The organism is Tamlana flava (assembly GCF_041287255.1).
GTDB lineage: Bacteria > Bacteroidota > Bacteroidia > Flavobacteriales > Flavobacteriaceae > Tamlana > Tamlana flava.
In genome coordinates this window covers 461,372-519,042 of the sequence record NZ_JBGGTX010000001.1, presented here as the reverse complement: position 1 = coordinate 519,042, position 57,671 = coordinate 461,372, and the positions used below count along the sequence as shown (strand labels likewise).

The following is a 57,671-nucleotide window of genomic DNA, read 5'->3' as shown; positions in this document are numbered from 1 at the left end:
ACCAAAGCCACAACAGGTTGCGGTGGTTGTAAACCTATGGTAGTTGATTTGGTGAATGAAACCCTAAAATCACTAGGAAAAGAAGTTAAGGAAGTGCTTTGTGAGCATTTCAGCTTTAATCGTCAAGAGCTTTACGATTTAATAAAAGTAAATAAAGTTACCAATTACGAAGAGGCATTGAATTTGTTTGGCGAGGGGCATGGATGCGAGGTTTGTAAGCCAGCTCTAGCTTCTATTTTTGCAACCATAACCATGGAAACCGCAAATAGACAGCCGACTATTCAAGATACCAACGACAGATTTTTAGCAAATATCCAGCGAAACGGCACCTATTCCGTGGTGCCCAGAGTCGCTGGTGGTGAAATTACACCACAGCAATTAATTGTTTTGGGGGAAGTTGCCAAAAAATACGATCTATATACAAAAATTACGGGTGGTCAGCGAATCGATTTGTTTGGAGCGCAAATCCATGAATTGCCATTAATATGGAAAGAATTGATTGATGCAGGTTTTGAAAGTGGCCACGCTTACGGAAAGTCATTACGTACGGTTAAAAGTTGTGTGGGTTCAACATGGTGTCGATATGGTATGCACGAAAGTGTAACTTTCGCTATCGAGATTGAAAACAGGTATAAAGGATTGCGTTCACCACATAAATTAAAAGGTGGTGTTTCGGGCTGTATTAGGGAGTGTGCCGAGGCTAGAGGTAAGGATTTTGGACTCATAGCCGTTGAAGGTGGGTGGAATTTATATGTCTGTGGAAATGGTGGAGCAACACCAAAACATGCCCTTTTGTTTGCGGAACAGTTGGACGATAAAACTGCCATAAAATATTTAGATAGATTTTTAATGTTCTATCTTAGAACCGCAGGACCATTAGTGAGAACCGCTCCGTGGTTGGAAAAGTTGGAAGGTGGCATCGAATATTTAAAACAAGTAGTTATTGAAGATTCTTTGGGTATCGCTGAAGAATTGGAAAAAGAAATGCAAGGCCTTGTAAACAAATATGAGTGTGAATGGAAACAGGCCATTGAAAACCCTGAAATGATGAAGCGATTCAAGCATTTTGTAAACTCAGATGATACCGACGATAACCTTGTATTCGTGCCAATGCGCGACCAAAAAATGCCTAAAGCATGGAGTTAAAAAAGCCTAGCCATGGGTTTGAATTGAAACGATTTTGAAAAAAAATTAAAAGTAATGCAAGATATTTTAGAACAATACAAATCAGTAACTGAAGAACAAGTAAAAACTTGGTTTAAGGTCGGTTTAACTTCAGATTTTCCAGAAAATAGTGGTGCTTGTATTAAGTATAAAACCAAACAAATAGCGGTTTATAATTTTACACGAACCGGCAAATGGTATGCTACGCAGAACCTGTGCCCTCATAAAATGGAAATGGTTTTATCATTGGGCATGATTGGCGATAAAGATGGTATTCCAAAGGTGGCATGCCCCATGCATAAAAAGAATTTTTCGTTAGAAGACGGCAGCAATTTAGGAGGTGATGACTTAAAAATTGCAACTTATCCTGTAAAGATTGATGAGGGAAATGTGTATATTGGCTTTTCAGATTAAAAAATGAAATGATGAAGCCAACCAGATTTGAAACGGCAATTGCATTAATAGACGAAAAAAACAGTGAAGACACGAATACATATGATGTTTTCGGTATAAAATACCCGAAAGAGCTTCTTTATTCACAGCGCATGACAAGGAAGCTTTTGCAATTTGAACCCAATGCCTCGAAAGCATTGCAGATTGCTGCTCGAGCCCAACATATTTGTAGATGGAAAATACCTCGGGACGAGTATCCGATGGATAGGGTTGGTTATTTGAAGTGGCGAGAAACATTAAAAAAAATGCATGCCAAGTTAACTGAAGAAATATTGAAAAGGGTGGGCTATGATGATATTTTTATTGACCGTGTTTCATTTTTAATCAATAAAAAACTCATTAAAAAGAACGAAGAAACCCAAACTTTGGAAGACACCATTTGTTTGGTGTTTTTAGATTATTATTTTGAAGAGTTTGCCGAAAAGCACGATGACGATAAAATCATAGATATTCTGAAGAAAACATGGGTAAAAATGTCCGACAAAGGTCATGAGGAAGCATTAAAGCTTCCGTTCTCAGATAAAAGCTTGGCCCTTGTAAAAAAAGCTATCTCTTAAATTCCAGGCTTATGACAGATAACGGTAATTCATTAGACCAACGTACGTTTAATAAATTAAGCCGTTTATACATCATCGCTTTAAGCGCCATTGCGGTTTCCGTAATTGCAAGCCAAATTCTTATCAGGAAACATCTTAACGACCAGCAAAGTGATTCCACGGTAATCAATGTAGCAGGTCGGCAGCGTATGCTTAGCCAAAAACTGACTAAAGACATTGTTTCGCTTTCGGCAGAATCTTCTATGGAAGATAGGGTGTTTCTTAAGGATAAAATAAAGGAGACGCTTCATATTTGGGAGCTTTCACATCACGCACTGCAAAAAGGTAATGATAGTCTAGGTTTGCCTAAAAAGAACAGTAAGGCAGTAACCGATAAATTCAGGGTTTTAAATCCCATTTTTGATACTATTTCTGTTGCTTCAAAATCTATTATTGAAAGGATTGAAAACATCCCGCCAATGCCAATTAGTGCATTTGCTAAAGAAATAGAGCAAGTTAAAGCGAATGAGGGAGATTTTCTGATGCTTATGGATGATATTGTAAACCAATATGATTTGGAGGCTGATGAAAAAGTAAGTTGGCTACGTAACCTCGAAATCTGGCTCATGTGTTTCACCTTGCTGATTTTGTTGGGTGAGTTCATGTTTATTTTCTGGCCTACTGCTAAAAACGTTAAAAACATACTGGCCGATTTGCTTTTTGCCGAGCAGCGTGCCAAAAAAATGGCTTTTGAAGCTGACGAATTAAGTATTGCCAAGGAAAAATCAATCAAAGAATTGCGTGCGCTTAGCCATGCCATGGATGAGACTTTGTTGTTTGCAAGAATTGCCCCGAACGGGCAGGTGCTTCATATGGGAAATAAGTTTTCTCGGCTATTTCGGTTTTCAAAACTTGACGAAAATGTATTGTTTTGGAAGGTCTTATCCACTGCGGAAAATGAGCAACTTATTATTGAAGATATAATTGTTAAACATAAGAAAACAGGTTGGCAGGGAGAATTAAAGGGAACAACAAAGGACGGTGATGGGGTTTGGTTGGAAATGTCGGTTATCCCTTTTAGTCCAACAGAAGACAGGTCTGAATTACTCATTATTGCTTCAGAAATTACAGAACGGAAAAAGGCGCAACTGGAAATTGAACGCTTAACAAAACAAAGTTTTGAAGAGAAAATGAGTCAACAAAAAATAATCTCAAGTAAGATTATTGAAAATCAGGAAAAAGAACAAAATAGGATTGCCAAAGATGTGCACGACGGCATTGGACAGATGCTGACTGGTTTAAAATACAATTTGGAAAGCATAGATACTAAAGATGTTAAAAAGGCTACGGCAAAAATAGAACATTTAAAAGAACTCACCTCAAACATCATAAAAGGAGTTAGGACGGCAACGTTCAACCTAACGCCGCCAGAGCTGACCGATCATGGTGTTGTTCCTGCAATTACCAAGTTGACCCAAGAATTGTCTCGACTTACAGGTAAACAAATTATGTTTTTTAACAAGACTGATTTTAACCAAAGATTGGATTCGCTTACCGAAATCAATATTTACAGAATAACCCAAGAGGCGATAAACAATGCCATAAAATATGCCGATTCTACTCATATACTGGTGTCGCTGGCACATAGCGAAAATATGTTGAGCATTGTTGTGGATGATAATGGAAAAGGATTTGAGCCATCCAAGGTTGAAAAAGTAAAAAATGGGGATGGTGGTATGGGCATGACCTTTATGCGAGAGCGTATAAATTTTATTGGAGGTCGTTTGTTTCTTAATTCTGAAGTTGGAAAAGGTACTCGGGTAACCCTGAATATTCCATTGTAGGGTAAATTGATTTGTAAATAAATACGTATTATTACGTAATTTTATTAATTTTGTACTTAATAACTTAAGTTTAAGGATATGATTAAAGTGGTTTTAGCAGACGACCATGTTTTGGTTAGAGATGGCATTCGGGCTCTTTTAGAAGATCAATCTGGTATTATTGTGGTTGATGAAGCGTCCAACGGAAAGGAAGCTCTAGAAATTATTGAGAAAAATAAGCCTGATGTGCTTATTGTCGATATTAGAATGCCAGAAATGAATGGTATTGAAGTGGTCGGGGAAATCAATAAACATCATAAAGATGTTAAAACTTTAGTACTTTCTATGCATGATTCAGAGGAGTATGTTGTACAATCCATTCAAGCCGGTGCGGACGGATACTTATTAAAAGGAGCTAGTAAGGAAGAATTCCTAAAAGCCTTAAATAAAGTGGCATCAGGAGGGAAGTATTTCACTGGGGATGTGTCTGCAATTATAATGAATAACTTTGTTAACGGAAACACAAGTGTACCTGCACCCAGAAAAGAGCCAAAAGAAGATCCATTTAATTTAACAAAGCGAGAAAGGCAAATTCTTGAATTGGTGTTGCAACTAAAAAATAACAAAGATATAGCTGAAGAACTACAAATTAGTAAGCGTACCGCAGAAGTACATCGTTTTAACCTTATGAAAAAGCTTGACGTTAAAAACCTAATGGAACTTACCAATAAGGCCAAGGAATATGAATTGGTTTAGGGTTGTTTAAACCAAATGTCATTTTATAAGGTGGTATGTGTTTTATTTTTGCCGAATCCACAAAAAGCATATTCAAAAATTATCAATCTCGTATAAATACGTAAATACGTAAATTTATATTGCATAATTAAGTATTAATACTTAGTTTTGTACGTATAAAATTTATGTATCATGGCACAAATTGCACAATCAAAAGCTACAAAGCTTAGTTTATTGGATTTTAAAAATGTATCTACGCGTACATTTTGGATAACCTCAATATCATTCTTTTTATGTTTTTTCTCATGGTTTGGTATTGTTCCGTTCATGCCCGATGTTGTTAAGGATTTAGGTTTAACACCAGACCAAAAATGGAACTCTATCATCCTTGCGGTTTCGGGGACTGTATTTGCACGTCTACTTATAGGCAAATTGTGTGATAAGTATGGTCCAAGATTATGCTACACTTGGTTGCTCATGTTGGGTGCAATTCCTGTAATTTTGTGCGGATTGGTGCAAACGCCTATGCAATTTTTAATATGCAGATTGTTCATTGGGTTTATTGGAGCTTCTTTCGTTATTACACAAGTTCATACATCTTTAATGTTTGCGCCCAATATTGTTGGAACAGCAAACGCAACCTCAGCTGGATGGGGTAATCTTGGTGGGGGAGCAAATCGTTTGGGAATGCCGTTAATTGCTGCTACCGTAGTTAGTTTTGGTGTTGCTGAAGGAGAGGCTTGGAGATATTCCATGGTAGTTGCTGGTGTGATTTGTTTTTTAATGGGATTGGTTTATTTTTTATTTACTAAAGATACGCTACAAGGAAACTTTAAGGATTTAAGAGCTTCAGGAGAAATGGTAAATACTAAAAAAGACCAAGTAGGCTTTTTAACTGTTATTAAAGACTATAGAACATGGATTCTTTTCTTGGTATACGCAGCTTGTTTTGGAATAGAGTTGACGGTCTATGGTACGATGGATGATTATCTTCAAAACACCTTTCAATTAGAGAGGGTAACTGCCGGAAACATAGTTTTGTCTTTTGCACTTATGAATATTTTTGCTAGAACACTAGGAGGTTTCTTTGGGGATAGATTTGGAAAACTTAAGGGTTTAAGGGGCCGTGTACTGTTCTTGTCAGGAATTTTAGCAATTCAAGGAACAATGTTGATGACCTTTTCAACAACAACAAGTATCATTGTCGGCATTGTATTTTTAATATTGTTCAGCTTATCGGTTCAAATGGCCGAAGGGGCAACTTTTTCAGTGGTGCCATTTATTAATAAAAAGGCTATTGGTTCTGTGTCCGGAGTTGTGGGTGCAGGAGGTAATGTAGGTGCGTTTTTGGCTGCTATGTTATTAAAATCGCAGTCAGCAGTTGCTGAAAAGGCAGCCATAGCCGCCAATGAAGGTTTGGGTGTCGAGGCCATAAAATCTGCCCAATCGGCGGCATCTTCCGCAGCTGTTTCTTCTGGGTATTTTATCATTGGTTTGATAGTGGTTACAACGGCAATTGTGGCTCTGGCCATTAAGTTTTCAAATGAAGATGAAGAAGTATCTGAAGAAAATATTCCTAATGGAGAATTGGCTACGATAAAAATTGGCGCTGATAACTAAAGAAAATATCTAAAATTTAACAGTCAATTTTAAAGGATTAAAATATTGGAACTGTAATTTTTATTGTATTCTGAATAATGCTTCAGTGTTCGTTCCATTCTAAAATTATTGTCTTAACTTAGTCTAAATCTTGGTTTAAATGTTAAAAAACGAAGTAAAAACAACATGTTCCTATTGTGGTGTAGGCTGCGGTATTATTGTTAAAAAAGATAGCAATAACAAGGTATTGGTTGTGGGCGATAAAGACCATCCCGTTAACAAAGGTATGTTGTGCTCTAAGGGAATGAATTTGCACTATGTTGCCAATGACGTTTCCGACAGGATTTTATACCCCGAAATGCGCTGGAGCCGATCCCACCCCCGAGAACAAGTAAGTTGGGACGATGCATTGAATAGAGCGGCTAGTGTTTTTAAGTCGATTATAAAAAAATACGGTCCAGATAGCGTTGGCTTTTATGTGTCCGGACAAAGTTTAACCGAGGAGTACTACATTGCTAACAAGCTCACAAAAGGTTTTTTGGGAACCAATAATATTGATACCAATTCACGGTTATGTATGAGTTCTGCAGTGGTTGGCTATAAGAAAACTTTTGGAGAGGACAGTGTGCCTATTTCCTATGAAGATATTGAATTGGCTGATTGTTTTTTAATTACTGGAGCCAATCCAGCGTGGTGCCATCCTATTTTATTCAGGCGTATTGAAAAGCGTAAAGAGGAAAACCCAGAGGTTAAAATTATAGTGGTTGACCCCAGAAGGACGGATTCGGCCAACTTTGCAGATTTACATTTACAGTTACTACCAGGAACAGATGTTGTGCTTTACAATGCCATTGGGAGGTGTTTGTACAAACGGGGCTTGATTGATGAAGATTTTATAAAAAACTACACAGAAGGGTTTGATGCGTATAAAGATTTAATTTTTAAAACAACCTTAAAGCAGGCTTCTATTTTATGCGGTATTCCCGAAAAAGATATCCAAAAAGCTGCGGATATTATCGGTGTTTCAAAAGGTTTTATTAGCATGTGGGCCATGGGGCTTAACCAAAGCGTTGTGGGTACCGATAAAAATGTGTCTTTGCTTAATTTATCCCTCATTACAGGAAAAATCGGAAAACCCGGGTCCGGTCCATTTTCGTTAACAGGTCAACCAAATGCAATGGGGGGACGTGAAGTAGGGGGAATGGCTAATCTTTTGGCGGTTCACAAAGATTTAATGAATGAAGAGCATCGGCGTGAAGTAGCCCAATTTTGGGGTGTTGACAGGATTAACCCAAAACCGGGATTAACCGCCACCGAAATGTTTGATGCTTTGGAAAGTGGTAAAATGAAAGCGGTTTGGATTGCTTGTACCAACCCATTAGTAAGCTTGCCAAATACCCACCGTATTGAAAAAGCTATGGAAAATGCCAAGTTCGTGGTGGTTCAAGATATTTCGCATAAATCAGATACTGTTGCTTATGCCGATTTGGTTTTACCGGCTGCGGCATGGTTGGAAAAGGAAGGCACTATGACCAATTCTGAACGTCGTATTTCATACCTGCCAAAGGAAATCAATGCACCGGGAGAGGCTCGCCCAGATGTTGAAATTTTCTGTGACTTCGCTCAGCGCATGGGTTTTAGGGGATTTAATTACAGTAATACGGAAGAGATTTATGATGAGTATGCCTCAATGACCAAGGGCACTAATATTGACGTGTCCTTTTTAAATTATGAGCGCTTAAAGCTTGAAGGAACTTTTCAATGGCCAGTTTCAGAGTACAGGCATAAAGGCACACCAAGACTTTTTGAAGATAAAAAATTTTACACACCATCGCAAAAAGCACAATTCAATATTCCAAGCCATATTGTAAATACCTCAGTTCAACCCAACGAAGATTTTCCGCTTATTTTAACAACGGGTCGTATTCGAGACCAATGGCACACCATGACTAAGACGGGCAAGGTGTCACGTTTAAAAACACATTATCCTAAACCTGTTTTGGAAATCAATCCCGTAGATGCCTATTTGTACAAACTCAAAGATGGGGATATCACAGAAATTAAAGGTGAAAATGGGGTAGTTCGGGTGCGGGCAAAAGTTATAGATAGCATTAAAAAAGGGGTTGTGTTTCTGCCCATGCATTGGGGCAAGCAGCTTCAAAGTGATTTGAACAGAGCGAACAATTTGACCAATACCCATGTTGACCCAACCTCTAAGGAACCTGATTTTAAGTTTACAAGGGTTTCAGTTGCAAAGTATAAGAAAGTTGTAGAAAAAATAATTATCGCCGGGGCAGGAGCAGCGGCGTTCAGGTTTATTCAAAATTATAGGGAATATAATCAAGCTGATGAAATCCATGTGTTTTCAAAAGAGCCCAATTTGTTTTACAATAGGGTGCTATTGCCAGAATATGTAACCGAGGAGTTAAGTTGGGAACAACTTCTAAAGATTAAAAAGTTAGAGTTAGCCAAACTTAACATTCAGGTGCACCCCGAAACCCATATTATCAATATTGATAAAAAGCACAAAGTAGTAGTCGACAGCAACAACAAAGAGCATGGTTTTGATAAATTGATATTGGCTACAGGCAGCCGTGCATTCATTCCAAAAGATGTGCAAATAGATTTGCCTGGACGCTTTACCATGCGAAACAAAAAGGATGCTGACGATTTTAAAGCCTATTTAGAGGCTACTGGATTACCTCCTGAAGAACAACACGTTGTCATTGTAGGTGGTGGTTTATTGGGACTTGAGTTGGCAGCTGCCATGAAGCATAAAAATGTAAAAATTACCATTATCCAGCGAGCCTCTCGTTTAATGGAGCGTCAATTGGATAAAGTGTCTAGTAAGTTACTGGCTCTTGATGTGCAAGAGCGGGGTATTCAAATTTATTTTGATAATGAGGTAAGCACCGTTTTCGATGACGATGAAACAGGGGAATTGAACATCACATTAAAAAGTGGAAAGTTTATTACGGCTAATGCTATTGTTTATGCCATTGGAACAATTCCTAATATTGAAATAGCAAGAGAAAATGGTATAGCTTGTAGTAGAGGTGTTAAAGTGAACCAGCATTTGCAATCATCGCACCCTGATATTTTTGCCATTGGAGAGATTGCTGAATTCAATAACCAATTGTTCGGAATTACATCGGCTGCCGAAGAACAAGCCAATATACTGGCTAACTTTATTGCAGGAGATATAAGTGTGGCATACAATGGTTCAGTTTTAATGAATATCTTAAAATTCAACGATTTAAACCTGTGCAGTATTGGTGATATTACCGTTCCTGAAAATGATGATAGTTATGAGGAAATTATTTTCACAGATATTAAAAAGCGTTACTATAAAAAGTGTATCGTTAAGGACGACTTGTTGGTTGGCGCTGTTTTAATGGGTGACAAGAATGAATTCGCCGAGTTTAAAACCATGATAGAAAGTAAAATTGAGATGGCCGAAAAGCGAGATACCTTGTTGCGTGGTGCATCGAATACTGAGCCTGTTATTGGTAAATTGGTTTGCTCATGCAGTCAGGTTGGTGCAGGAAATATTGAGGAGTCCATTGCAAAGGGCTGTGTAGATTTTACTGAATTATGTAACAAAACAGGTGCTGGTTTAGGTTGTGGAAGTTGTAAAACAGAAGTTAGGGAAATACTTCAAAACGCTAAAGTATTGTCATGATGGAAGAACCTTATAGATTACGAATAAATGGAGGGGTATTGTCTCCAGGTGAGCTTAAATACATTTGTGAAGCAGCCGAAGGTTTAGGTTTGGATGCTATTTCATTCGGTTCAAGACAAGATATTATTTTTCCTGAGGATATTGATGAAAGTAAGTTTGCCCAGTTTGATAAAATCAAATTTGTTAAGCCAAAAAGGGATGGCGTTGAGAACATAGCCTCATCTTATGTTTCGGCTGAAATCCTTCCGAGTACATCATGGTTGACAAGCGATAGGTATTTATACATTATTGAGCAGTTTAAGCACAAACCAAAATTGCGTATAAATGTTACAGACCCTAAGCAACGTTTGGTTCCATTGTTTACAGGCAATGTTAATTTTATTGCTTCAGAACATGACGATTATTGGTATTTGTATGTAAGGCTGCCCGGTTGGAAAAAAACGATAATGTATCCAGCGCTTATTTACAGTTGGGACATGGATAAAGTGGAGTTTGCCATTGAAAGTGTCCTGCAAGAAGAACCGGAGACTATTGAAACCCTTTTTGAGCTGGTAAGTGATGCCGTAGACACCAATAATAGAACGGTTGATAAACCTTTGGAAGTTCCGTTTTACCCATTTCCGTATTATGAAGGCATGAACCGTATTGGACCTGACAGGTACTGGTTAGGACTCTATTGGAGGAATAATCGATATGATTTGAAGTTCCTAAAGGCCATGTGTGAATTGTGTTCGGAAAACAAAATAGGTAAAATATCCATTACCCCGTGGAAATCATTTATCGTGAAGGGTATTCCGTTAAGCTCAAAATTGCAATGGGAAAAGTTCTTGGGTAAATTCGGAATCAATGTGCGGCATTCCATGTTGGAAATGAATTGGCACTTGCCTGTTAATGATCCTGGGGCTTTAAATCTAAAAAAATATCTGGTGTCCAATTTTGATCAAAATGACATCAGTACATACGGACTAACCTTTGGTGTAACAAGTTATGACAGTGATACCTATAACTTCACCTCAATAGTTATCGAAAAGAACAAACAACCGGAAGCTATTGGCGATTTTGTAACCAGAGACACTTATAATTTATTGTATGCCAAGAATTTCGATCCCAATACCCGAGAGTACATTATGCATGTTCAAGACGTGGACAAGGTCGAGCTTCCTGTATTACTAATGGAACTGAGCCAAATGTATTTTGACCAGCTGGGAACAGAAAGAGATGATGAAGAATCGATAGTGGAAGTAAAGGACACCTTTGAAGAGGAGGTACTCCAATGCCCCGAATGCCTCACGGTTTACAATGAAGTTTATGGAGATGTCACCCAAAACATTTCGCCCAATACGCCTTTTGAAAATTTGCCTGAAACTTATGTTTGTTCATTATGTGAAGCCCCAAAAAGTAGCTTTGAGAAGAAAGTTTTGGTGAAGTAAAACAATCTAAACCATCATCTTCAGCAACTTTGCAATCGCTATTTTTTACATATTCGGTAAAAAACCACTTCTTTAAATTTGATTTAATTAAAATCGGCACCCCCGTGTTAAGGAATGTTTAAAACTGGGTATAGCCCTTGTCCAGTTTGAAACAATGTTTTAATTTTAATTGACCTCCACTAAATAGGGTTTGTTTTCAATATTTAGGTAATTTTCACTTTTTATAAGTTGTTGTCTTCTATTTATTTATAAATAGAAAGCATTCATTTTAAATTAAAATACACCAAAATCATGCCTCAAACTAAAAAATATGCTAACGGGTTAAAAAGTATTTCAAGATTACTCCAAAGAGGTTCAAAACTGAAGGATATTGCGAAGAAAAAGTTGTTTGAAAAATCAAAGTTGGACAATTTAAAAATTACTGAAACGGAAACGAAGTTTCATTATGAGCTAAAATTGCCCGGTTACATTAAGGACGACTTTTATTTTTATTTGGATAATGGTAATTTAGTTGTAACAACAGATAAAAGTAAATTGTCTGAGTCGGCCCAAGAGGAAAATTTGAGCAAGAAAAGGCATTTTTACTGCTATCCTTCTGCACGTTTTAAAATAAAAATTCCTCTACCAAATAAGCCAATTAAAAAGGAAATAGAAGTGGATTACACCGATGAGGTGTTGAAATTTGATTTATTGAAATTAAAATAATTTTAAATAATCCATATTAGCTGCTTTTACTCAATCAGCCACCAATGGTAATCATGCTCCTGTTTTTGGTGTGCAGCTCGGGTTTTTCCAGTTTTTCCATGCTGTCCATACCTCCTCGCATTTTAAGCTTAGCTTTTACCGCTTTTTCAATGACGGGTTCAATAGGTTTTCCTGCTCGAAGTGAACTTAATAAATCCGATTCGGTGGAAGAAAACAAACAGTTTTTTAATTGTCCGTTGGCGGTTAAACGGAGCCTGTTGCAGGAATCACAAAATGGATTGGTAACTGAGCTTATTATGGCAAAACTACCTTTATGGCCTTTTATTTTATAATTTTTTGAGGTGTCGTTAGGTGCATCTTCAAGACGAATAATGTGTTCTTCAGAAAATGAGTTTTTTACATAATTCATCACTTCCGCATATGATACCATTTTACTCATATCCCATTTATTGCCATCAAAGGGCATAAACTCGATAAACCGAACAGAAATAGGATGTTCTTTAGTGAAATTGATGAAATCTATGATTTCATTGTCGTTAAAACCGTTTATTAATACGGCATTTACTTTTACATTAAACCCTTCTTTTACCAATAGTAGAATGTTGTTGTAAACCTTATCAAACTCAGCCCTTCGGGTAATGTGTTTGAATTTTTCACGGTTTAAAGAATCCAAACTAACATTGATGCTTTTTACGTTGTTGGCTTCTAAAACATCAATAAATCTATCGATAATCAGCGCATTTGATGTTATGGATAATTCTACGGGAAGCGTTGCCAATTTTTCTAAAACGACATTAAAATCCTTTCTTACCAAGGGCTCACCACCAGTTAACCTTATTTTGTTAACACCGTGTTTCACAAATATTTTAGCAATGTCATAAATCTCCTCATAAGTCATAATATGGCTTTTGGGAGAAAGTTGCACTCCTTCTTCGGGCATGCAATATGTACATCGCAAATTGCAGCGCTCTATTAACGAAATGCGCAAATAAGTGTGGTCTCTGCCAAATTTGTCTTGTAATATGTTGTTTTTTTCGCTCATTTCTTCGCTCTGTTTAATTGTGGAACCATTTAATTGTGTAACTGAATAAACCTTTTAACGATTCAACAGATAAACGTTTAATCGTGTCTTGCACCTCTTAAAACGCCAAAAATGTGTAATACAGAAGGGAAAATAGCATCCATTGATTCTTTAGCACCATTTGTTGAACCTGGTATGGCTAAAACCAAAGTGTTTTTCATGGTTCCTGCGACGCTTCTGGATAACATGGAGTAAGGCGTTCTTTCTTGCCCGTAATTACGAATGGCTTCTTCAATTCCAGGAATACGCCTGTCTAAAATGGGAATTAAGGCTTCTGGCGTTACATCTCTACCAGAAAGCCCCGTACCTCCCGTATAAATGATTAAATCAACGCCTTTTTCTTGGTATGTCTTTGCTTTATTCTGAATGGTTTCCAATTCATCAGGAATAATGATGTAATCCTCAATTTTCACGTTTGAAGTTTCCAGTTTTTCTATAATGGCTTTTCCTGCTCTATCTTGCTTTTCTCCTTTTGAGATGGTATCACTACAGACAATTACCGCTGCAGTTAAATCGGTTCTAAATCGGTTTTTAAAATCAGATTTTCCGCCTTTTTTCTTTAAAAGTTTAATACTAAGAATTTCAATGCCCTTATCAATTGGTTTAAGCATATCGTACATATTTAAAGCGACTACACTGGAACCATGCATGGCCTCAACTTCAACGCCCGTTTTGTAAATGGTTTTCACAGTGAACAAAACAGTGATTTCAAGTCCGTTTATTTCGTATTCAACACTCGTAAATTCTATTGGCAAAGGATGGCAATCTGGTAAAATATCTGGTGTGCGTTTTACACCCAATAAACCAGCCGCTTTACTCATGGCAAATACATTGCCCTTGGGAACGGTGTCGTTTTTTATAGCTTCAATGGTTTCAGTTTTACTGACCTTTACAATGGCTTGAGCTATAGCTGTACGTAGCGTGGTGCTTTTATGTGTTATATCTACCATGACGGTTGAATCGTTTTATCGTTGATTTGTTTAATTGTTTGCCTGTTTAATTGGGATTTTCGTAAAGCACTTAACTTATTCGATATTTTTTCTATAACCGTTCTAATTTTTTGGTAATCTTTTTCGGAAAGAAATCCTAATTCATGAGCAATGATAATTTGATTTAAAACTTCCATTAATGAACTAAATGCTACTGTTGAAAAATGGGCTTTGTCTTTATCCGTATTTCGAGAACTTCCTTCAGCCAAATAGGAAGTTATGGATATAGATGCTCTTCGGAGTTGATTTGTTAATCCAAATTTTTCTTCGCTTGAAAAGTCTTTTGTAGTTAAATAGATTGATTTAACTAATTCTTTGGAATCAACCCAAACATTTAATTTTTCAAATGAAAACGTATATGCCATATTTTACTTTTTTACGATTAAACCATTCAACAAATAAACAACTCCACAAAAACACTAAGTGTTTTTCTTCCATTGGTGACTCTCATCTTCGAAGATTTCCTTTCCAAAAACGGGAACAACTGCTTTTATAGCTTCTACAATAAATTCTAGAGCTTCAAAAACCACTTTTCGTCGTGGTGAAGAGACAAAAACAAATAAGCATATGTCGCCTGCTTTTACAGTGCCTAAGCTGTGATAGATATGCATGCAAGTGAGCTTGAATTTTTCAAAAGCGGCTTCCCTAATCTCGTGGAATTTTTGATTAGCCATATCTTCATAAGCGGTATATTCAATGGCTGTGACTGTTTTGCTATCAATAACATCAGCACGCACTTGGCCCAAAAAAATATTGTGGGCACCAATGCTTGTTTTGGTTTGGTGCTTGGTGATGGAATCGCCTATAAATTCTGAGGAAATTGCTCCTTCCTTAAAAACATTCTTTATTTTTTTATCTGACATGTGTTGTTGTTTTATTTTCGTTTAGACACTTAATGATTTCCGAAACGCCTTCATTTAGGCTATAACAATGTTTTATGTTAAGTTTTTGCAACATTGAAACTGCTTTTTGACTTCTTATTCCTGATTGGCAAAACAGAACTTTGTCTTTATTTGCATCTATTTTTTCTAGTTTGTTTTCCAATTGGCTTAATGGAATTGAGGTGGTTTTTAGGTCATTCACTTTTGGAACTTCATCAAATTCCCTAACATCAATAAACTGAACGTTTTCTTTGTTTAGGGCGTCTTTCATTGAAATGGTTTGAACGGGAATTTCGCAAATAACATTCATTTGTCTTTTACTGAAATCGCTTTTATTTTTCAAAACTTTGTTGATTTCACTTCCAGAGCGTTTGATGGTTAAGGTTGAATTTTGAAGCGTTAACGCGTTGTAGCAAAACAATTTACCAGATAGCGTTTTGCCAATGCCCAAAATAATTTTCAAAGCTTCATTAGCTTGCATGCAGCCAATAATTCCGGGTAAAACACCTAACACACCAATCTGCGAACAGTTTGGAACACTGTCCTTTTTTGGCGGATTTGGAAACAAACACCGGTAACTTGGCCCATTTTCATAATTAAACACAGAAACCTGACCTTCAAACTTGTAGATAGCTCCAAAAACCAGAGGTTTGTTTACGATAATGCTAGCATCATTTACCAAATAGCGGGTTTCAAAGTTGTCACTACCGTCCAAAATAATATCGTATTCTTCAAAAAGTTGAAGTGCGTTTTGGTAAGTCAGTTTTTCCGCATAAGCGATGATTTTTATCTTGCAGTTTAAATCCTGTAAACGTTTTTTAGCAGCAATGGCCTTATTTTCTCCAAGAGAACTTGTTCCAAATAAAACTTGGCGCTGTAAGTTGGATTCCTCAACGATATCAAAATCGATGATGCCCAAGGTGCCAACACCCGCAGCAGCGAGATATTGCAAAACAGGACAGCCCAAACCACCTGCACCAACTACCAAAACACGGGCGTTGTTGATTTTGTCTTGACCTTTTTGGCCAATGTCGGATAGGATGATATGTCTATTGTATCTATTCAATTTTGTTTAATAGTTTATTTGTTGAATTGTTTATATGGTTATGTTGTTCAACAGTTTAACCTCCAGCAAATGGCGGTAAAATTGCTATCTCTTGTCCAGTTAATTTTGTATCATTATCAACCAATTTCTGGTTTTGGGCGACTTTAAAATCTTTGGTTTTTAAATCGGGGTATTTCACTGTTAAACGCTCAAGGAGTTCAGAAATTGAGCTTTCTGAGCATTCCAACGATTCTTCAATTTTTTGCGTTGCTTCAGCTATTTGACCTAAATATTTAATATTAACAATCATTTTCAATTGATTTTAGTTCCTCTAAAGTATTCACGTTTTTGGTGAATCTATCATTTTCATTATTTAACTTGATGGTTTTTACTTGGCATTGGTTTGCTGCATATTGCATTCGGCGTTCACCGTTTTTTAACAACCCATAAAACTTGTCTTTGCAAGTTGTTCTGTAAAGTGCAATCAATGGCATGGTTTTGTTCTTGCTTTCAATATGGATAACTTCCGAATTCACATCTACTGCTTCAATTAAAAGCGTTAAGATTTCCGAAGTAATCAGTGGAATATCGCAACTTAAAACCAAATTGTATTCGGTTTTTGACTGTTTCAAACCTGAATATAATCCAGCCAATGGACCGGCATCTTTTATTTCATCCTCAATTCTTCTTAATTTAAAAGCATCGTAAGCCGCATTGTCTGAGATGATTATAATTTCAGAAACTAAAGGGTTTAAGGCATCAATACTATGTTCAATGAATAGTTTTCCCTTAAAGGACAAAAATCCTTTGTCGGTACCCATTCTGCTGCTTTTGCCGCCAGCAAGTATAATGCCTGATATGTTTTTTTTATGAATCATTTAAGTGAACATTAGTTTTGCACAAGCTATGAGCAATACAAAGGTAAGAATGTACCTCAAGCTTTGATTATTGATTTTTCTGCTACCATAATAACCGCCTAAAACACCACCAGTAAGTGCAATGGCAACCAGTAAAAAAGATTCCTTTTCCAAAGTTACACCACTGGTAAATTGTCCAATTAAGCCGGAGGCTGAATTTACCCAAATGAACAATGCCGAAACGGCCGCAGCTTCTTTCATTTTCCCCCAATGCAACAGTAAAATTAAGGGTGTTAAAATAATACCGCCACCAATGCCAATAAGCCCTGAAAAGAATCCAATAAAGCCACCGATAATTAATCCTTGCCAAATTTTTACAGGTTTTAGTATATCCTTTTCCTTTCCGAAAACATTGAGCATTTTTAAAATGGCGAAAACAAGTAAAATGGCTAATATTTTTTTGTAGATGGAAGCGTCAATTTCAATAGTGCCTCCGAGAAAAGCCATGGGAATTGAGGCTAATGCAAAGGATGAAAACAATTTTTTGTTGAAAAAACCAGCTTTAAAATAATAATAAAAAGAAATGCCTGCCACGAACAAATTAAGTAATAGGGCTGTTGGCTTCATAAACTCAGGTGCAAACGAAAATAAAGCCATTAAGGCCAAATAGCCACTGGCGCCACCGTGCCCAACACTGGCATATAAAAACGAGATAATAGGTAATATCATTAGAAATGGAAATATGTTTTCAATTCCTTGCATTATAAGGTGTTGATTTTGTTTAGTTGCTCATCCAAAAAGGCCCAGCAGTTTTTATTTATTTCTTCAAAAGCATAGATTAAAGACTTTCCATAATCCGTTAATTCGGCACCGCCACCACCTTTTCCACCAATGCTATTGATGGTTACCGGTTTTTTTGCTGATTTGTTAACTGAATCTAGTAGTTGCCATGCTTTTTTATAGGATATGTTCAATGATTTAGCAGCCTTGGAAAGCGATCCTGTTTCTTGTATGGCTTTTAGCAAATGAACTCGCCCTTCACCCAAAAGCACATTATCTCCAGATTCAATCCATATTCTACTTTTAATTTTATAACTCATATTATACGGGCAATAAAATGGTTTCAACAGTATCGTTTACATTGATGCTTGTCAAGGTTTCAGGTGCATAAACCAACGCATTTGAAAGCGCAAATGTTTGTTGCATAGCAGAACTTTGTCCTTCTAAAATTTCAACTTTCCCGTTTTCGTAAATTGCCTTTAAAAATTGTGGACGGTCACCTTTCTTTTCGAAAGCTGTTAGCGATTTTGCCCTAACTCGGGGTAATTCATTTTTCTTTCGGGCCATCATGTTTTGTAAAGCGATATAAACATAAAGGTAAAAACAAGATAGGGCAGCGGCTGGATTTCCGGGAAGGGCAAAAATATTGGTGTTTCCTTTTTTTCCATAGAATAACGGTTTACCAGGTTTTTGTTTTACCTTATAAAATACCTCCTCAACCTGTAATTCACTTAAAGCCTTTCCAACAAAATCATAATTACCGACGGAAATGCCACCTGTTATTATCACTAAATCATTTTGACTTATTGCAGCGCTGAGCGCAGAGATTGTTTTGTTATAATCGTCTTCTACTTTTTCAATGGCAACATCATAAAATTTTAAGCTGTACAGTGCGCTCAGTAGCATTTTTGAGTTACTTTCATAAATCTGGCCATATTTTAAATCTTTTCCTGGCTCAATCAATTCATTGCCTGTTGTAATTAATGCAATTGAAGGTTTTTGGTAAACAGGAACGCGTGTTGTGCCAAGCGAGGAGAGATAGCCAATAGCAGCTGGAGTTAACGCTGTACCCTTTTTTAAGGCAATATTTCCTTTTTTTACTTGTTCGGCCATTGGACGAATATTGCATTCCAAAGGAATTTGATGAGCTATCTTAATTTCGTCATCATTCCCTTCTACCTTTTCTTGCATCATAACAGCATTTGCTGAATCAGGGACCGCTGCCCCGGTAAAAATTCTAACGGCTTCTCCTGGTTTTAAATTAGGATGTTGAGAATCTCCTGCTTTTATCTCACCAATTAATTTATAAGAAAGGCTGTCGTGCATGTTTAGTGCATAACCGTCCATGGCCGATTGCCTAAAAGGAGGCATGTTTACTGGAGAAACTATGTCTCTGTATAATAGATAACCACCAGCTTTTTCAACAGGCTTTATTGTTTCTTTCAGTAAAGGTTCACTCTTTAATTTAACCAATTCAATGGCTTTTTCGATGCTAATCATTTCAATAGCGTTATGTCTTAACAAATATAACGAATCTCAATTTCTTTTGAGCGATAAATAGATGGAAAAAGAAATGGAATTAGCAATTGAATAAATTTTACCCCCAAGAAATATTTTTTTGATAATACTTAGAGGAGTATTTATTAAAATGACAAAAATAAGTATTATGTATATAAAAATAAGTATTAATACTTATATTTGAACCGTTATATCATTCTAGATTAATAATTTTTTGCAAACTACCTATTATAATACCGTTTCTACAACAACAAGAAAACGCTTTTCTCAAGACGTTGGATGTATTTCTTGCGAAAATCATAATTGTTTAATAAAACGAAATTTAAGTTCCTTAGAAAATAGCGAGATTAACATCGATAAAAGCAACTTGAGATGTAAAAAAGGTCAGCAATTCATTATTGAGGGCGCACCGGTAAATGGTTTGTTCTTTGTTTTGAAAGGAAAGGTGAAAGTGTTTAGAACCGGTATTAATGGTAGGGAGCAAATTGTACGTTTTGCCACGGCAGGAGAGATTATTGGCCACAGAGGCTTTGGAACGGAAGAGTACTATTCCATTGGAGCGATAGCTCTAGAGGAGACCGTTTTGTGCTATTTCTCAAAAAATGACTTACAGGACATATTGCAAGCTAACCCAAAGTTTGCGTACGATATGATGCTTTTTTATGCCAATGAACTCAACCGAAGTGAGTCTAAAGTGAAATCTATTTCACAAATGACTGTACGCGAGCGGGTAATAGACACGCTTTTGTATATCAATAGAAAGTTTGGTAGCAATAAAGGCTTTTTGGATGTGCCGTTAAGTAGGCGAGAATATGCTGAATATGCAGGCACCACTGAAGAGCAGGTGATACGTGTTTTTTCAGCATTAAAAAAAGAGGAACTTATTATTTCAAAAGGAAAGAAAATAGGGATTAACGATATCCAACTTCTAAAAAATGAAATTAGTGAGCACAATTTCTATTTGGGGTAATTAAAGTGCTTTCCATATACTTTATCAGCTAAGCTATATGAAGTCCATACGTAATAATACTTATGGGCTTTGTCTTTTTATAAGCCCTTCGGTTCATTCTTATACCAGTTATTATGGACTTTTCTGTTAATACCTGTTTTTTGATAGTTTTTATCCTGTTGCAAAAGATTGTTTGCTTCTGTTTTATTCCATGATTAATTAAATAGTCATCTTTTACTTTTGCCATAAGTAAGTATTAATACTTAAATACAAGGATACAAATCAAACATGCAATATTTATGGAAACGAAAACAATCACCCTGGTACAAGAATCATTTGAGAAAGTAAAACCTATCGCACCAGCAGCAGCTGAGATATTTTACTCTAAACTATTTGAACTCGACCCTCAATTAAAACCATTATTCCCAAGCGGAGAGGATGCAATGAAGGTTCAAGGAAATAAACTTATGACCATGTTGGCGGCGGCAGTAGCCGGATTAAGTAATTTGGACGCGTTGATACCGGTGTTGCAAGACCTGGGGAAAAGACATGTGGCATATAAGGTAGAGCCTTCTCATTACGATACCGTTGGAGTAGCATTACTTGGAACTCTTGAAGCGGGTTTGGGCGATGCCTTTACTCCTGAAGTAAAAGGGGCATGGGCAAGTGTTTATGGCGTTATGGCTGGAGTAATGATAGAGGCATCTTATTAATAATTCAAAAAAAATCTACGATGAAATATATTAACAAACTTTCAACTATAATATTTGGTTCAATTATTTTAAGCTCCTGTGGCGGTGTTCCTGAGGAAAAATCAGAAAAAGGTGGGGATGAAAATATCTTTTCCGTTGAGGAGGTTCTTGAAATGGTTGCCAAAGAAAATGACGTAACTAGAACATTGTACACAAAAGCTATAGTGGGCAAAGGCAAAGCACAAGGGATGAAATTTGATGAAGATTGGCGCAAAGACGATGTTGAGGCTGGGCCGCTTCCCGCCTTGTTTTTAAGAGGTGTGGCCACGAGTATTAGAAAAAGCCCTGTGCCATTAGGATTGTATTTGGGGTCTGACTTCCCTGTAAATGCAGCCAACAAATTTGAAGGAAAACAGGCGGATCTGTTCAAGCAAATTAAAACTGACCAAAAACCGCAATTTTTTTATGATGAAGAGCAAAAATTGCACACCGCCATGTTTGCAGATTTGGCAAGTGCTGGGGCGTGTGTTTCTTGTCATAACAATCACCCTCAAACAACCAAATCTGATTGGGAATTAGGTGATGTGATGGGAGCGACAACTTGGCAATATCCAAAGGATTCATTGTCCTATAAGGAAACTGTGGCTGTGTTGAGTTCATATGCAAAAGGTACGGTAGACATTTATTTAGAATACTTAGACGAGGTGGCCAATTTCAAAGAAAGTGAAAAACCAGAAATAGGAACTAAATGGCCTGCAGAAGGCAAATATTTGCCAACGGCAGAAGTATTTCTTGATAGCGTTAAGAAACTTTCTTCTTATGAAACCATGAAACATTTGGTAGCAGTCCGTTAATTCAATAAGTCCAAAAACCTATAGCCTTTCCTGTTGGCCTATGCTGCAGGAAAGGTTTTGAACAACAGCTAAGAAATACTTTGCCAGTATATGGTACTAATAAACAATAAATCTACACTTATTGGGTTAGCGTTGCTTTCAGCGTTCTTTTTACAGTTTTTTTTAACCCTGCAATGGGATTGGTTGTTCGAACTTCAACAAGATGAAATGTATAAGCGTTGGTCAGGATTAGCCTTGGCCATTTTTATCATTTTTCAATGGGTTTTAACACTTACGAGGGTTATTAAAAAGTTTCGAAAGAACGCTATGTCAATGCAGTCCATTCACAAGTGGTTAGGAGCTATAAGTCCATTGCTATTCTACATTCATAGCATGTCTTTGGGGTATGGCTACCTGTTATTGCTTTCATATATTTTCTTTTCAAATACATTACTCGGATATTTTAATCTCGATGTTGTAAAAAGCAAAAGCGATGCTTTGTTTAAAGGTTGGATGGTTTCCCATGTTGCACTCTCCATAATTGTTTCAATAATGTTAGTGTTTCACGTCACCATGGTGTTTTATTATAAATAGGACTAGAATATGAAATTGCAAATAAAAGATATAATAAAAGAGACCGATGATGCAGTGAGCATTTGTTTTAAGAATGGAAATTTCTTTAAGAAAATTAAATATAAACCTGGGCAGTTTTTAACCATCCACGTACCTATTGATAAGGTGGTTCATAAACGGGCCTATTCCTTTAGCAGTAACCCTTATACTGATAAGGATTTAAAAATCACGATTAAACGAGTTGAAAAGGGTTTGGTTTCCAATTATGTTCACGATAGCCTTAAGGTTGGAGATAAATTGGAGGTTGATGATGCAGCTGGTTCTTTTTGCGTTGAGCCCAACAAAAAAAATAAAAAGCAGTATGTGTTGTTTGCGGGTGGTAGTGGAGTAACGCCAATGTTTTCTATTGTGAAATCTATTTTGACTGAGGAAAACGATTCTAAAATACTGCTCATTTATGCTAACCAAAATATGGATTCTATCATTTTTTATGACGAGATAAAATCATTGGAAAGTGAATATCCAAATGGATTTTCTGTTGAGCACATCATTTCATCCATGAAATCAAATAATGGCAATTATCATGCTGGATTGGCCACAAATTCATTGGTAAGGGAAATTTTCTCAAAACACAGTTTGACCTTTGGTGACTATACGTATATGATTTGCGGTCCCTCTGGGTATATGGAAAAGGTTAAAGATATTCTTAAAGAAAATGGCATTTCCCGCGAAAAAATAAAGATTGAGGTATTCAAACCTGCAGCTGTTAAATTAACAGGTAAAAACCTTATAAGCGATGTTATCATAAATTTTGAAGGCAAAGAGCATAAATTGAAGGTGAGTGGGGACAAATCAATATTGAACGAGGCTATGTCCCAGAATGTTGCCCTCCCATATTCTTGTAGGTCTGGTATGTGTTCGACCTGTAAAGCTAAATGCGTTGAGGGCGAAGTAAAAATGATAGAAGGGCATTTTCTCCCTGAAAGCGATGTGGTAAATGGAGCAATACTAACATGTGTTAGTTACCCGCTTAGTGAAAAAGTTGTGTTGCAAATTTAATGTAAGTGTATATGTTTAAGGTAAGCCCGTTGCGTAAAAGACAGTTTTTGGGAGGTATTATCGGTATCATTCTGGGTGTTTCAATATTTTATATTTTGACTTTGGATTCTACCGAAAAATATGTTTCTATTGGGCCAATGAATACTGGGCATCAAGACTTATCTTGTTTCGCCTGTCATGCGGATGCTAAGGGAAACTTAATGCAACAAGTCCAATCTAATATATCTCATGCTGTTGGGGCGAGAGAGGAAGGGGTTGATTTTGGTACCCAAGATGTAACGGTTGATAATTGCTTGCAATGCCATGATAGACCAAATGATAGGCACCCAACATACCGTTTTTCAGAACCTAGATTTAAGGATGCTATTAAGAATATTGATGCTACTACCTGTATTACTTGTCACACAGAACATCAAGAAGAGCGCGTGTCTGTAGCTTCTATTAACTATTGTATGAATTGCCATCAAGATTTAGACGTTGAGAATGACCCTCTAGATATCTCCCATAAAAATTTGATTGCACAAGAAGAATGGTTTACTTGTATACAATGTCATGACTTCCACGGGAATCACAGATACAATGTTCCAGTAAAAATGGCGGACACTATATCTTTACAGGTTATTCAAGAATACTTTGACGGGGGAGAAGACCCTTATGGGACGGATAAAAAATATATCGCCTTGTCCCAAGAAGCTTGGTTAAAGACCTTGGAAAAATAAAAATCTTCAAAATTTAATTAGTCCATAATTCTGCATAGGACTGTTTTTTCACCATAAGAACATGGTCTACGTAATTTATTTTTTGTTTTACGTATTTAATACTTAAATAGTTTAATTCATTAATATTTTGTTTTTCAATTAAATAAATCAATGATTATGTTTTTTAGCAGGTTTAATTATGTTATAAAAAGTGGTATTTATATGGTTATAATCATAGATTAGAAATTAAACTACGTATATATTTGTGAAAAAATAAGTATTACTACTTAATTAAAACTAAAAATCGATAAATATGAAATCTCTAATTAAAAGAACAACTTGGATTTTACCTGTAGCTATCTTACTATTTGCATGCGGTGGTAAAGAAAAAAAGAAGGATGTTGCGGAAAATGTTGTGGCAGAAACTTCAAAAACTAAAACTTTAGATATTGAAAAACCACAATTAACTTTTGGATTCATCAAATTGACTGATATGGCACCTTTGGCTATTGCAAAAGAAAAAGGATTTTTTGAAGATGAAGGTTTGTTTGTTTCCGTTGAAGCACAATCAAACTGGAAAAACGTTTTGGATCGTGTAATTGATGGCCAATTAGATGGTTCACACATGTTGGCTGGACAGCCTATTGCTGCTGGAGCTGGTTTTGGACGTCAAGCAGAATTGGTGACACCTTTTTCAATGGATTTAAATGGTAATGGTATAACCGTTTCCAACGATGTTTGGTCTAAAATGAAACCTAATGTACCAACAGGGGAAGACGGAAAGCCTATTCACCCGATAAAAGCAGAGGCTTTAAAACCTGTTATTAAAGAGTACAAAAATAGTGGTAAGGCCTTCAAAATGGGTATGGTGTTTCCGGTGTCTACACACAACTATGAAATCAGATATTGGTTAGCTGCAGCTGGAATCCATCCTGGAATGTACACAGCTGAAAATGTTCAAGGACAAATTGATGCCGAGGTTTTATTATCGGTAACACCTCCACCACAAATGCCAGCAACTCTTGAAGCAGGTACAATTTATGGCTACTGCGTAGGTGAGCCTTGGAACCAACAAGCGGTTTTTAAAGGAATCGGTGTACCGGTAACTACAAACTACGATATATGGAAAAACAATCCTGAGAAAGTATTTGTAATGACAAAAAAGTTTGTTGAAGAAAACCCAAATACAGCTGTAGCGGTTACTAAAGCGTTGATTAGAGCAGGTAAATGGTTGGATGAACCAGAAAATAGAGCAGAAGCGGTTAAGATACTTTCAATGTCACAATATGTTGGTGCTGATGAAGCTGTATTGGCAAACTCAATGACAGGTACTTTTGAATTTGAAAAAGGTGATAAACGCGATATGCCAGACTTTAATGTGTTCTACAAGTACAACGCGACATATCCATTCTATTCTGATGGTATTTGGTTCTTAACTCAAATGCGCAGATGGGGACAAATTCCTGAAACCAAACCAGCAGACTGGTACGCCGAAACTATCAAAGATATTTACCGACCAGACATCTGGACCAAAGCTGCAAAACTATTGGTTGAGGAAGGAAATATCCCTGCTGGTGATATTCCGGTAACAGATGGTTACAAAGCTCCGACATCGGACTTTATAGATGGTACAACATATGATGCTAAAGACCCTATCGCATATATCAACAGCTTTAAAATAGGCAACAAGGACAAGGCTGTTCAATAAGAATTAAAGAGAATAAATAATAAGTCATGAAGCAAAGTATAACATTAGGAAAAGTAACCAAATTTATAGGGCTAGGTTTTTTAACCTCCATAAAAGATCTGTTTACAGGGAAGCTGGAAAAGGAAGATTTTAAAAATTTCTTGCGAAAAGTAGTCGTACCAATTGCTTCCGTGCTATTATTCTTAGGTCTGTGGCACTTAGGTGCAAGGTCTTTGTACAATGTAGAAGCAGAATTTAAAATTGAAAAAGCACTTACGGACCAAGGTCCAGCAGCTGCCGATGCTATGCGTGCATGCATAGCATCGGGAGATGTAAGTTGCCAACCAAACACACTGCCATCTCCAACAAAAGTTTGGGAATCTTTTCAATCCCTATTAAGGGACCATAGCATTATTGCAGCAGATAAAGAAGCCTTTATTGAAAAAACAGCAGTGTTGAATGAAAAACGATTGGCGGAAGGAAAAGACGCCATTGTTTATACAGGAAGGCCTTCATTTGTGGATCAAATATTTAGAAGCTTAAAAACAGTATTTGCTGGATTTTTGTTGGCATTGATTATTGCTGTTCCTTTGGGCATATTTATAGGGCTTAGCTCAACTTTAAAAAGTGCGTTCAACTGGTTCATTCAAATTTTTAAACCCGTATCGCCCGTAGTTTGGTACCTGTTGGTTTTTATGATTGTAAAAACATTGCTCATAGATTCCAACGAGGATAGCTCATTTACTATTTCGTTTATTAGTGTTGGCTTATGTTCCATGTGGGCGACTTTGGTAAATACGGCCATGGGGGTGTCTTCTGTGGATAAAGATTACATAAATGTGGCGAAAGTTTTGAAATTGGGACCGTTCCAAAAAATATTCAAAGTGGTATTGCCATCATCTTTGCCGTTGATATTTACAGGATTGAAAATTACTTTATCAGTGGCTTGGATGGTATTAATTGCCATTGAACTATTGGCACAAAGTCCAGGTTTAGGGTTGTTTGTTTGGGAAGAGTTCCAAAATGGAGCGAACGATTCCAACGCGAAAATTATCGTGGCCATGTTCGTCATTGGTATTATCGGGTTCTTGTTGGATCGATTGATGTTAACCATACAAAACACCATTTCTTTTGATAAAACGGATGCGATATAATTAACCTATCAACTCAGAAAAATGGCATACTTAGAATTAAAAAATATTTGTAAAACTTACGGAAAGGATGATAATGCCACCGAGGTGTTGTCCAACATTAACTTATCGATTGAAGAAGGTGAGTTTGTGGCCATTGTAGGTTTTACAGGTAGTGGAAAAACCACCTTGGTAAACTTGATAAACGGGTTGTTGCAACCCACAAAAGGAGAGGTTTTGTATAAAGGCCAACCGGTTTTGGGTACTAGCCATGAGCGCGGCGTAATTTTTCAAAACTACTCATTGTTGCCTTGGCTAACAGTAGGACAAAACGTTTACATGGCAGTTAGGGAGGCTTTTCCGAAGAAAAACAAAAAGGAATTGAACGAACTGGTTGCCGAGTACGTGGAAATGGTGAATTTAACACCGGCAATAAATAAACGTCCCAAGGAACTTTCCGGAGGTATGCGCCAGCGTGTTGCCGTTGCAAGGGCATTGGCGATGAAGCCTGAAATGATAATTATGGATGAGCCTTTAGGCGCTTTGGATGCTTTGACTAGAGGAAATCTTCAAGATGAAATTTTAAGAATTTGGGGAAAAGACAAACGTACAGCGCTGTTGATTACCAATGATGTGGATGAAGGCATTTACATGGCGGATAGAATCATTCCATTGCGCCCGGGGCCAAGAGCAACTTTGGGACCTGAGTTCAAAATTGATATTGAGCGTCCACGAGATAAGACAGAATTAAATGACAACGCCAATTTCAAGAAGACAAGAAATGCCATAATAGAATACTTGATGGACATAGGAAATGAGCGCAAATCTGTGGAACAAGCTGTTTATGAACTCCCTGATTTGAGTCCAAAAGATTTTGTTAATCAATTTTAAAGATACTGCAGATGAAAATCTTAACTAAAAATAAATCGGTCAAATTAACAGACAATGGACTTTTTCCAGAATCCAATGTCATGTTGGATTTGAAAAACCTAAAGAAAGTGTACCCAACGCCCAAAGGGGATTACACGGTATTGGAAGATTTGAACCTTCAAATATTGAAAGAAGAGTTTGTTACGATCATCGGACACTCGGGTTGCGGTAAGACAACCATGCTTTCAATGATTGCAGGGCTTAACGCTATTTCAGGAGGAAACATCTCTGTATTGGGAAAACACATAAAAGGACCAGGGCCAGATAGAGGAGTCATTTTTCAGGCGCCAAGTTTAATGCCTTGGATGACTTCGCTTCAAAATGTATTGTTGGGCGTAAATCAAGTGTTTCCTGACGCAACGAAAGCGCAACGACACGATATTGCCAAATACTACCTTCAAAAAGTAGGCTTGGAAGATGCTTTTCATAAAAGAGCTTCTGAATTGTCACAAGGTATGCAACAACGTGTGGGTATTGCTAGGGCATTTGCCATAAAACCAAAAGTGCTTCTGTTGGATGAACCATTTGGAATGTTAGATTCTTTGACCCGAGGTGAACTTCAAGATATTCTCATTGAAATATGGAATAAAGAAAAAATCACTGCCGTTATGATTACACATGATGTTGATGAGGCCATCTTTTTGGCAGATCGCGTTGTAATGATGACCAGTGGACCAAAAGCAAAAATTGGTGATGTTCTAAAGATAGATTTTGAAAGACCAAGAACAAGAAAAGCAGTTTTAGAACATGACGATTACTACAAATACAGAAAACATTTAATTGACTTTTTAGAGCATTAATTAAGAAATAAAATCAAGAAAAATATAATATTTAAAACGATTATGAAACCATAGAATTTTCATAATCAAAGGAGATTTACAATCCTATTTAACAAAAAAGGAAGAATAATAACTAAAACAATAACTCAAAAACAAATCAACTTAAAAACAAGGAAAACATGAAAAAACAATATTTAATTTTAGGACTTTTACTTGGGTGCTTACAATTTGCACAAGCACAGTTTACTTTAGACGGAGAATTTAGACCACGTACGGAATATCTTAGCGGGTTTGGTACTTTGATACCTGATTCTGCAGAGCCTGACTTTTTTACTGTTACAAGAGCCAGATTGAATGCAGGGTATTCTACTGAATCTTACAAGTTCTATATTAGCATTCAGGACATTCTACTTTGGGGAGAAAATCCTCAAATAATACATACTGATCAAAACAATAGATTCGACCTTTTTCAGGCATGGGCAGAACTTTCTTTAGGGGGAGGTTGGTCAACTAAATTAGGTAGACAAGTGCTATCTTACGATGACCAAAGAATATTAGGTGGTCTGGATTGGGCACAACAAGGGCGTAACCATGATGCAGCCTTGATTAAGTATGCAAAGGATGGTTTTGCGTTAGATTTTGCTTTGGCTTTTAATCAAGATAACTTAGCTGCTGCTGGAAACTTGTATTCAACAACGCCTCTGTTTTCATATAAAACAATGCAGATGCTACATTTAAGCAAAAAATTCGGTGATTTAAGTGGAAGTTTATTAGCAATGAATACAGGGTACCAAAATGGAGCGCCTGGTGTTTCAAATTTACAAACCATCGGTACACATTTAGAATACAAGAAAAATTCTTTCGGGCTTGCCGCGAATGCATATATTCAAACTGGTGAAAGGCTAGGTGAAGTAGATGTAAAGGGAGCTTATGATGTAAGCTTGGATTTATCATACAAGGCAACAGATAAAGTAGGTCTTGGAGCTGGCATTGAAGTAATAAGTGGTAATGATGCGGGCGCTGGTGAAACGGGTGCATTTTTTCCACTATACGGAACAAACCACAAGTTTAACGGCTTTATGGATTATTTTTATGTGGGTAATCATGGCAATACTATTGGGTTGGTTGATGTTCATGTTAGCGCCGATTTTAAACTTGGTGAAAAATCAAGCCTTATGGTAAAGGCTCTAAACTTTAGTGGCGAACAAGAATTGCCAAGTGGGGAAAAATCTTTGGGTACCGAAGTAGATTTGGTTTTCAAAAAAGCGTTCAACGGCTACACTTTGGTACTCGGGTACTCCCAAATGTTTGCCAGCGATGGCATGTATGAACTTAAAGGTGTTACCGAAGCTGCAGCTGCAGATATTCAAAACTGGGGTTGGGCCATGCTAGTAATCAAGCCTAAATTCTTAAACGGAACCAACTAAGAGAATGCTGTTTATTAATGAACAATTGGAAATAGTATTTTCATTTTAGTGTTAATTAGTTCTTTTTTCCAATTTAACGGAGTCCCGCCAATGGCGGGATTCTTTTTTATAGATCCCTTCGGAATATGATACTGGAATCTCTTTTTTTTAATTTAGGAAGATTCCAAATACATTTCTTACATTTAAGCAGTAAAGTAAAAATATGCTTAAAAAAGTTTTTGGAAGCGCCGTGTTTGGCGTGGAAGCTACTACCATAACCGTAGAGGTGAATGTTGACGGAGGTATTGGGTATCACTTGGTGGGTTTACCAGATAATGCCATAAAAGAGAGTAACTACCGTATTGCTGCGGCACTTCAAAATAACGGTTATAAAATCCCCGGAAAAAAGATTACCATCAATATGGCGCCTGCCGATTTACGAAAAGAGGGCAGTGCGTACGACCTCACCTTGGCCATTGGTATTTTGGCCGCTTCAAAGCAAATTCAAGCGGAGAACTTAGGAAAATATTTAATTATGGGCGAGCTTTCGTTGGATGGAAGTTTACAGCCCATAAAAGGAGCGTTGCCCATTGCTGTGAAGGCAAGGCAAGAGGGTTTTAAGGGTTTTATCCTGCCAAGCATGAATGCCAAAGAAGCCGCAATTGTAAACGATTTAGAAGTTTATGGAGTAGATAACATCACACAGGTTATTAATTATTTTGATAAAGATGAACCGTTGGAGCAAACCATTATAAACACTCGTGAAGAATTTGCCAAAAGTTTGGATTTTCCCGAATTTGATTTTTCCGATGTAAAAGGGCAGGAAGGTATTAAACGGTGTATGGAAATTGCCGCTGCTGGTGGGCATAACATTATTTTGATTGGTCCCCCAGGAGCAGGAAAAACCATGTTGGCAAAACGTTTGCCAAGTATTTTGCCGCCTATGACGCTCCATGAGGCCTTGGAAACGACAAAAATACATTCTGTGGTTGGACGCGTAAAAGATACGGGCTTAATGGCGCAACGGCCTTTTAGGAGTCCCCACCATACCATAAGTAACGTGGCGTTGGTCGGTGGAGGAAGCTTTCCACAGCCCGGCGAAATATCTTTGTCCCACAATGGCGTGTTGTTTTTAGATGAATTGCCTGAATTTAAACGCGATGTTTTGGAAGTGATGCGTCAGCCTTTGGAAGACCGTGAAGTGACTATTTCCAGGGCGAAATTCACCGTAACCTATCCATCGTCGTTTATGTTAGTGGCCAGCATGAACCCGAGTCCCGGGGGTTATTTTAACGACCCCAATGCGCCGGTAACCTCAAGTCCAGTTGAAATGCAGCGTTATTTGAGCAAAATTTCGGGACCCCTTTTGGACAGAATTGATATCCATATTGAAGTAACTCCTGTACCTTTTGAAAAACTCTCGGAAGACCGAAAAAGTGAATCTTCCATTGAGATTAGAAAACGGGTTACCAAGGCCAGGGAAATACAAACCGAACGATTTAAAGATTCCGAAAAAGTGCATTACAATGCCCAGATGAATACCAAACAAATTAGAAAATTTTGCGAGTTGGATGATACCTCAAAGCAACTCTTAAAAACGGCTATGGAACGATTAAATCTATCGGCTAGAGCTTACGACCGTATTTTAAAAGTAGCCCGAACCATTGCCGATTTGGAAGGGGTTGAGGCTGTAAACGGTTCGCATATTAGTGAGGCCATTCAATACCGAAGTTTGGATAGAGAAGGTTGGTTGGGGTAGTATTCCCAGGTGTGATGGAACTTTAAAAGTATTTAACTGTTCTTTAGTGTTATGAATAAAACTTCATAACGGGAATGAATTCAGGTTTTGGAGATTCTATTTTTACTTTCCATTTACAAAAATATTTAGGTATAGATTTTTTTATTAAAATAGATAATATAGTTAAATAAAACCTTCGAGAATTGTGAGTACTGTATGCTATTTGGTTTATAGCCTGAGTATAAATGCTTTTTGTGGTGATAATAATGTATTTGGTCTGTCGCCTTTTTTCAAGACTGAACAAATTTATATATTTACTAAATAATTGATAAAATAGTAATTCATCACTTTTAGTCATTTATAAAAATTTGAATTATGAAAAAATGCCCCATCTCATTAACCAGTCTTAGTTACATAGTTTTTTTTGTATTGCATACTAATCTGAATGGCAGTGCCCTGATTAAGGGGAATAGCATATATTCAGACGGAAGTGTAATAGTCAAAAGAATAAATGAAGAATTTGTTAGTTTTTCTGGCTATAAAAGATTTGCTCCGCCAGCACCAGTGGTCAATTCTCCTATCTATTTGTGTCAAAATAGTTCTGCGTCACCTTTAACGGCGACAGCCTTGAGCGGACATACATTGATTTGGTATGGCACAGCTCCAACTGGGGGAACGCCATCTTCTACAGCTCCAACACCTTCAACGAATTCCGTAGGATCGACTACTTATTATGTTAGTCAAACTGATGGGCTTACTGAAAGCCCGAGAGCCTCTATAGTGGTAAATGTAGTTGCTGATACTGGGGGAGCAATTTTGAATTTGAGATGTGATCCATCTCAAATTTTACCAGCAGACAGTGATAGTTCTGTGTTTTTTGATTGGTCTAATGATCCCTTGAATCCTATTAATGATTATACTTATACTTATACTATTCAAGGAGGGGCTCCTGTTTCGGGAACAAGGGTACCCTCTAATCTTCAAGTTTTTGGACTGCTACCAGGGCAAACCGTAACCATGACTTTGTCTCATACCAGATATCCTTGTGTGTCTCCCCAAACGATTAGTTGTAGTGTGCCATGTGGTACAGCAATCGTAAATCCCGATTTCCCAATGATACCTCCAATTTGTACAGGGTCTCCAGCTCCAATTTTGCAGCCTACCTCACCTAACGGAATTTCAGGAACTTGGTCGCCAGGAGTTGTAAGCAATGTAGCTAGTGGTAGTTATGTGTTTAGTCCAGATCCTGTTTTGTTTCCCTGTGCTACAACACAAACCTTGGATGTAACGGTATTGCCTTTGGCTTCTCCTGTTTTTAGTGGGATTCCATCAACTGTTTGTCAGGGAGCTACAGACGCAATATTGCCAACAAGTTCAAATAACGCACTGCCTATTACAGGGACGTGGACACCTTCGGTGGTGGATACCTCGGTTTTAGGGTCTTCAAATTATACATTTAATCCTGACCCAGGTCAATGTACTCCTATGACGCCTACAACCGTTACCATAACGGTAATACCAAACGATGTTACCCCAACATTTGCACAAGTGGGTCCAATATGTTCAGGGGATAGTTTGACAGCTCTACCAACCACTTCCAATGAAGGTATTACAGGTGTATGGTCGCCAGCTTTGAATAATACAGCAACAACAACATATACTTTCACGCCCAATCCAAATCAGTGTGCTTTAAGTGAGACTATGACTATAACGGTAAACCCTAAAGAAAATCCAACATTTACAGCTGTAGGACCTATTTGCTCGGGTGATCCTTTGGCTCCATTGCCAACAACGTCCGATAATGGTTATTCCGGTAGTTGGTCTCCTGCCATCGATAATACCCAAACAACAACATATACTTTTACGCCTAATACAGGGCAATGTGCTAATATGGTAAGTTTAACCATAGTAGTTGATCCTGTAATAGAACCTGTATTTGATGGTATACCTTCTATTATTTGTGAAAATTCCGGAAATTTTATTTTGCCAACGACCTCCGATAATTTACCTGTAATTACAGGTACTTGGAGTCCTTCTTTTGTGGATACAAGCATTTTGGGAACAGTTAATTATGTGTTTACACCTGATGTAGGTCAATGTGCCAGTGTGACAACAATGGATATAACGGTAAAGCCATCAAATAATTTAATTGACTTTCAATGGACCGTAACCGAAGCGTTTTCGGAAAACCAAGTAGTTACGATAAGTGCAACTCAGCCAGGAGATTATTTATATCAATTAGACTCTGGATCTTTTCAAATAAGTCCTATTTTCGAAAATGTATCATATGGAGAGCATACCGTCACAGTGAGAGATCCAGATGGTTGTAGTTCTCCAATAACTAAAGGGGGTGTTTATGTGGTTGACTATCCTAAGTTTTTCACACCTAATGGAGATGGTCAAAATGATACTTGGAATATAATTCCTTTAATGAATGATGTTAATGCTAAAGTTTTAGTATTTAACCGATACGGTAAACTTTTGAAAGAAATTAGGCCTAATAGTGCCGGTTGGAATGGTAGCTTTAATGGAAAACCAATGCCAGCAGATGATTATTGGTTTGTGATTTATTATGAAGAAGGTAATGTAGCTAAAAATTTTCGATCTCATTTTTCTCTAAAAAGATAAGAAGCAATAATAACAACTTAAGAGTAGGTGTTTATATGTTTGCTTTTGTAGGAATTATAATTTTATAGACAAGTGCTTAAGACCGCATTTTAAAAGTTTCCAGAACGATAGCCGATTTAGAGAGCATTGAAGATATTAATGGGTCGCATATTAGCGAAGCCATTCAATCCCGTAGTTTGGATTAAGAAGGATGGTTGGGGTAAATCATCATTCCAGTTAACGCGCTTGAAAGCTGACAGAGGTTAGAATCCATTTTTGTTGAAATAGATATGCTAAATTGGTTTAAAAACATAGGTCCGGGTCCGTTAATAGCCGCAGCCTTTATTGGTCCTGGTACAGTTACAGTTTGTACGCTCGCTGGGGTTGCGTTTGGGTTTTTACTTTTGTGGGCTATGGTTTTGTCGGTTATAGCAACCATTGTTTTACAGGAAATGTCGGCAAGGCTGGGCATTATTACCCAAAGAGGTTTGGCCGAAATCATTCGGGAAAACATTAAAAACCCATTAGCTAAGTTTTTGGTTATTGCTTTGATGCTTTCCGCTATTGTTGTTGGCAACGCCTCCTACGAAGCAGGAAATATAACTGGTGGGGTTTTAGGTTTAGAAACCATAGTTGGTAATCCAAATATTAAATTGGGACAAGTTTCCATAAATGTTCTGAGCATCATTGTTGGTGGTGCTGCCTTTATGATGCTATATTTAGGAAATTACAAAACTTTGGAAAGGGTACTCATCGGTTTGGTAACATTGATGAGTTTGGCGTTTTTTATCACCGCTGTAATCACCAAGCCAAACATTATAGAAATTCTAAAAGGTGCTTTTGTTCCAAAATTCCCAAGGGAAAGTTTGCTTACCGTCATTGCGCTTATCGGCACCACGGTGGTGCCCTATAATTTGTTTTTACACGCCTCGTTGGTTAAGGAAAAATGGAAAACAAAATCCGATTTAAAATACGCTAGAAAAGATACTCTTGTAGCCATAATATTAGGTGGTTTGGTGTCTATGTGTATTATTGTTTCGGCGGCTTCCATTCAAGAGGGTAACATTAAAAGTGCTACCGATTTGGCTAAAGGGCTGCAGCCGTTATTTGGCGATTTTGCCAAATATTTTTTAGCCATTGGCTTATTCGGAGCGGGCATTACAAGTGCCATTACGGCACCTTTGGCAGCAGCTTTTGTTGCTTGTGGTTGTTTGGGTTGGTCGGCTAACATGAAAACCAAAAAGTTTAGGGCGGTTTGGTTATTTGTTTTGGTTTTGGGCATTGTGTTTTCGTCGCTGGGTATCAAACCCATTGATATCATCAAGTTTGCGCAAGTGGCCAATGGCATTTTGTTGCCGATTATTGCTGGAGTTTTAATTTGGATTGTCAACAAAGAATCTATTTTAGGGACACATAGAAACACAACAAGACATAATATTTTTGGGCTTTTAATCCTTTTAATTAGTATCTTACTGTCTCTGGCAACACTTAATAAAGTGTTTGGCTTAAATCTAGTTTAGTGGAACACCAAATCATTGATATTAATGTAGATATGGGTGAAGGACTTGGAAATGAAGCCCAATTGATGCCCTATATTTCTTCATGTAATATTGCCTGTGGCGGCCATGCTGGAGATTACGACACGATGAAAGCCGTAGTGAAACTGGCTAAACAGAATCAAGTAAAAATTGGGGCACACCCGTCGTTTCCCGATAGGGAAAATTTTGGAAGAAAAATCATGGACATGCCCTGCGTGGAATTGTTTACGTCCATTAAAAACCAAATTAAAAATTTAATTGTTGTGCTTGATGAAGAACATCTACAACTTCACCATGTTAAGCCTCACGGGGCTTTATACAACCTTGTATCGGTTGATGAACGAACAGCAAAAGTGATTGTAGAGGTGATGAAAGCTTTGATGCTTCCTGCCGAACTTTACGTGCCCTATAACTCGGTAATGGCGCGTTTGGCTATTGAGCATAACATTCCCGTTTTTTATGAAGCCTTTGCCGATAGGAACTATAACGATAACCTTACCTTGGTTGCGCGAACAGAGAAAAATGCCCTCATTGAGGATGAAGATGCCATGTTCGAACATGTTTATAATGCGGTGGTCACTCAAAAAATCAAAACCGTTTCTGGGGAGTTGGTATCTTTAAGGGCCAATACGTTTTGTATTCACGGGGATAATCCAAACGCCGTTCAATTGGTTAGGAGTTTAGTCGATAAATTACAAGCCAAAGGCATTAAAATTAGATAGATTGCATGGCGTATCAACTCTCTTTTAAATCTTATGGCGAGCATGCTATTTTAATTGAATGGCCCAAGTTGATTTCAGAGGATATTTTAAAGGATGTGCTGCGTTTTAAATCTAGTATTGAGTATTCTGATGTGACCAATATAGAAGAAGTTAGGTCGGCATACAATTCACTACTACTTGTCTATAGCCATTTGGAAAAGGATGTTCAAGATGAGGTTGACTTGCTGATAAAAATCTATAACTCTGATACTATTTCCTCAACATCCAAGGCAAAATTATGGAAAATCCCTGTTTGCTATGACGCCCATTTCGGTATTGATTTGGAAGCTATTTCAGAAACAAAAAAAATGACAATAGGTGATATTGTTAAATTTCATTCCGAGGCCGTTTACACAGTTTATTTTATCGGCTTTTTACCCGGATTTTTATATTTAGGTGGTCTGGATGAACACATAATGATGCCCAGAAAATCAACGCCGCGCTTAAAAATAGAACAAGGTTCTGTGGCCATTGGTGGCGATCAGACAGGAGTCTATCCAAGTGCCAGCCCAGGGGGTTGGAACATCATTGGGAATTCGCCCTTAAACTTTTTCAATATAAAAAAAGAAGAACCTTGTTTTGCAAAAGCAGGCGACCAAATAAAGTTTTGCCCCATTACTTTAAAGGAACATGCGGACATTAAAACCTTGGTTGATGCTCAGGTTTACCAATTGGAAAGCGAGGTGATTGATGGTTAAGGTGTTAAATCCAGGCTTGTATTCTACCGTTCAGGATATGGGGCGTTTTGGCTATCAAGAATATGGGGTGCCGTATTCGGGGGTTATGGATCGCTATGCGGCGGGAACGGTGAATGCTTTGTTGGGCAATGATGAACATGCCGCAGTTATTGAAATGACCATGACTGGAGCCACTTTGCAATTTGAATACGATACTTTTATCTGTATATCAGGAGCTTCGATGCACCCAAAGTTGAATGACTTACCCATTGAGAATAATAAAATCTTGACGGTAAGAAGCGGTGATATTTTATCTTTTGGGAAATTGGAACTTGGCTTTCGTTGTTATTTGGGTGTTTCTGGAGGATTTAATACTGAAACAGTAATGCAGAGTAAAAGTATGTTTGCGCATATTACGGCTTCACATATTCTAAAAAAAGGGGATGTGTTGCCCATAGAACAAGTTGCAATAAAGAACAGTGCAAAGCACGCTAGCCTTAGAATAAATAAATCCTATTTAGCTACAGAAATTATGGAGGTGTTTAAAGGGCCTGAGTTCGATTTGCTTTCGGAAGAACAACAAAACCAACTACTGACCTCCCAGTTCACCATTTCAAAAGAAAATAATAGGATGGCCTATCAATTGGAGGAAATCATTAGAAACAAAATTGAGCCAATCATTACTTCACCCGTTATTCCAGGAACGGTACAATTAACACCATCAGGAAAATTGATTGCTTTAATGCGCGACTGCCAAACTACGGGTGGATATCCTCGCGTTCTTCAATTAAAGGAATCTGCCATAGATGTTCTGGCACAGAAATTTAGCGGTCAAACGATTGAATTTAAAATAATCTAATTAGTCCCAGCTTTTGTAGTTAAATTTTTCTTTTTAGAAGTAACGTTGAAATTCTCAACGTACTGATTATATATTCTGGTGTTTCTAATGTTGAGACTGTCTTCTGGTGATTTTATAGGCGCTGAGGTTCCAATTCTATCTGCACCGGCGTCGATGTATTTTATGGCTGTATCAAAATCACGAATACCACCGGAAGCTTTAATTTTAGCCCTGTTTTTTAGGGTTTTTTTCATGATTTTAACCGCTGTTAGCGTGGCACCACTTTTAGAGAACCCAGTTGAGGTTTTTACAAAATCGGCTTTGGCATCCAAACAGATTTCGCAGGCTTTGATGATTTCATTTTTATTCAATTCCGATACCTCAAGAATCACTTTTAAAGGTGTTTTTCCAATGGCCAATTTTACGTCGCTGATGTCCTTTAAGACGGCCACGTAGTTTTTGCTCTTCAAAAAACTGAGGTTGATTACCATGTCTATTTCATCGGCACCATCTTCAATGGCTTTTTCAGCTTCATAAACTTTTGACGCCGTTGCCATATTGCCCAATGGAAAACCAACTACGGAACACACCTTTACTTTGCTGTCTTCCAATAATTGATTGGCCAATGCCACATAACATCCGTTTACGCATACGCTGTAAAATTTATTTTCTTTGGCGGTATGGCATAATTCGATGATGTCCCGGCTGGTTGCCGTGGGTTTTAATAAAGTGTAGTCAATGTAATTAGATACAGTCATTGTTTTAAGTAGGTTTTAATGTTTTTTGTTAAAAAGAATAACAAAAAATGTTTGGTTTTGGTTGGTTTTATAGCAGGTTTTGGGGGTAACCTAACTACTAATTTATATAATTTAAACTATAGTTTTCTGTAACTTTTTGGTTTTTAGACCAACGGTAAATCAACTACGTATTTAACAGATTTTTTCTGTAAATATTTTACGATTTAAAAATCTTTTTATAAAGGTACGAATAAAAAGGAAAAGCAACACGCATCCAAAAGAACGGATTTGTGTTGCTTTTCAACTAACCAACCAAACTAATAGACTGTTTTGCAACCTAATTTGTTACAAAAAACAGCTATTATATTTTAAATTTCTTCTTTTACTAATTCACCTTGGTTTCTAAACACAAGTTTGTCATCAAAGGCATCTAGTAAAATGATGCTATCCGTAGTCACTTTTCCTGCTAAAATCTCCTTACTTAACGCATTTAAGACTTCTTTTTGGATGACACGTTTTACAGGTCTTGCGCCGTATTCTGGATTATAACCTTTTTCAGCCAAATAACCAATGGCTTCGGGTGTCGCATCAAAGGTAATGCCTTGTTTGGCAATCATCTTAGTTACATGTTTAAGCTGTAAGCCTACAATATCGATGATGTTTTCCTTGCTTAATGGTGTAAACATGATGGTATCGTCAATACGGTTTAAAAACTCAGGTCGTACAGACTTTTTGAGTAATCCTAAAACATCAACTTTGGCCGCTTCAATGGCAGAATCGATGTCCTTGGTATTATCGAAATGCTGTTGTATCAATTCGCTTCCCATGTTGGACGTCATGATAATGATGGTGTTTTTAAAATCTGCCACACGACCTTTGTTGTCTGTTAAATGTCCTTCATCCAATACTTGCAACAAAATGTTGAAGGTATCGGGGTGTGCTTTTTCAATTTCATCCAAAAGCACCACAGAATAAGGTTTTCTTCGCACGGCTTCAGTTAATTGTCCACCTTCATCATAGCCAATATATCCTGGAGGTGCACCAACCAATCGGCTCACCGCATGGCGTTCCTGGTATTCGCTCATGTCTATTCTGGTCATGGCGTTTTCGTCATCAAATAAATATTCGGCCAAGGCCTTTGCCAACTCCGTTTTACCGACGCCCGTTGTACCAAGGAATAAGAAGGTTCCAATAGGTTTTTTAGGGTTTTGTAAACCAGCGCGACTTCTTCTTACGGCGTCACTAACGGCCTCAATGGCTTCTTCTTGACCAACCACACGTTTGTGCAATTCATCTTCCAATTTAAGCAGTTTTTCGCGCTCACTTTGAAGCATTTTGGTAACAGGAATACCCGTCCATTTGGCAACCACCTCGGCAATATCGTCATAGGTTACTTCCTCTTTGATTAAGGATGACTCACCTTGTTCCTGCAATTGCTTTTGATATATCTCCAGTTGCTCTTGGGCTTCTTTTATTTTGCCATAGCGCAATTCGGCCACTTTACCGTAATCGCCTTCGCGCTCAGCTTTTTCGGCTTCCAATTTATAGTTTTCAATATCCTGTTTCGCGTTTTGGATATTGTCCACAACCTCTTTTTCACTTTTCCATTTGGCATTAATTTCGTTACGTTGTTCCTTGAGATTTGCCAATTCAGAACTCAAGCTCTTCAATTTAGCCTCATCTTTTTCACGCTTAATGGCCTCAATTTCAATTTCTAGCTGCATAATTTTTCTATCCAAAACATCGAGTTCCTCTGGTTTGGAATTGATTTCCATACGCATTTTTGATGCCGCTTCGTCCATCAAGTCAATAGCTTTATCGGGCAAAAACCTATTGGTAATGTAGCGTTGCGATAATTCCACAGCACCAATAATGGCATCATCTTTTATACGCACTTTATGGTGTGTTTCGTATTTTTCCTTGATACCGCGCAATATTGAAATAGCGCTTTCAGTATCGGGTTCGTTTACAGTTACCTTTTGAAAACGACGTTCTAAAGCTTTGTCCTTTTCAAAATACTTTTGGTACTCATCCAAAGTGGTGGCGCCGATTGCACGGAGTTCTCCGCGGGCTAGGGCAGGCTTTAAAATATTGGCTGCGTCCATAGCGCCTTGTCCGCCTCCAGCACCCACAAGGGTGTGAATTTCGTCAATGAACAGAACGATATCTCCATCGCTACTGGTTACCTCTTTAATAACGGCTTTTAGGCGTTCCTCAAATTCACCTTTATATTTGGCACCGGCTATTAAAGCCCCCATATCTAAAGCAAAAATTTGTTTGTCCTTTAGGTTTTCAGGAATATCGCCATCAATAATTCGGTGCGCTAAACCTTCGGCAATAGCAGTTTTACCTGTACCGGGTTCACCCACCAAAATTGGGTTGTTTTTAGTTCTTCGCGAAAGGATTTGAAGAATACGTCTAATTTCTTCATCACGACCAATAACAGGATCTAACTTGCCATCCTTGGCTAACTGGTTTAGGTTTTTGGCATATTTATTTAATGAGTTATAGGTGTCCTCCTGACTTTGCGACGTTACACGGTCACCTTGTCTAAGCTCAACAATGGCAGCGGATAAGGTTTTTTCGGTAACGCCTTGGTCTTTCAGCATTTGGGCAATTTTGCTGTTAGATTTAAAAACAGCCAAAATTAAATGCTCGATAGACACATAATCATCTTTCATTTTTTTTGCAATGATAGCAGCCTCATTGAGCGTTTTTCCGGCTTCGCGGGATAGCATGAGTTCGCCGCCCGAAACTTTAGAAAAACTTTCAAGCTGTTTATCCAATGCTTGTTGCAGTATAGAAACGTTTACATTCAGCTTTTTCAAAAGGAATGGTAGCACGTTTTCATCAACCTCAAAAATGCCCTTAAAAATATGTTCATTTTCAATTTGTTGATGACCAAAGCCCTGAGCAATTTGTTGCGCTTGCTGTATAGCTTCCTGCGATTTAATGGTATAATTGTTCAAGTTCATGTTATATTATTTTTTCAATTCTTTTTACAAGAAAGGGTGTTGTTTTTTTATTTTTACACCTTGTATAGGTCAATTATCTTACCAAGGTAGTTTACGAGACAAAATGTCCGCTGAAGTTTGATTTTTAGTGACTTTTTGTCGGTTTGTAAGCTTTGGGATTTATGTCGACTTAGTAAAAAATTGTGAATGGATTTTGTAGCGGATATGTTGCAAAACCATTAAAAGAGAAAGAAATTTTTATGGGATTATTAAATAGGACCTTCGGAAGTTCAACCGAAACAACTGTAGAAAACCAACAGCCTTGGATAACCTTAACCGAATTACAACAATTAGAAAATATAAAAGCCCAATCGGAAACCAAAACACAGTTCATTTTTAAACATTCTACCCGTTGTGGGATTAGCCGAATGGTGAAAAACCAATTTGAAAAAGACTTTGGCTTTGATGAAAATCAGGCTGATTTGTTCTATCTCGATTTAATTGCTTATCGTGATATTTCAAACGCCATTGCCGAAACCTTTCAGGTAGTGCACGAATCGCCACAGCTTTTGGTGGTTAAAAACGGAACGGTGGTAGCACATGCCAGTCACGGAGGCGTTAATGATTTAGATTTACAGCGATTTGCATAACACCTAAAATGGAACCCGAATATTTATTCGTTTACGGTACACTTTTAAAGGACTCCAACCACGAGATGGCCAAGTTCTTGGAAGCCCATTCCGAATGCGTGGGCAATGGCTATTTTTATGGTAAACTGTATAGGGTATCGTGGTATCCGGGGGCTGTGTTGAGTGACGACCCATCGCAAAAAGTATTCGGTAAAGTATTCAAAATAAAGGATGCCGATTCCGTTTTCAAGGTGTTGGACGACTATGAGGGCGTAGGCGAAAGCCAACCCAAGCCCAATCTTTATAAAAAAGAGTTGGTCACTGCCTTTTTGGAAGAGGGAACGACCATAAAAACATGGGTTTACCTTTATAATTTAAGCAATTCAGGCTTGGTGCAAATTACTTCAGGGAAGTTCTTGGGTTGAGTTAATTCGACAAAATCCCTTAGCATTATTTCTTTCCCTTTGAAACTTTTAAACCACATACTGTTGTGAGGTTAGGAATTTATGGATATCTTCAATCATACTAAATTAACGTTAACGAAACTTAAATAATGGCTAAAAAACTAGTAACATTTGGTGAGGTCATGATGCGCTTGTCACCACCGGGCTATTCAAAATTTTCACAGGCCACATCTTTCGACCTTGTTTATGGCGGTGGGGAGGCCAATGTAGCGATTTCATGTGGCTATCTGGGTATGAAGGCGTCCCACGTCACCCGTTTTCCGGATAACGCCCTCGGAAAAGCCGCCACCCAATTTTTGCGAATGCATTGGTTGAGTACCGACCACGTGGTATATGGCGATAACATGATGGGGAAATATTTTCTGGAAAAAGGCGCGGTGCATCGCTCCAGTGAAGTTATTTACGAACGAGAAGGGTCTGCTTTTTCCTTAATACAGCCCGATATGGTTGACTGGGAAGAAGTGCTTAAAGGAGCAGATTGGTTTCATTTTACAGGAATTACGCCAGCCATCTCAGAAGGAGCTGCCATGTGTTGTTTGGAAGCGGTTAAAACCGCCAACAAAATTGGCATAACGGTTTCGGGTGATATTAATTCACGCAAAAACATGTGGAAGTATGGCAAAACCATGCAAGAGGTTATGACAGAATTAACACAGCATTGCGATATTGTGTTTTCAAGTAATCGGGGCATTTATGAAATGTTTGGACTTGGAGAACTGGGTGGCGGATTTCAAACATCAGCGCAAGAACTTATGGATGCTTTTCCAAGGATTGCGAAAGTTGTTGGAAAAACAAGAACATCCATTAGTGCGTCGCATCAGCAAATTACCGGTAAAATGTGGAACGGATCGGAATACATCAAAACCGAAACGTTAGACATTAGCCATGTTATAGACCGTGTTGGCACGGGAGATGCCTTTGCTTCTGGCCTCATATATGGCTTATTGCATTATGAGGATGATTTACATGCCCTAAATTTTGCAACGGCGGCCTGTGCACTTAAGCACACGGTCCCTGGGGATGTCAATATGGTTTCGCTGGAGAATGTGATTAGTTTGATGGAAGGCGACACTTCCGGGAAAATAAAGCGTTAGGTTTTAGGTTAGAAATATTTCTTTTTCCAACACGAAAGGTTAACTTCGTTGCTGCCGTAACAAAAGCAACAGCGTGTTAACACCCAAAGCAAAACATCATCTTTCTAAAATACTGCCCTTTGGTATCATTTGGTTGGTATTTGCCTTTGTGTTTTTGTTTATCGAGCATGCCGCCGCACCAAACCAAGTGGCCACGGGTGCCATAAAAGTAGATTACAGGGTACTGCTTTTTGCCAGTAGCCTTATTTTTGTACTGGGGTTGGTGGTTGGCTCTATTGAACGCTTTTATTTAAATGCCCTGTTTGCCAAGCGCAGTTTTCTGGAAAAAATACTGGGTAAAACGTTCATCTATGCCTCGTTTTTGGCGCTTATAGTCTTTATAACCTTTCCCATTGCGGCGAGTTTGGAACTAAAAACCTCGGTTTGGGATGAGGCTGTTTGGCAAAAGTTTTTCACTTTTTTAAAGAGCCTTACGTTTTGGAGCACGGCCCTGCAGTTGGCCATTTCGTTGCTGGCCTCGTTGTTTTATGCTGAGATTAGCGATAATATGGGGCATGGCGTGTTGCTTAACTTTTTAACGGGCAAATACCACAAGCCTAAAGAGGAAACCCGCATTTTTATGTTTTTGGATATGAAAGCCTCCACCAGCATGGCCGAGCGTTTGGGGCACATTAAGTATTTTGGGCTGCTTAATGCCTATTACAGGGATTTGTCCGAGCCCATAATTGAGCACTCTGGCGAGATTTACCAATATGTGGGCGATGAAATTGTGGTGTCGTGGCACTTTAAAAAAGGCATAAAAAACAACAATTGCATTAGGTGTTTTGAGGGCATGAAAGCCAGTTTAAAAAAGCTCGAGGCGTGGTACCAAAACAAATTTGGTGAGGTGCCCATTTTTAAGGCGGGGTTTCATATGGGAAAGGTAACCACGGGCGAAATAGGCAGCATTAAAAAAGACATTATTTTTACCGGTGATGTACTGAACACCACTGCCCGTATACAGGCCCTTTGCAATAGCTATGGGGTAGAGGTACTAATTTCTGAACTCTTGGTAAACGCCTTAAACCTAGGTACTGGTTATTCGTTAAAATCTTTAGGAAAACAGGAGCTTCGGGGTAAAACTAAGTCTTTGGTTTTATATACTTTTGGATAAAGCCCTAAATAGGTTTATTTACTAATGAAAATAATTGTAACAGAATTAATTTCTAATCGTTGTCTAACTTTAAGATAAGCCATTATACAAAATGCTATTATGAAAGCAGTAATTTGTCCCAAATATGGACCACCAGAGGTTTTAGTTATTAAGGATATCCCAAAGCCTTCGCCTAAAAAAAATGAGGTTTTAGTAAAGATAGTCGCCTCGTCTCTTAATACAGGGGATGTAAGAATCAGAGGTCTTAGGGTTGAAGGATTTATGAGACTAGTTATGTGAATCTTGTTGGGTTTTACCAAACCACGTCAACCTGTTTTAGGAACCGTTTTTTCGGGCATAGTTGAACAGGTACGTGAAGCCCATAAATATGTTGACACGGGAAGAAAAAAAGGAAATATAATTCTTAAGATAATATCCAGTTAACAAGAACTAAAAAAAACGCCCTATCTAAATTGGGCGTTTTTTTTAATATTGTTCATTCAATGAATACGAATTCATAATGTTTTTAAGCTGGATCTTTAAATTTTCTCCGGAGTCGTATATCATTTGTTCTTCGGTAGGGAAGGGCACGGCACGCTGTTGTAAAAAAGGCAATAACGTCGTTTCCAAAGCACGGCGGTCGCCACGTACATCGGCATAAATATGTTCAAACACAAATTCGCTATTTACCGGAAAGGCATCGGCAAGTTGCTTGGTGTTTAAATTATAGTATTCTACATTTCCGGTAACCTGTACGGCCTTAAATTGGGTAAACTCATAAAACTCGCAACGTACCGTTTTTAGGTTATCTACCTCAATGGCATTGCCAAGGCTGTCCTTAACTTGGTTTCCACGCTCGTCCAACAACAGTTTTTTGCCATCAACAATTTGCTTTTCCTTGATGATTTGACGTTCCTTAACCTGCTCTGGTGAAGTATTGATTTGGCGTAAATTAACGCGCATGTTGTAATTGTAGTTTACATCTTTAACGGGGTTGTTGTGGTACACCGCCCAAAGGTTGTTCAATCCGTAAGTGCTGAAGTTCAATAAATCGTCTTCCAATCGCTGCGGAATTACTTTTTGGGTATCGTTTATCATTTCAACCAATACAAAATCGGTTCCCTTTTGGTGGGCCTCTTCCATAAGGTTGCGCACATCTTTGTAATTGGGGTTAATGTCTTCAATGTCGCGCAATTGATCGTATGCAAAACGGTAATCCAATTTGTTGCTAGTCTTCGATTTTAAAAGTGCAGTGGCATTGCCATATAATACCTCCGAAGCCTTGTCTTTGGCGGCAATCATGGTACTGGTATAATCTTTCATATCCAAACGCACTTCTTGGCCATCAACATACAACGGTAAAAGCGGTTTTACGCGCTCCTGTCTGTTATCCAATGAAACGTATAAATCGTAGATTTTAATAAAGTTTTCTGGATTCTTGTCTTGTTTCAGGTAATTGATATTGTCCAAATCGCGGGCGTTGGCTTTGGTATAAGCCTCTTGTAGCATTAAGATGATATCAGATTTTCCTCTTTTGTCTTTATTGACTCTTAGCTTGCCAATGGCATCATTAATGGCATGGTCGTAATTGCCAATGCTCACGGCTTTTTCCATTTGTCTGCTCGTGCTGCAGGACCATACAATCGCTAGGGCTAACGTAAAAAGTAATAGTTTTTTCATGGGTTAATCGTATAGGTTTATTTGGGGGTCAAACAATTTCGGTGCCAAAGTAACGAAAATATAGATGAAATACTAATAAATCCGTTTAAATGTGATTTAAAAAATTATTTTGTAGGAATTATGGTTTAAAATATCGAATGGCTGAGCGCTTTGAACCTTTGCCAAAGTCATGTAAAAAACGAGTATGTTGTTTTTGTTATTTTTTGCCGTAAACAGGAAGTAGTTTTGTGGAAACTTCACCAAAGCCAATACGCGTACCGTCTTTTTCGCAATAGCCACGCATAATAACGGTGTCCTTGTCGTTGATGAATTTACGTTCACTACCGTCTTTCATTTTAATTGGCTTTTCGCCTTTCCAAGTGAGTTCCAACATAGAGCCGTAGCTATCTTCGGTTGGGCCTGAAATGGTTCCACTCCCCATCATATCACCCGAATTTACTGGGCAACCGTTAATGGTGTGGTGCGCCAACTGCTGTACCATGTTCCAGTACATGTATTTGAAGTTCGATTTGCAGACCACAGTTTCTTTGGCACCGTGGGGCTTGATGGAAACTTCCAAGTTGATGTCGTAACTTTTATTGCCTTTATATTTAAGGTATTCCATTTGAGGTTTGATTGGTTTTGGGCCAGCCACGCGGAATGGCTCCAAAGCATCAAGGGTAACAATCCACGGTGAAATGGACGTTGCAAAATTTTTAGCCAAAAACGGACCTAGCGGCACGTATTCCCATTTTTGGATATCGCGCGCACTCCAATCGTTAAGCAGTACCAAACCGAAAATATACTCCTCCGCTTCATCTATAGGAATGGGTTCTCCCAAATCGTTGGCAGCAGTAGTAATGAAGCCCATTTCCAATTCAAAGTCCACCAATTTGCTTGGCCCGAAAACAGGCTCGTTCGCTCCGATAGGTAAGGTTTGCCCTTGTGGACGATGCACCGGAATACCCGATGGAATAATGGACGAGCTTCTGCCATGGTACCCTACAGGAATGTGCAGCCAATTTGGCAACAAGGCATTTTCTGGATCGCGAAACATGCTGCCTACATTGGTGGCATGCTCTAAACTTGAGTAAAAATCGGTGTAATCGCCAATATGAACCGGCAATTGCATTTCTATTTCGTCCAATCGGAACAACACAATTTCCTTATGGCTTTTGTTATCCTTTAAAATAGGGTTGCTTTTATCAAAAATCTGGGCAATGCGGTTTCGCACGGCACGCCACGTTTTTCTACCGTCCGCAATAAAGTCGTTTAATGAATCTTGCAGAAATATATCATCCGTTAAGGCAATCCCGTTAAAATACCCCAACTGGTGCAATGCGCCCAAATCAATGGCCGTATCGCCAATACGCGTGCCAATGGTAATGATGTCATCGCGGGTTAAAAACACGCCAAAAGGAATGTTTTGGATGGGGAAATCTGAATTTTTATCAACGTGCAACCACGAAGTTCTATCTGGATTGTTAGCGGATAACGGCATAAAATTATGTCTTTTTAAATTGAATCAGTTTTGATGAATTGTTATCAAACCTACATAAAATTTTTATTTTAAATAAAAAAAATGCAAAAAATATGTACAGCTTCCACCCGTTGATAAATTGGTTAAAAACTTCATGCTAAATACATGTTTTTTGACAAGTTTAACTAATCTATTTGTTATTTTTGCCGAATATTTAACTAGAAGAACATTTTATATGCAACGCGACGAACAAATTTTTGAACTTATACAAGCCGAAAAGGAGCGCCAACTACATGGTATTGAACTGATTGCCTCAGAAAATTTTGTAAGCGAACAGGTGATGGAAGCTGCTGGTTCGGTACTTACCAATAAATATGCTGAAGGCTACCCCGGAAAACGTTACTACGGAGGTTGCGAAGTGGTTGATGAAGTGGAGCAAATAGCTATCGATCGTGCCAAGGCTTTGTTTGGAGCAGAGTATGTAAACGTTCAGCCGCACTCTGGAAGTCAGGCCAACACAGCGGTTTACCATGCGTGTTTAACACCGGGTGATAAAATTTTAGGTTTCGACCTATCGCACGGTGGGCATTTAACCCATGGTTCGCCTGTTAACTTTTCAGGTAAACTTTACAATCCGGTGTTTTATGGTGTTGACCAAGAAACAGGGGTTTTAAACTATGATAAAATTCAAGAGATTGCCACTAAGGAGCAACCAAAATTAATTATTGCCGGGGCATCTGCATATTCCCGTGATATCGATTTTAAGCGTTTCAGGGAAATTGCCGATAGCGTTGGTGCTATTTTGTTGGCCGATATTTCACACCCTGCGGGGTTGATTGCAAAAGGTATTTTGAATGACCCCCTTCCACATTGCCATATTGTAACCACAACAACACACAAAACCTTGCGTGGTCCTCGTGGTGGAATGATTATGATGGGACAGGATTTTGATAACCCATTCGGTTTAACATTGAAAAATGGAAGTTTACGTAAAATGTCATCCTTATTGGATTCTGCGGTTTTCCCAGGAAACCAAGGAGGCCCATTAGAGCATATTATTGCCGCTAAAGCCATAGCTTTTGGTGAAGCGTTGACCGATGAATTTTTACATTACCAACTTCAAGTAAAAAAGAATGCCGCAGCGTTGGCAGCAGCTTTAGTTGCTAAAGATTATAACTTGATTTCTGGTGGAACAGACAACCACTGTATGCTGATTGATTTACGAAACAAAAACGTATCAGGTAAAGATGCTGAGCAGGCTCTTGTAAAAGCGGACATTACCGTAAACAAAAATATGGTACCATTTGATGATAAATCGCCGTTTGTAACTTCAGGTATTCGTTTAGGAACGGCAGCCGTTACAACACGTGGACTTAAAGAAGCTGATATGGATGCCATTGTGGAATTGATTGACGAAGTGATTACGAACTTTGAAGATGAAGCTACTTTGGATGCTGTAAAAGAAAAAGTAAATGCCATGATGTCTGGAAGACCTTTGTTTGCATAAACTTTTTGAAAATAATAAGAAACAAAAAATCCTGCCATTGGCAGGATTTTTTGTTTCATAATTTTTGTAAGATCAACTGGGCGTTTAAACCATTACTTACTTTCATAATACTCCTTAAGTACATAAAACGCCTTTTTCTTTTGCCCTTTTTCGGAGATTAAGCCTTTTCGGTTCCAGCCATCTTGTACACCGCGCAGTTGTCTTAAAGGTGACATAAAATCTACCAGTATCCACGGGGTCATGCCAACCAAGCCGTCAATTTTATCAAACATGGCAATGCTTTCTTTATAATGGTATTCTTGAAATTCCTCACTCCACCGTGTTAATTTGTCGGCGTGAAAACCTTGTCGTCCGCCACTTCCAAATTCACTGACAATAATTGGTTTTTCATATCCTGAAGTGAATGATTTTTTTCTAGTCTCGTCCGGTAATCCGCCGTACCATCCCAAATATTCATTTAAACTGATGATGTCCAATTTTTCAATAAGTGGGTCATTGTAGGTGTAAACACTATCTGGATGACCGTCCAATTCTTGGTCTTTTTTAATGGCAGCGGATATTAACCTTGTGTCGTCAATACTTCTAACATAATCGGCTAATTCCGATAAAAAAGCAGTGCGCTCATCATTTGGGGCAGTTTCATTTGCAATGGACCAAATGATGGAACTGGCACGGTTATAATCCCGGTTGATTAATTCTTTGTACTGATGTTTAGCCTTTTCCAATACTTTTGGGTTTCCCCATTGAATGCCCCAATACAACGGCAATTCTTCCCAAAGTAAAATACCTCGTTGGTCTGCAAGACGAACAATATTTTCTTGATGGGGGTAGTGCGCCAACCTGATAAAGTTGCACCCAAGTTCTTGTGCCCAACCCAACACCGTTTTGGCATCTTCAATGGTATTGGCACGGTCTTGTCTAAAAGGATTTTCATCGTGCAAACAAATGCCTTTTAAAAAGATGGGTTTGCCATTTAATAAGATTTGTTTTCCAGCCGTTTCAATCGTTCTAAAACCTATTTGGTCTTCCAACGCGTCATGACCAGCCTCAATAATTACCTGATATAGCTTAGGGTTTTCGGGTGACCACAATTCGACATTTCTTGCTTCAATTGAAAAGTGGGTTGTGCCGCTCGGTTTTATTTTGATGATTTGGTTTACTTTTAATTCCGGGATTTCAATTTTCGCACTTTCGGGAAAATGCTCACCAACGAGCTCAATTTTGCCGTTAATCTTTTTTGTTTTTTTGTTGAGCGTCGATTTATCAAGTGATAGGAAATATTTACCAATCAGGGTTTTAGGTGTCTCGATGAGCTTTACATCACGGATTATACCGCCGTGGTTAAACCAATCCGTAACCTCCGCTGGTATATTATCTGGTCGGCGTGTATTATCAACCCCAATTATTACATAGTTGTTTTCTTCTTTGATTAAATCGGTGATTTCAAAAGTAAATGGGTTGAAGCCACCTTCATGTCTTCCAAGAATTTTACCGTTGAAGGTTACCGTTGTTAAGTAATTGGCCGCTCCAATGTTAATAAAATAGCGCTTGTTGGCATCGATATCGTTTTCGTTGAATGTGCGTCTATACCAAACATTGCCTTCAAAATATTTTAATTCTGGCTTTTGCGAATTCCAGTTGCCGGGAACCCAAAGGGTTTCTGATGCATCAAAACTATACTCCACACGGGCGGTCTTGTCTTTGGGTTCAGCATTTTTGTAGATGGCCATGCCGCCCATTCCTCCAGTTTTATAGGGGTCTATGATGTACTCCCATTTACCATTTAAACTTGCGTAGTTCCGATTTTGCGTATTGGAAATAAAAATATCCTGACCATATGAAAAACCAGCAAAAAATGCGATAAGAATTAAACTGAAAGTGATTTTATGAGAAACTTTCTTCAGGTTTTTCATGGGTATTTGGTTTTTGTATTTAGTTTGTTCATGTTTTTTCTACCTGTGAATTAACACAGAACAAATAAACTTAAAAGTTTACTGTTCTTCCTCTGCGGGAAAGGTAATGTGCTGATAGGCTCCCAAGTCTGGCGATGTGGTTCTATCCACGTTCAAAATATCAAAAGGGATTTGAGCCGCAAAAGTTGGATTACCGAGGTTAATGGCTGCCGATTCTTCACCAATAACCAACATATTTTTATCTACTTTGAAAAAGTTGGGGTCTTGGTTAAAAATGTTGCCTTCGTAATGATTGGTATCGTCCAAATCATAATTAGGACCTGTTAAATTGGTATTTCTGCTATCAAATCTTATTAAGCAATTGGTGAATTTAAAGTTGAATACCACGTTTTCGTCTTCCAATTCATCCAAAAGAATTTCAGGATTATCATTGCCATAAATAATGCAGTTGTTGAAGTTGGCTTCGGTTAAATCTGCAAGAGCAGCATTGTTTTCTTCATCCAAAACAAAATTGTTTAGCAAAAGTGCAGGGAATTGTCTGGAACTGGTATTCCAATAATTGGCAATGGTGCTGTGTGTAAAGTTATATTTTCCTCCCAAAGTACCGGCAAAAGAGGATAAACCAGCATTGTTCATCACTACATTTTCGCCCATAATGGAGGTGTTTCTACCCAAAACACCAAAACTGCTGGAATTGTAAACTTGCGAATTAGTTATGGTGAGTTTGTTATTTGTTTCATTTGGATTGCCATCACATAAAATACCAATAGTGGCGTTTTTTATGGTAGTGTAATTGATGGTGTTGTTCAAGCTTCCATCCAATAACCAGATGGCTCCCCATTGGCCCGGAATGTCCTCGTATAAAGGTTCCAACCGGTCGCCTTCTAAAATAACTTCATTTTCCAATAATTCTTGGTCGCTGCTGTATGCTCCGTTGATATTAATTGAAGCGCCGTTGGAAACAATAATGCCCGAATTATCATGAAAATGCAATCGTGCACCGGGTTCAATGGTTAGCGTTTCACCATTGGGTACAGTTGCAAAACCATAAATTACATAGGGTTTTTCGTCTGATAGTGTCAGCTCTTCAGGGAGCAATTCGCGCCCTTGTAAATCGGTTTCCACTAATTCGCCACCCAAATCTAGGGTTAGGGTTTCAATGACTTTTGTTGTGCCATCACGCCCTGGATAAATAAAAACGGCATCCTTGACCAAAGTGACCAGTTCTACTTTTTGAAGGTTGCTCCCTGAATCAAATTCTATCTGGTCGGTATAGAGATATTCACCATTGGTGTTTGGGAAATTATTGATATCGATGGTGGACTCTACGAAAATGTAGAGGCTGTCTTTTGATAGGATTTCAACATTTTCAAAAGTTTTTCCGGCTATGCCATCAACACTCAATCTATAATTAGATGATTCACCCAATGCCAACCTTACTGAAGGAATTGAAATATCGCTGTCGCTTCTATTATGGACGGTTAAATTATAGGTGCTTGAACCGATGTTCGTGAAAACGGTATCTAAGTAAACGGTATCTTTTGAAAACTCAAGGCTTCCTGTACTGGGTGAGAACTCAAAATCCTTTCGGCATGAGCTCCAAAGCAATAAAAATCCTAAGGTAAGAGCAAAATATAAGTAACGTTTCATTAAAAACATCGGTTTAGGTGGCTAAAAATATAACTTTTGAAGCTAGGATTTAGTATGTAAACCTTCAAAAATTCAAAAAAATAGGGAATTGCAATAAATTTAAAATTATAAACATTTCTTTTGGTTGGGTATGGAGTTAATTTTATATTTGCAAACCGAAAATGGAAATCGTTTTCCTTAAGGTTTAGGTCGCGTAGCTCAGTTGGATAGAGCATCTGCCTTCTAAGCAGACGGTCACAGGTTCGAATCCTGTCGCGATCACAAAAGAAGCCTGACACGAAGTGTTGGCTTTTTTTTTGTTTTAACAATTTTGAAATGTAAATGACGCTTAAATCATTATCTGATTAGAAGGGCTCAGATTCTTTTCGAAAAAAGTAAAATAAAAAGATCCAATTATTGTGCTGACAAAATAAAGGACTACAATTTGTCCACCCCATGAAATGTAATTATTTAGTCCAAACCAATCTCCCATACAAATAATGAGGGTCAATCCCAATACGCCTCTCATTACCTCAATAATAACTGCATATTTCTTTCTATCCATTAAGGTCGTATAACCATAGATACCAACAAAGATTATAATACCATAAAGCAGTAGATTATCAAACCCAAGAATTCCATAATTATAAAACATGAAGAACGTTAAAAACAGGGTTGCAGTTAGTTGATATACTGACCAAATTTTTAAGCCTCTGCTACAGTTAGTTGTATATTTTTTAAAATTTTTTACATCATTGATTTTATTAATCGGATATTTTTCAATGACATCTGTTGGTCTCCATCCGGTAGGCATAAACCATATTCGCAATTTGTCCCATGCATTTTCTGTGTGCCATGCGTCTTGGATTAAACACCAAATATGCTGAAAATTGATTAAAAATGGATTCCAGGTATGAGCGGGTTTTAGTATCCCGTACACCGCAGGAACATCATCCAATTCCTCTTGAAACGTACCAAAAAGACGATCCCAAACGCAAAAAATAGCCCCGAGATTTTTATCTATATATTCCTCGTTTATTGCATGATGTACGCGATGCTGTGAAGGTGTTACAATTATATATTCTAAGATTCCAAGCTTTCCAATGTGCTTTGTATGATACCAGAATTGTGCGAATACATGTATTGGGAACAAAGCCGAAATTACTTCATGCGGAACACCAAAAATTGCTGCAGGGACTAACAGCAGTGGAAAGAAGGCTATTATATTTGAAACCGGTCGTCTTATGGCACAGGCTAAATTAAATTCTTCACTACTATGATGAATCACATGTTGATTCCATAAAACATTTATGCGGTGGTTTAATAGATGGTATAAATAACTTGCAAAGTCGAGAGCGACAAATGCCACACCGTAAAGAATAAAACTGGACGGGATTTCGAATAAAGCAAAATTTTCTAACAAATACGGATAGGAAATTATAATAATTAAAAGACCCATGGATTCTTTTACAATATGGGTCAATCCCGAACTGATACTCGAAACAGTATCCATAGTTGAGTGCACTTGCTTTTTAACAATATGGCTATATCCTATTTCGAAAAGCACCAACACAATAAAAAAAGGGATGGCAAACAAAAAAGGGGTGATAAAAGATTCCATATCAACAAGAGTATAAGTTAAAATCTACTTATATTAGAAAAATGTTTATTCATGTAAAGATAGCAAATCGTATTTTCTATAGGAAATTTTGATTCAATGGAAACAGTATCATTAATTTATTCTTAACCACCTTCTCTTAATAAAATTCTAAGGTCTCTCCATCCTTAGGAATCCATATTTTCTCATTAACACCTGAATTTATGAGTTGTTCCTTTAATTCACTTCTAGTGAGGGGACAATGATTTAAGGCTTCCATGTGATTACAGATGACTTTTTCAGGGGACATTTTTACAAATTGTACTATTTCGTCCAATTGCATTAATATGTGCTTGCCAAGATCTAATCTTGCCATACCACTTGCAACAACTGTAATATCTGGTCGGAAAGATTTCATGGCTTTTCTTACATCCTCGGTCAGTACGGTGTCTCCACTTATGTAAATACTTGGTTCATTTTCAAATTTTATAAAATATCCTAAGCCGTTAGCCATGAATGCGGTTATCCAACCTCTTCCATGCAAAGCAGGAATTGTTGATATTTCCATTTTGCCTTCAGGCAATTTAAAAGTTTTCCAAAATCCCAAGCATTTTAGTACGTTAATTCCTTTGTTCTCTAAATGTTTTTTGTCTGTTATATGGCATATGACCGGAATACCTGTATTTCTCAAAAATTGTATTCCATCCTTATCTAAATGATCCAAATGTCCCTTTCTGCAATGGGTAATCAAACAATGTGTAATTCCCTTTAAGGCTTGTTTGATATTATCAGGTAAATCTACTGTCGGATTTCGTTTTGCTTTATATCGAAAGAATGTAAATGTAGGAATGCTTCCTTTTTTGCCAAGCATTGGATCAATAAGTAATTTAAATTCCTTTGTTTCTATAATGAAGGTAGCATTCCTTATATGATGAATAATCATTTTATATTCTCGGGATTTTAAGGTTGTAACTTATCCAAGTAGTTCTTCAAATAGAAAGGAACCACTTCGTTCAAGTTCTAAATAGATTCAATGATTTTTATTTCATAAATATAATGATTTGTGACAATAGTAGCTATAAAACTCTTATCATCAATTAGATTTCGGGCATACCATTTTTTAAGTTCATGGTCATTACCGTTGGTAGAAAGAGAAATGTACCTATCTCCGGTGAAATCTGAAACATCTATGTTTTCTAAGGGAGTTGAAATTCCGATACCTACTGCCTTAAGCAATGCTTCTTTTCTGGTCCATAGCTGATAGAATAATTTGTGTTTTTCATTGTCCATGGCATTATCAAGTAACATGATTTCATTTTCCGAAAAAAACCTATGAGCAATATCTATTGGATCAATTTTATTATTTACCTCTTCTATATCAATACCGATCAGGTATTTATCAGTTATCCCTATGATTGCCCTGTTTCCTGAATGAGATAAATTAAAACCAAGCTGATTTGAATCGGGAAATTTGAGCTCAGGTTTTCCATTATTACCATAGTTAAATTGAATCATTTCAGGATAAATATCAAGATATTGACCCAAAATTAAGCGTAATGCTCCCCTTACTTTTATGAACTTGATTCGGTCCTTATCAAAGTGAAATAGACGAGCTCGGATAAGTTCATCATCTGAAAGAAGATTCAATAGCTTAATATAATCTAGATCATTAAGATTCAATAGGTGAACGCAGACTACATTGTCCTTACCGTTTGAGTTTAAGTAATCCAAACCGTTGATAGACCAATTTCTGAGTGATTTAGAAAATTGCATGATTAAATTCCTCGTTTCTTGAGTCGCATTCGTATTCCGTTCTTTGGACGAAGGTTTAGCAACTGTTCTAATTCAATTTTTTGTCCGGGTAAACATTCCATTTTCCATCTTTGAGCAATCGACGCGAGAACAAAAACACCTTCAAGCATGGCATAGTGCTGCCCAATACAGGAGCGCGGCCCCACACTGAATGGAAAATATTCATACTTTGAATTGCTTTTTTCGATCCGATCGGCTAAGGATGTTGGGTCAAATTTTTCAGGATTGCGGTGAAACCTGGAATCATGATGAATCAGGTAAGGACTCACTAATACAATGGTTCTCTTGGGAATGATATAATCTCCAATTTTAAATTCATTTATCGATTCACGGGCAATAATGTAGATTGGAGGATAAATTCTTAATGATTCTTCAAACACCATTTTAGTATACTTCAAATCTGAATAATCCTCTAAAGTCGGATATCTACCATCCAAAATACGATCTAATTCTCCAACTAATTTATTATAAATATCAGGATGTTGAGATAACAGATACCATGTCCAGGTTATAGCTAAGGAGGTCGTGTCAAAAGCTGTTAGCAGCAATGTGAGTGCTTCATCACGTATTTGCCGATCATTTAATCTTGAACTACTATCATCTTCAAGTTGAGCTTTTAACAGCAACGAAAGCAAATCACCATTATCAAGCATATTGCATTTGCGATCTTCAATAATTTTGTAAATAGTCTCATCAAGTCTCTCCCTTGCTTTATAGAATTTTTTGGTACTGGGAAAAGGTAATTTAAGCAAATATTCGGAAAAGGGCATTGTAATACGACCAAACAAACCCATTATATCCTCCAATGCATCATTTATTTCAGGTGCATCCTTTTCAATATCGACATTGAACATGGTTTTCCCTGCAATTCCTGTACTCATCCTTATCATT

The 57,671-nt window shown here is 37.7% G+C and carries 51 protein-coding genes, 1 tRNA gene and 1 pseudogene (2 of these 53 running past the window's edge); 33 read left to right on the top strand and 20 right to left on the bottom strand.

Annotated elements, in window-relative coordinates; all coding sequences use genetic code 11:
* The 9 genes from nirB to ACB104_RS02100 form a co-directional block, all read left to right on the top strand.
* A protein-coding gene (gene nirB / locus ACB104_RS02140; protein ID WP_370476631.1) for a nitrite reductase large subunit NirB crosses the window boundary here: on the top strand, nucleotides 1-1,146 show its final stretch. The gene continues 1,377 nt to the left of window position 1, outside the view; only the last 1,146 of its 2,523 coding nucleotides appear in the window; the start codon falls outside the window, past its left edge; the stop codon is at nucleotides 1,144-1,146.
* A 54-nt stretch (nucleotides 1,147-1,200) separates the two neighbouring features.
* On the top strand, nucleotides 1,201-1,578 hold the full coding sequence (gene nirD, locus ACB104_RS02135; protein ID WP_370476630.1) for a nitrite reductase small subunit NirD: 378 nt from the start codon (nucleotides 1,201-1,203) through the stop codon (nucleotides 1,576-1,578).
* A gap of 11 nt (nucleotides 1,579-1,589) precedes the next feature.
* Nucleotides 1,590-2,174 carry a DUF4202 domain-containing protein gene (locus tag ACB104_RS02130; protein WP_370476629.1) on the top strand — a complete coding sequence of 195 codons (585 nt, stop codon included), beginning with the start codon at nucleotides 1,590-1,592 and terminating at the stop codon, nucleotides 2,172-2,174.
* A gap of 11 nt (nucleotides 2,175-2,185) precedes the next feature.
* Nucleotides 2,186-3,997 (top strand): ATP-binding protein, encoded by a 1,812-nt coding sequence (locus ACB104_RS02125; RefSeq protein WP_370476628.1) that lies wholly within the window; start codon nucleotides 2,186-2,188, stop codon nucleotides 3,995-3,997.
* A 78-nt stretch (nucleotides 3,998-4,075) separates the two neighbouring features.
* On the top strand, nucleotides 4,076-4,732 hold the full coding sequence (locus ACB104_RS02120; RefSeq protein WP_370476627.1) for a response regulator: 657 nt from the start codon (nucleotides 4,076-4,078) through the stop codon (nucleotides 4,730-4,732).
* A 171-nt stretch (nucleotides 4,733-4,903) separates the two neighbouring features.
* Nucleotides 4,904-6,331, top strand: a complete 1,428-nt coding sequence (locus ACB104_RS02115) for an MFS transporter (protein WP_370476626.1) — start codon at nucleotides 4,904-4,906, stop codon at nucleotides 6,329-6,331.
* A gap of 139 nt (nucleotides 6,332-6,470) precedes the next feature.
* Nucleotides 6,471-9,992, top strand: a complete 3,522-nt coding sequence (locus tag ACB104_RS02110; protein ID WP_370476625.1) for a molybdopterin-dependent oxidoreductase — start codon at nucleotides 6,471-6,473, stop codon at nucleotides 9,990-9,992.
* A complete protein-coding gene (locus ACB104_RS02105) occupies nucleotides 9,989-11,422 on the top strand; it encodes a rubredoxin (protein WP_370476624.1) in 1,434 nt (477 codons plus the stop codon). The genes ACB104_RS02110 and ACB104_RS02105 overlap by 4 nt, the downstream gene beginning before the upstream one ends.
* A 291-nt stretch (nucleotides 11,423-11,713) precedes the next feature.
* Nucleotides 11,714-12,127, top strand: a complete 414-nt coding sequence (locus tag ACB104_RS02100) for an Hsp20/alpha crystallin family protein (protein ID WP_370476623.1) — start codon at nucleotides 11,714-11,716, stop codon at nucleotides 12,125-12,127.
* A 34-nt stretch (nucleotides 12,128-12,161) separates the two neighbouring features.
* Here ACB104_RS02100 and moaA read toward each other — a convergent pair whose 3' ends face one another.
* The 10 genes from moaA to ACB104_RS02050 form a co-directional block, all read right to left on the bottom strand.
* A complete protein-coding gene (gene moaA, locus ACB104_RS02095; RefSeq protein WP_370476622.1) occupies nucleotides 12,162-13,169 on the bottom strand; it encodes a GTP 3',8-cyclase MoaA in 1,008 nt (335 codons plus the stop codon).
* 77 nt (nucleotides 13,170-13,246) lie between these two features.
* Complete coding sequence (gene moaCB / locus ACB104_RS02090; RefSeq protein WP_370476621.1) at nucleotides 13,247-14,158, bottom strand: bifunctional molybdenum cofactor biosynthesis protein MoaC/MoaB; 912 nt, start codon at nucleotides 14,156-14,158, stop codon at nucleotides 13,247-13,249.
* Nucleotides 14,152-14,562, bottom strand: coding sequence for a four helix bundle protein (locus tag ACB104_RS02085; RefSeq protein ID WP_370476620.1), 411 nt, complete (start codon nucleotides 14,560-14,562; stop codon nucleotides 14,152-14,154). The genes moaCB and ACB104_RS02085 overlap by 7 nt, the downstream gene beginning before the upstream one ends.
* A 54-nt stretch (nucleotides 14,563-14,616) precedes the next feature.
* Entirely contained in the window at nucleotides 14,617-15,060 is a 444-nt protein-coding gene (locus ACB104_RS02080; RefSeq protein WP_370476619.1) for a molybdenum cofactor biosynthesis protein MoaE, read from the bottom strand.
* Complete coding sequence (gene moeB / locus ACB104_RS02075; protein ID WP_370476618.1) at nucleotides 15,050-16,144, bottom strand: molybdopterin-synthase adenylyltransferase MoeB; 1,095 nt, start codon at nucleotides 16,142-16,144, stop codon at nucleotides 15,050-15,052. The genes ACB104_RS02080 and moeB overlap by 11 nt, the downstream gene beginning before the upstream one ends.
* Before the next feature lie 55 nt (nucleotides 16,145-16,199).
* Entirely contained in the window at nucleotides 16,200-16,433 is a 234-nt protein-coding gene (locus ACB104_RS02070) for a MoaD/ThiS family protein (RefSeq protein WP_370476617.1), read from the bottom strand.
* On the bottom strand, nucleotides 16,423-17,001 hold the full coding sequence (gene mobA / locus ACB104_RS02065) for a molybdenum cofactor guanylyltransferase (protein WP_370476616.1): 579 nt from the start codon (nucleotides 16,999-17,001) through the stop codon (nucleotides 16,423-16,425). The genes ACB104_RS02070 and mobA overlap by 11 nt, the downstream gene beginning before the upstream one ends.
* Nucleotides 17,002-17,742 carry a sulfite exporter TauE/SafE family protein gene (locus ACB104_RS02060; protein WP_370476615.1) on the bottom strand — a complete coding sequence of 247 codons (741 nt, stop codon included), beginning with the start codon at nucleotides 17,740-17,742 and terminating at the stop codon, nucleotides 17,002-17,004.
* A complete protein-coding gene (locus tag ACB104_RS02055; protein WP_370476614.1) occupies nucleotides 17,742-18,080 on the bottom strand; it encodes a winged helix-turn-helix domain-containing protein in 339 nt (112 codons plus the stop codon). Before ACB104_RS02055 ends, ACB104_RS02060 begins: the two co-directional genes overlap by 1 nt.
* A gap of 1 nt (nucleotide 18,081) precedes the next feature.
* Entirely contained in the window at nucleotides 18,082-19,260 is a 1,179-nt protein-coding gene (locus ACB104_RS02050; RefSeq protein WP_370476613.1) for a molybdopterin molybdotransferase MoeA, read from the bottom strand.
* A gap of 232 nt (nucleotides 19,261-19,492) precedes the next feature.
* Between ACB104_RS02050 and ACB104_RS02045 the strand changes: the two genes are divergently transcribed.
* From ACB104_RS02045 to ACB104_RS01960, 18 genes and pseudogenes are all read left to right on the top strand, one after another.
* Entirely contained in the window at nucleotides 19,493-20,248 is a 756-nt protein-coding gene (locus ACB104_RS02045; protein WP_370476612.1) for a Crp/Fnr family transcriptional regulator, read from the top strand.
* A gap of 278 nt (nucleotides 20,249-20,526) precedes the next feature.
* On the top strand, nucleotides 20,527-20,940 hold the full coding sequence (locus ACB104_RS02040; protein ID WP_370476611.1) for a globin family protein: 414 nt from the start codon (nucleotides 20,527-20,529) through the stop codon (nucleotides 20,938-20,940).
* Nucleotides 20,941-20,960: 20 nt separating this feature from the next.
* Entirely contained in the window at nucleotides 20,961-21,773 is an 813-nt protein-coding gene (locus tag ACB104_RS02035; RefSeq protein ID WP_370476610.1) for a c-type heme family protein, read from the top strand.
* A 90-nt stretch (nucleotides 21,774-21,863) separates the two neighbouring features.
* Complete coding sequence (locus tag ACB104_RS02030; RefSeq protein ID WP_370476609.1) at nucleotides 21,864-22,346, top strand: hypothetical protein; 483 nt, start codon at nucleotides 21,864-21,866, stop codon at nucleotides 22,344-22,346.
* Nucleotides 22,347-22,355: 9 nt separating this feature from the next.
* Nucleotides 22,356-23,384, top strand: a complete 1,029-nt coding sequence (locus ACB104_RS02025) for a 2Fe-2S iron-sulfur cluster-binding protein (protein WP_370476608.1) — start codon at nucleotides 22,356-22,358, stop codon at nucleotides 23,382-23,384.
* Between the two features lie 11 nt (nucleotides 23,385-23,395).
* Nucleotides 23,396-24,103, top strand: coding sequence for a cytochrome c3 family protein (locus ACB104_RS02020; protein ID WP_370476607.1), 708 nt, complete (start codon nucleotides 23,396-23,398; stop codon nucleotides 24,101-24,103).
* Between the two features lie 292 nt (nucleotides 24,104-24,395).
* A complete protein-coding gene (locus tag ACB104_RS02015; protein WP_370476606.1) occupies nucleotides 24,396-25,790 on the top strand; it encodes a CmpA/NrtA family ABC transporter substrate-binding protein in 1,395 nt (464 codons plus the stop codon).
* 26 nt (nucleotides 25,791-25,816) lie between these two features.
* Nucleotides 25,817-26,923, top strand: coding sequence for an ABC transporter permease (locus ACB104_RS02010; RefSeq protein ID WP_370476605.1), 1,107 nt, complete (start codon nucleotides 25,817-25,819; stop codon nucleotides 26,921-26,923).
* A 21-nt stretch (nucleotides 26,924-26,944) separates the two neighbouring features.
* Complete coding sequence (locus ACB104_RS02005; protein ID WP_370476604.1) at nucleotides 26,945-27,790, top strand: ABC transporter ATP-binding protein; 846 nt, start codon at nucleotides 26,945-26,947, stop codon at nucleotides 27,788-27,790.
* An 11-nt stretch (nucleotides 27,791-27,801) separates the two neighbouring features.
* Nucleotides 27,802-28,629: an ABC transporter ATP-binding protein gene (locus tag ACB104_RS02000; RefSeq protein WP_370476603.1), complete on the top strand. Its 828-nt coding sequence runs from the start codon at nucleotides 27,802-27,804 to the stop codon at nucleotides 28,627-28,629.
* Nucleotides 28,630-28,787: 158 nt separating this feature from the next.
* Nucleotides 28,788-30,035 carry an alginate export family protein gene (locus ACB104_RS01995; protein WP_370476602.1) on the top strand — a complete coding sequence of 416 codons (1,248 nt, stop codon included), beginning with the start codon at nucleotides 28,788-28,790 and terminating at the stop codon, nucleotides 30,033-30,035.
* Between the two features lie 202 nt (nucleotides 30,036-30,237).
* Complete coding sequence (locus ACB104_RS01990) at nucleotides 30,238-31,773, top strand: YifB family Mg chelatase-like AAA ATPase (protein ID WP_370476601.1); 1,536 nt, start codon at nucleotides 30,238-30,240, stop codon at nucleotides 31,771-31,773.
* A 354-nt stretch (nucleotides 31,774-32,127) separates the two neighbouring features.
* Nucleotides 32,128-34,380, top strand: a complete 2,253-nt coding sequence (locus tag ACB104_RS01985) for a T9SS type B sorting domain-containing protein (protein WP_370476600.1) — start codon at nucleotides 32,128-32,130, stop codon at nucleotides 34,378-34,380.
* Between the two features lie 80 nt (nucleotides 34,381-34,460).
* Nucleotides 34,461-34,565: pseudogene (locus tag ACB104_RS01980) on the top strand (magnesium chelatase subunit ChlI family protein); the annotation flags it as partial.
* A gap of 84 nt (nucleotides 34,566-34,649) precedes the next feature.
* Complete coding sequence (locus ACB104_RS01975; RefSeq protein ID WP_370476599.1) at nucleotides 34,650-35,879, top strand: Nramp family divalent metal transporter; 1,230 nt, start codon at nucleotides 34,650-34,652, stop codon at nucleotides 35,877-35,879.
* Nucleotides 35,879-36,619, top strand: a complete 741-nt coding sequence (gene pxpA, locus ACB104_RS01970; protein ID WP_370476598.1) for a 5-oxoprolinase subunit PxpA — start codon at nucleotides 35,879-35,881, stop codon at nucleotides 36,617-36,619. The genes ACB104_RS01975 and pxpA overlap by 1 nt, the downstream gene beginning before the upstream one ends.
* A 5-nt stretch (nucleotides 36,620-36,624) precedes the next feature.
* Nucleotides 36,625-37,356 carry a 5-oxoprolinase subunit PxpB gene (pxpB, locus tag ACB104_RS01965; protein ID WP_370476597.1) on the top strand — a complete coding sequence of 244 codons (732 nt, stop codon included), beginning with the start codon at nucleotides 36,625-36,627 and terminating at the stop codon, nucleotides 37,354-37,356.
* Entirely contained in the window at nucleotides 37,349-38,194 is an 846-nt protein-coding gene (locus ACB104_RS01960; RefSeq protein WP_370476596.1) for a 5-oxoprolinase subunit C family protein, read from the top strand. The genes pxpB and ACB104_RS01960 overlap by 8 nt, the downstream gene beginning before the upstream one ends.
* On the opposite strand, the gene deoC is transcribed toward ACB104_RS01960, so the two are convergent.
* Together deoC and clpB are read right to left on the bottom strand one after the other, a co-directional pair.
* Nucleotides 38,191-38,931 (bottom strand): deoxyribose-phosphate aldolase, encoded by a 741-nt coding sequence (gene deoC, locus ACB104_RS01955; RefSeq protein ID WP_370476595.1) that lies wholly within the window; start codon nucleotides 38,929-38,931, stop codon nucleotides 38,191-38,193. The genes ACB104_RS01960 and deoC overlap by 4 nt on opposite strands.
* 347 nt (nucleotides 38,932-39,278) lie before the next feature.
* Complete coding sequence (gene clpB / locus ACB104_RS01950; protein ID WP_370476594.1) at nucleotides 39,279-41,885, bottom strand: ATP-dependent chaperone ClpB; 2,607 nt, start codon at nucleotides 41,883-41,885, stop codon at nucleotides 39,279-39,281.
* Between the two features lie 182 nt (nucleotides 41,886-42,067).
* Here clpB and ytxJ point away from each other — a divergent pair, with 182 nt between their 5' ends.
* The 4 genes from ytxJ to ACB104_RS01930 all read left to right on the top strand — a co-directional run bounded on the left by ytxJ (nucleotide 42,068) and on the right by ACB104_RS01930 (nucleotide 45,204).
* Nucleotides 42,068-42,514, top strand: coding sequence for a bacillithiol system redox-active protein YtxJ (gene ytxJ, locus ACB104_RS01945; RefSeq protein ID WP_370476593.1), 447 nt, complete (start codon nucleotides 42,068-42,070; stop codon nucleotides 42,512-42,514).
* Nucleotides 42,515-42,522: 8 nt separating this feature from the next.
* Nucleotides 42,523-42,918, top strand: coding sequence for a gamma-glutamylcyclotransferase family protein (locus ACB104_RS01940; protein WP_370476592.1), 396 nt, complete (start codon nucleotides 42,523-42,525; stop codon nucleotides 42,916-42,918).
* A gap of 128 nt (nucleotides 42,919-43,046) precedes the next feature.
* Nucleotides 43,047-44,051 (top strand): sugar kinase, encoded by a 1,005-nt coding sequence (locus ACB104_RS01935; protein ID WP_370476591.1) that lies wholly within the window; start codon nucleotides 43,047-43,049, stop codon nucleotides 44,049-44,051.
* 73 nt (nucleotides 44,052-44,124) lie between these two features.
* The gene (locus tag ACB104_RS01930; protein WP_370476590.1) at nucleotides 44,125-45,204 is read left to right on the top strand and encodes an adenylate/guanylate cyclase domain-containing protein; all 1,080 of its coding nucleotides are present in this window, start codon (nucleotides 44,125-44,127) and stop codon (nucleotides 45,202-45,204) included.
* A 465-nt stretch (nucleotides 45,205-45,669) separates the two neighbouring features.
* Here the strand turns inward: ACB104_RS01930 and ACB104_RS01925 are convergent, their stop codons facing one another.
* The gene (locus tag ACB104_RS01925) at nucleotides 45,670-46,863 is read right to left on the bottom strand and encodes a hypothetical protein (protein ID WP_370476589.1); all 1,194 of its coding nucleotides are present in this window, start codon (nucleotides 46,861-46,863) and stop codon (nucleotides 45,670-45,672) included.
* 196 nt (nucleotides 46,864-47,059) lie between these two features.
* Nucleotides 47,060-48,343, bottom strand: coding sequence for a fumarylacetoacetase (fahA, locus tag ACB104_RS01920; RefSeq protein ID WP_370476588.1), 1,284 nt, complete (start codon nucleotides 48,341-48,343; stop codon nucleotides 47,060-47,062).
* A 214-nt stretch (nucleotides 48,344-48,557) separates the two neighbouring features.
* On the opposite strand from fahA, the gene glyA reads away from it, so the two are divergent.
* Nucleotides 48,558-49,829, top strand: a complete 1,272-nt coding sequence (gene glyA / locus ACB104_RS01915; protein ID WP_370477091.1) for a serine hydroxymethyltransferase — start codon at nucleotides 48,558-48,560, stop codon at nucleotides 49,827-49,829.
* A gap of 92 nt (nucleotides 49,830-49,921) precedes the next feature.
* On the opposite strand, the gene ACB104_RS01910 is transcribed toward glyA, so the two are convergent.
* Together ACB104_RS01910 and ACB104_RS01905 are read right to left on the bottom strand one after the other, a co-directional pair.
* Complete coding sequence (locus ACB104_RS01910) at nucleotides 49,922-51,742, bottom strand: glycoside hydrolase family 2 protein (RefSeq protein ID WP_370476587.1); 1,821 nt, start codon at nucleotides 51,740-51,742, stop codon at nucleotides 49,922-49,924.
* Between the two features lie 78 nt (nucleotides 51,743-51,820).
* Nucleotides 51,821-53,392: a hypothetical protein gene (locus ACB104_RS01905; RefSeq protein WP_370476586.1), complete on the bottom strand. Its 1,572-nt coding sequence runs from the start codon at nucleotides 53,390-53,392 to the stop codon at nucleotides 51,821-51,823.
* A 187-nt stretch (nucleotides 53,393-53,579) separates the two neighbouring features.
* Between ACB104_RS01905 and ACB104_RS01900 the strand changes: the two genes are divergently transcribed.
* Nucleotides 53,580-53,653, top strand: a tRNA-Arg gene (locus ACB104_RS01900).
* Between the two features lie 67 nt (nucleotides 53,654-53,720).
* Here the strand turns inward: ACB104_RS01900 and ACB104_RS01895 are convergent.
* From ACB104_RS01895 to ACB104_RS01880, 4 genes are all read right to left on the bottom strand, one after another.
* A complete protein-coding gene (locus tag ACB104_RS01895) occupies nucleotides 53,721-54,992 on the bottom strand; it encodes a sterol desaturase family protein (protein WP_370476585.1) in 1,272 nt (423 codons plus the stop codon).
* A gap of 136 nt (nucleotides 54,993-55,128) precedes the next feature.
* Entirely contained in the window at nucleotides 55,129-55,911 is a 783-nt protein-coding gene (locus tag ACB104_RS01890) for an MBL fold metallo-hydrolase (protein ID WP_370476584.1), read from the bottom strand.
* 77 nt (nucleotides 55,912-55,988) lie between these two features.
* Complete coding sequence (locus ACB104_RS01885) at nucleotides 55,989-56,741, bottom strand: 4'-phosphopantetheinyl transferase family protein (protein ID WP_370476583.1); 753 nt, start codon at nucleotides 56,739-56,741, stop codon at nucleotides 55,989-55,991.
* A 2-nt stretch (nucleotides 56,742-56,743) separates the two neighbouring features.
* Nucleotides 56,744-57,671: the 3' portion of a cytochrome P450 gene (locus ACB104_RS01880; protein ID WP_370476582.1), read on the bottom strand. The gene runs 428 nt beyond the window's last position; the window shows 928 of its 1,356 coding nt (coding positions 429-1,356); the start codon falls outside the window, past its right edge — the gene reads right to left on this strand; it ends in the stop codon at nucleotides 56,744-56,746.

Bases quoted from the DNA above. Each gene is read 5' to 3' on its own strand.
- nirD (WP_370476630.1), top strand. From the start codon at position 1,201: ATGCAAGATATTTTAGAACAATACAAATCAGTAACTGAAGAACAAGTA.
- ACB104_RS02130 (WP_370476629.1), top strand. From the start codon at position 1,590: ATGAAGCCAACCAGATTTGAAACGGCAATTGCATTAATAGACGAAAAA.
- ACB104_RS02125 (WP_370476628.1), top strand. From the start codon at position 2,186: ATGACAGATAACGGTAATTCATTAGACCAACGTACGTTTAATAAATTA.
- ACB104_RS02120 (WP_370476627.1), top strand. From the start codon at position 4,076: ATGATTAAAGTGGTTTTAGCAGACGACCATGTTTTGGTTAGAGATGGC.
- ACB104_RS02115 (WP_370476626.1), top strand. From the start codon at position 4,904: ATGGCACAAATTGCACAATCAAAAGCTACAAAGCTTAGTTTATTGGAT.
- ACB104_RS02110 (WP_370476625.1), top strand. From the start codon at position 6,471: ATGTTAAAAAACGAAGTAAAAACAACATGTTCCTATTGTGGTGTAGGC.
- ACB104_RS02105 (WP_370476624.1), top strand. From the start codon at position 9,989: ATGATGGAAGAACCTTATAGATTACGAATAAATGGAGGGGTATTGTCT.
- ACB104_RS02100 (WP_370476623.1), top strand. From the start codon at position 11,714: ATGCCTCAAACTAAAAAATATGCTAACGGGTTAAAAAGTATTTCAAGA.
- moaA (WP_370476622.1), bottom strand. From the start codon at position 13,169: ATGAGCGAAAAAAACAACATATTACAAGACAAATTTGGCAGAGACCAC.
- moaCB (WP_370476621.1), bottom strand. From the start codon at position 14,158: ATGGTAGATATAACACATAAAAGCACCACGCTACGTACAGCTATAGCT.
- ACB104_RS02085 (WP_370476620.1), bottom strand. From the start codon at position 14,562: ATGGCATATACGTTTTCATTTGAAAAATTAAATGTTTGGGTTGATTCC.
- ACB104_RS02080 (WP_370476619.1), bottom strand. From the start codon at position 15,060: ATGTCAGATAAAAAAATAAAGAATGTTTTTAAGGAAGGAGCAATTTCC.
- ACB104_RS02070 (WP_370476617.1), bottom strand. From the start codon at position 16,433: ATGATTGTTAATATTAAATATTTAGGTCAAATAGCTGAAGCAACGCAA.
- mobA (WP_370476616.1), bottom strand. From the start codon at position 17,001: ATGATTCATAAAAAAAACATATCAGGCATTATACTTGCTGGCGGCAAA.
- ACB104_RS02060 (WP_370476615.1), bottom strand. From the start codon at position 17,742: ATGCAAGGAATTGAAAACATATTTCCATTTCTAATGATATTACCTATT.
- ACB104_RS02055 (WP_370476614.1), bottom strand. From the start codon at position 18,080: ATGAGTTATAAAATTAAAAGTAGAATATGGATTGAATCTGGAGATAAT.
- ACB104_RS02050 (WP_370476613.1), bottom strand. From the start codon at position 19,260: ATGATTAGCATCGAAAAAGCCATTGAATTGGTTAAATTAAAGAGTGAA.
- ACB104_RS02040 (WP_370476611.1), top strand. From the start codon at position 20,527: ATGGAAACGAAAACAATCACCCTGGTACAAGAATCATTTGAGAAAGTA.
- ACB104_RS02035 (WP_370476610.1), top strand. From the start codon at position 20,961: ATGAAATATATTAACAAACTTTCAACTATAATATTTGGTTCAATTATT.
- ACB104_RS02030 (WP_370476609.1), top strand. From the start codon at position 21,864: ATGGTACTAATAAACAATAAATCTACACTTATTGGGTTAGCGTTGCTT.
- ACB104_RS02025 (WP_370476608.1), top strand. From the start codon at position 22,356: ATGAAATTGCAAATAAAAGATATAATAAAAGAGACCGATGATGCAGTG.
- ACB104_RS02020 (WP_370476607.1), top strand. From the start codon at position 23,396: ATGTTTAAGGTAAGCCCGTTGCGTAAAAGACAGTTTTTGGGAGGTATT.
- ACB104_RS02015 (WP_370476606.1), top strand. From the start codon at position 24,396: ATGAAATCTCTAATTAAAAGAACAACTTGGATTTTACCTGTAGCTATC.
- ACB104_RS02010 (WP_370476605.1), top strand. From the start codon at position 25,817: ATGAAGCAAAGTATAACATTAGGAAAAGTAACCAAATTTATAGGGCTA.
- ACB104_RS02005 (WP_370476604.1), top strand. From the start codon at position 26,945: ATGGCATACTTAGAATTAAAAAATATTTGTAAAACTTACGGAAAGGAT.
- ACB104_RS02000 (WP_370476603.1), top strand. From the start codon at position 27,802: ATGAAAATCTTAACTAAAAATAAATCGGTCAAATTAACAGACAATGGA.
- ACB104_RS01995 (WP_370476602.1), top strand. From the start codon at position 28,788: ATGAAAAAACAATATTTAATTTTAGGACTTTTACTTGGGTGCTTACAA.
- ACB104_RS01990 (WP_370476601.1), top strand. From the start codon at position 30,238: ATGCTTAAAAAAGTTTTTGGAAGCGCCGTGTTTGGCGTGGAAGCTACT.
- ACB104_RS01985 (WP_370476600.1), top strand. From the start codon at position 32,128: ATGAAAAAATGCCCCATCTCATTAACCAGTCTTAGTTACATAGTTTTT.
- ACB104_RS01975 (WP_370476599.1), top strand. From the start codon at position 34,650: ATGCTAAATTGGTTTAAAAACATAGGTCCGGGTCCGTTAATAGCCGCA.
- pxpB (WP_370476597.1), top strand. From the start codon at position 36,625: ATGGCGTATCAACTCTCTTTTAAATCTTATGGCGAGCATGCTATTTTA.
- ACB104_RS01960 (WP_370476596.1), top strand. From the start codon at position 37,349: ATGGTTAAGGTGTTAAATCCAGGCTTGTATTCTACCGTTCAGGATATG.
- deoC (WP_370476595.1), bottom strand. From the start codon at position 38,931: ATGACTGTATCTAATTACATTGACTACACTTTATTAAAACCCACGGCA.
- clpB (WP_370476594.1), bottom strand. From the start codon at position 41,885: ATGAACTTGAACAATTATACCATTAAATCGCAGGAAGCTATACAGCAA.
- ACB104_RS01940 (WP_370476592.1), top strand. From the start codon at position 42,523: ATGGAACCCGAATATTTATTCGTTTACGGTACACTTTTAAAGGACTCC.
- ACB104_RS01935 (WP_370476591.1), top strand. From the start codon at position 43,047: ATGGCTAAAAAACTAGTAACATTTGGTGAGGTCATGATGCGCTTGTCA.
- ACB104_RS01925 (WP_370476589.1), bottom strand. From the start codon at position 46,863: ATGAAAAAACTATTACTTTTTACGTTAGCCCTAGCGATTGTATGGTCC.
- fahA (WP_370476588.1), bottom strand. From the start codon at position 48,343: ATGCCGTTATCCGCTAACAATCCAGATAGAACTTCGTGGTTGCACGTT.
- glyA (WP_370477091.1), top strand. From the start codon at position 48,558: ATGCAACGCGACGAACAAATTTTTGAACTTATACAAGCCGAAAAGGAG.
- ACB104_RS01910 (WP_370476587.1), bottom strand. From the start codon at position 51,742: ATGAAAAACCTGAAGAAAGTTTCTCATAAAATCACTTTCAGTTTAATT.
- ACB104_RS01905 (WP_370476586.1), bottom strand. From the start codon at position 53,392: ATGAAACGTTACTTATATTTTGCTCTTACCTTAGGATTTTTATTGCTT.
- ACB104_RS01895 (WP_370476585.1), bottom strand. From the start codon at position 54,992: ATGGAATCTTTTATCACCCCTTTTTTGTTTGCCATCCCTTTTTTTATT.
- ACB104_RS01890 (WP_370476584.1), bottom strand. From the start codon at position 55,911: ATGATTATTCATCATATAAGGAATGCTACCTTCATTATAGAAACAAAG.
- ACB104_RS01885 (WP_370476583.1), bottom strand. From the start codon at position 56,741: ATGCAATTTTCTAAATCACTCAGAAATTGGTCTATCAACGGTTTGGAT.